The sequence below is a fragment of the Pseudomonas sp. L-22-4S-12 genome (genome assembly GCF_009799935.1).
GTDB lineage: Bacteria > Pseudomonadota > Gammaproteobacteria > Pseudomonadales > Pseudomonadaceae > Aquipseudomonas.
This window is the reverse complement of sequence record NZ_WELL01000001.1, coordinates 1-55,992: the sequence shown is the minus strand read 5'-3', so window position 1 is coordinate 55,992 and position 55,992 is coordinate 1. Positions and strand designations below refer to the sequence as shown.

Sequence of the window (55,992 nt, the reverse complement as noted above, 5' to 3'; positions counted from 1 at the left end):
CTTGAGGTAGCGGTTGGTCTTCTGCCCGCTGCGCTTACGGCTCATGCGGTTGAGGATGATTTCCTTGGCCTGGTTCAGCGCGCTGACCACCCGGCCGTTCTGCTGCGCCAGCTGCAGGCGCCGGCCCTCCACGTCGAGCTGACGCAGCGGCTCGAACAGCGAGGCCTTCAGGCGCAGGTAGGCGCCCAGCTCGATGAACACCCGCGCCAGCGCCTGCTGCACCGGCTGCTGGCTGAACAGCACGCTCCAGATCACCCCGAGCAGGCCGTACCAGGCGGCGCCGGCGATCAGCAGCAGCGGCTCCTGCCAGAAGCTGCCCAGGGCGCCGCCGCGGTGTTCCAGGCCGATGGCGGTGTAGATCGCCAGGATCAGGGTGGCCGAGGCCACCGCCGCATAGCGTTCGCCGATGCCGCCGAGCAGGGTCATGGCGAAGGCCGCCAGGGCCAGGCCGGCGCCGAACAGCCAGGGGTAGGGGAACAGCAGCTGCACCGCGGTGGCAGTGGCGGCGAAGCAGGCCAGGGTCACCAGCAGCGCCTGCAGGCGGCCGCGCCAGTGGTCGTCGCTCTCGGCCAGGGCGCTGGCGATGCAGCCGAGGAACAGCGGGATGACGAAGGCGATGCGGTCCAGGTACCAGCACAGCGCCATGGAGCCGGCCAGGGCGATGAACACGCGGATCCCGTAGGTGAACTTTTCGCGCGCCCACAGGCTGCGCAGGGTCAGATTCAGCGATGAAGGCATGGGCGAACGGCTACCCGCCGGGTGATCGAACAGTGGATGGGGGTGACAGGAAAAAAGACGGTGGTTGGCGGCGCCAAGGCACCATTCTAGCGACCGCTCACTTAAAAATAGCAGCCGCTTGTGGGCGCTGATCGGCCGCTGGCCGGGCCCGGCTTCAGCCTCGCTTGCGCGAGCCGTGCCGGCCGGGGAACTCAGTTGTGCAGGGTGCGCCCGCGGCCGCTGCGCTTGGCCTGGTACAGGCGGATGTCGGCCTGGTGCAGCAGGCTTTCCAGGTCGTCCGGGGCGCCGTGGTAGATCCCGGCGCTGAACGACAGCGGCGGCGCGCCCGCGGCGTACCTGAGCTGGGCGCAGGTGGCGCGCAGCTGGTCGAGGCCGGCCGCCAGGCCGGGGCCGTCGAGGTGGCTGACCAGGGCGAACTCCTCGCCGCCGAGGCGGCCGAGCAGGGTGTCGGGCAAGGCCTCGCGCAGGCAGCGGGCGAAGCCGACCAGGGCGGTGTCGCCGCTGGCGTGGCCGTACTCGTCGTTGATCGCCTTGAACAAGTCCAGGTCGAGCATCGCCACGCTGAGCGGCTGGCCGCCGCGCTGGGCCTGCAGGAACAGCTGCTCGCCCTGTTCGTAGAAGGCACGGCGGTTGTACAGGCCGGTCAGCGAGTCGAACAGCGCCGCCTGCTTCAGTGCGTGCAGCATGTCGCGCCGTTCCAGGGTCGACATCACCCGGCAGTTGAGCTCTTCCGGGCAGAACGGCTTGCGCAGGAAGTCGTCGGCGCCGTGCTTGATGAACTTGGCGCTGAGCGAGCCTTTGGCGTCGGCGGACAGGCCGAGGATGATCAGCTCGTGGCGCTTCATCTTCTGCCGCAGCAGCTTGACCAGGTCGAAGCCGCTGATGCCCGGCATGCTGTGGTCGACCAGGAACAGGTCGATGTCCGGCTGCTCGTGGAGGATGCGCAGCGCCTCGTTGCCGTCCTCGGCATCGATGATCTGGTACTGGTGCGGGCTGAGCACGCGGCGGATGAAGTGGCGGGTGGCCTCGGAGTCCTCGGCGACCAGGATCTTCACCTGGCTGTTGCGCTCCAGGCGGTGCAGCAGGCGGAAGGCGAACTCGTAGGAGTGCTGGCTCTCCTTGAGCACGTAGTCGACCACGCCCTTGAGCAGCAGCTCGTCGCGGCGCTGCTCGTTGTACGACCCGGACAGCACGATGCAGGGCAGGTGGTAGTGCAGCACCAGGTCGACGATCTCGCCATCCGGCGCATCCGGCAGGTTGAGGTCGACGATGGCGGCGAAGAACAGGCTCGCCGAGGTTTCCAGGAGCACCTGGGCCTCGCCCAGGGAGGCGCAGAACAGCGGCTGCAGCCGGGGTTCCTGGCGGAACAGGTGTTCGAGGATCTTCAGTACCAGCGGGCTGTCTTCGACTACCAGGATATTGCGCACGACGACCTCCATGACGACAGGCGCCGATGATGGCACAACGCCGCCCGTCGAGGCACGCGACTCGTTGTCCTAGCGCCGGTTCACGATCTCGCCAGCACGCGGAAAGACAGTGGGCCGGTTCCTAGAGCACGCGCACGCGCAGCGAGCGGCCCTTGATCTTGCCTTCGCCGAGGCGCTTGAGCGCCTGCTTGGCGATGCCGCGTTCCACGGCGACATAGGCCTGGTAGTCGAAGATGGCGATCTTGCCGACCTGGGCGCCGGGGATGCCGGCCTCGCCGGTGAGGGCGCCGAGGATGTCGCCGGGGCGCACCTTGTCCTTGCGCCCGCCGGCGATGCACAGGGTGACCATCGGCGGCTGCAGCGGCTCGCCGCCCTTGGCCTTGAGGCTGCCCAGCGGGTGCCAGTTCAGCGGGCTCTTCTGCAGGGTCTCGATGGCCTGGGCGCGATGGCCTTCGGCCGGGGCCACCAGGCTCATGGCCAGGCCCTTGGCGCCGGCGCGGCCGGTACGGCCGACCCGGTGGATATGGATCTCCGCGTCACGCGCCAGTTCGACGTTGATCACCATGTCCAGGGCGTCGATGTCCAGGCCGCGGGCCGCCACGTCGGTGGCCACCAGCACCGACAGGCTGCGGTTGGCGAACATCGCCAGCACCTGGTCGCGGTCGCGCTGTTCCAGGTCGCCGTTCAGCGCGGCGGCGGAAATGCCGTGGGCCGTCAGGTGCTCGACCAGTTCCTGGCACTGCTGCTTGGTGAAGCAGAAGGCCACGCAGGATTCCGGGCGGTAGCTGGCGAGCAGCCTGAGCACGGCGTCCATGCGCTGCTCCGGGGCGATCTCGTAGAAGCGCTGCTCGATCTGCGCATCGTCGTGCAGGGCCTCGACCTTGACCTGCTGCGGGTCGCGCATGAAGCTCGCGCTGAGCTGCTTGATGCCGGCCGGGTAGGTGGCGGAGAACAGCAGGGTCTGCCGCTTGGCCGGGGTCTGGTTGATGATCTCGGCGATGCTGTCGTAGAAGCCCATGTCGAGCATGCGGTCGGCTTCGTCGAGCACCAGGGTGTTGAGGCCGTCGAGCTTGAGGGTGCCCTTCTTCAGGTGCTCCTGGACGCGCCCCGGGGTGCCGACGATGACGTGGGCGCCGTGCTCCAGCGAGCCGATCTGCGGGCCGAACGGCACGCCGCCGCAGAGGGTGAGGATCTTGATGTTGCCTCCGGCTCTGGCCAGGCGGCGCAGCTCCTTGGCCACCTGGTCGGCCAGTTCGCGGGTCGGGCACAGCACCAGCGCCTGGCAGCCGAAAAAGCGCGGGTTGAGCGGTGCCAGCAGGCCGATGCCGAAGGCCGCGGTCTTGCCGCTGCCGGTCTTGGCCTGGGCGATCAGGTCCTGGCCCTTGAGGATGACCGGCAGGCTCTGGGCCTGGATCGGCGTCATCTCGGCATAGCCGAGGGCGTCGAGGTTGGCCAGGGTGGCGGCGGAAAGGGGCAAGGAAGCGAAGGCGGTGTTCACGGCGGGGACCTGCAAATAGGAATGCCGCGCAGTGTATCAGGCGCCGCCGGCGCTGCCCCGCGGGAAATCCGCCGCGGCCTGCCGTGCGTCGCCCGGGGCCTGCAGCTGCGCCTTGAGCTGGCCGATGCGGGCGTCCTTGTCCTGCCACAGCTGGCTGACCCAGGCCTGCACCGACTGGCGGAATGCGGCGTCGCTCTGGTAGTCGCCGGCCCACAGCGCCGGGTCCAGCTCGCGGGTGCGGATGTCGACGATGATCTTCGCCACCTGGCCGCTGATCAGCGCCCAGAAGCCGGGCGCGCGGTTGCCGGGGTAGACCAGGGTGACGTCGAGCAGGGCATCCAGCTGCGGGCCGAGCGCGGCCAGGGTGAAGGCCACGCCGCCGGCCTTGGGCTTGAGCAGGTGCTGGTAGGGCGAGCCCTGGCGGGCCTGCTTGGCCGGGCTGAAACGGGTGCCTTCCAGGTAGTTGACCACGGTCACCGGCAGGTCCTTGAAGCGTTCGCAGGCGGCCTTGGTGATCTCCAGGTCCTTGCCCTGCATGTGCGGGTTGCGGGCCAGGTAGGCCTTGGAGTAGCGCTTCATGAAGGGGTAGTCGAGCGCCCAGAAGGCCAGGCCGAGGAACGGCACCCAGACCAGCTCCTGCTTGAGGAAGAACTTGAAGTAGGGCGTCTTGCGGTTGAACGCCTGGACCAGCGCCGGGATGTCGACCCAGGACTGGTGGTTGCTCACCACCAGGTAGGAACGCTCCGCACTCAGCCCCTCGCCGCCGCGGATATCCCAGACGGTGGGGGTGAGCAGGGCGAAGATCAGCTTGTCGATTTCCGCCCAGGTCTCGGCGACCCACATCACCCCGCGCGAGCAGCGGTTGCGCAGGCGCCGGTTGGGCGCGGCCAGCTTGAGCAGGGCGATCAGCAGCAGCGGGCCGATCAGGATCAGGGTATTGAGCAGGAGCAGCAGGATGATGCTGCCGGCACGAAGCAGTCGACGCATGGCAAGTCCCGGTCGCCAGGGGAAGTGGCGCCATCATAACCGTCCGTCTGCCGGCTGTGCGCATGCCCCGATACCGGGCACGCCCCGGCTGATGCCAATCGGCCTTTAGTCCGCAGCCTCGCCTATGATGGCGGCAGACACCCCCACCCCTGCGGTCAACGTCCATCGTGCTGAAACGTATTGCGGTCTCCGAGTTGTGCCTCGGTATGTATATCCACGAATTCTGCGGCTCCTGGATGGACCACCCGTTCTGGAAGGGGCGCTTCCTGCTCGACAACGACCGCGACCTGCTGCGCATCCACGCCAGCGAGATCGGCGAAGTGTGGATCGACGTCAGCCGCGGGATCGACCTGGCGCCCGGCCAGCGCAGCCGCACGGTGGCGGAGGTCGCGGCGGAAACCGAGGCGCGCCTGCTGGCCGTGGAGAGCAAGAGCGCCCCGGCGCGGGTCGACCTGGCGCAGGAAGTGTCGCGCGCCCTGCGCCTGTGCGCGCAATCCAGGGCGGCGGTGGTCGAGATGTTCAGCGCCGTGCGCATGGGCCAGGCGGTGGAGCTGGCCAATGCCGGCGGGCTGGTCGAGGACATCGCCGACTCGGTGCTGCGCCACCCCGATGCGCTGATCAGCCTGGCGCGGCTGAAGACCAGCGACGAATACACCTACATGCACTCGGTGGCGGTGTGCGCGCTGATGATCGCCCTGGCCCGCCAGCTCGGCCTGGCCGAGGCGCAGGTGCGCGAGGCGGGCATGGCCGGGCTGCTGCACGACATCGGCAAGATGGCCATCCCCGATGCCATCCTCAACAAGCCGGGCAAGCTCACCGATGCCGAGTTCGGCACCATGCGCGGCCACCCGCAGGCCGGCGGCCAGATGCTGCGCGCCATCCCGCAGGTCAGTGCGCTGGTGCTCGACGTGTGCCTGCACCACCACGAGAAGTACGACGGCAGCGGCTACCCCCATCGCCTGCTCGGCGAGCAGATCAGCCTGTTCGCCCGCATGGGCGCGATCTGCGACGTGTACGACGCGATCACCTCGGATCGCCCGTACAAGCTGGGCTGGGACCCGGCCGAGGCGATCCGCAAGATGGCCGAGTGGAAGGGCCACTTCGACGACAAGCTGTTCCAGGCCTTCGTCAAGGCGGTCGGCATCTACCCGGTCGGCGCCCTGGTGCGCCTGGAAAGCGGCCGCCTCGGGGTGGTCATGGAACAGCACGAGAAGTCGCTGCTGACGCCGCGGGTCAAGGTGTTCTTCTCCGCCCGCTCCAGGGTGCCGATCGTCCAGGAAGTGCTCGACCTGGCCAAGCTGGCCGGCCGCGACAAGATAGTCGGGCGCGAGTCGGCCGAGGACTGGGGCTTCAAGAACCTCGAGGAGCTCTGGTCGGGCCTCCCGGCGCGCAAGGGCTCGCATTTCGACTGAGCCGCGTGGTGGATTGACCTGTGCGCGGCGCTGCGGCACCGTTGCCGCCTACAGCCCTTGCCCGCACGGACGCCATGTCGCACATCCTGATAGTCGAAGACGAAGCGGCGATCGCCGATACCCTCATCTATGCCCTGCAGGCCGAGGGCTATGCGACCACCTGGCTGCAACTGGCCGAGGCGGCCCTGGCGTTCCAGCAGCGCAGCCCGGCGGATCTGCTGATCCTCGATGTCGGTTTGCCCGACATCAGCGGCTTCGAGGCCTGCAAGCGCCTGCGGCGTTTCTCCGAGGTGCCGGTGATCTTCCTCACCGCGCGCGACGCCGAGATCGATCGGGTGGTCGGCCTGGAGATCGGCGCCGACGACTATGTGGTCAAGCCGTTCAGCCCGCGCGAGGTGGCGGCGCGGGTCAAGGCCATCCTCAAGCGCATGGCGCCGCGCACCGTCGAGCCGGCCAGTGCACCGCGCGGGCCGTTCCTGCTGGACGAGGCGCGGGTGCAGATCCACTACCACGGCCAGCTGCTCGGCCTGACCCGTCACGAGTTCCGCCTGCTGCAGACCCTGCTCGGCCAGCCGGAGCGGGTGTTCTCCCGCGAGCAGCTGCTCGATGGCGTCGGCGTGGCGGCGGATGCCGGCTACGAGCGCAACATCGACAGCCACATCAAGAGCCTGCGCGCCAAGCTGCGCCAGGTGGCCGCCGATGCCGAACCGATCCAGACCCATCGGGGGCTGGGCTACAGCCTGAGGCTGGTCTGATGCCGCTCGGCGTCCGGATCTTCCTGGTCTACTTCCTCTTCGTCGGCCTGGCCGGCTGGTTCGTGCTGAGCACGGTGATGGACGAGATCCGCCCTGGGGTACGGCAGAGCACCGAGGAAACCCTGGTCGACACCGCCAACCTGCTGGCCGAGATCCTGCGCGACGAGGTCAAGGCCGGCAGTCTGGCGCAGAGCCGCCTGCCCGCGCTGCTCAAGGCCTACGGCCAGCGCCAGCCGCAGGCGCAGATCTGGGGCGTGGAAAAGAGTGCGGTCAACCACCGCATCTATGTCACCGATGACCGCGGCATCGTCCTGCTCGACTCCAGCGGCGTGGCCCTGGGCCAGGACTATTCGCGCTGGAACGATGTCTACCTGACCCTGCGCGGCCAGTACGGCGCCCGCTCGACCCGCGAGGACCCGGCCGACGAGGACAGCTCGGTGATGTACGTGGCCGCGCCGATCCGGGACGGCGAGCACATCATCGGCGTGGTCTCGGTGGCCAAGCCGAACAAGTCGCTGCAGCCCTATATCGAGCGTTCGCAGCGCCGCCTCGGCTGGCTCGGCGCCGGCCTGATCGGCCTCGGCCTGCTGATCGGCGGGGTGCTGTCCTGGTGGCTCAGCGGCTCGCTGCGCAAGCTCACCCGCTACGCCCAGGCGGTCAGCCAGGGCCAGCGCGCCGAGCTGCCGGCCCTGCGCGGCGGCGAGCTGACCCAGCTGGCGACGGCGGTGCAGAAGATGCGCACCGAGCTGGAGGGCAAGGCCTATGTCGAGCAGTACGTGCACACCCTGACCCACGAGCTGAAGAGCCCGCTGGCGGCCATCCGTGGCGCCGCCGAGCTGCTCGAAGGCGAGATGCCGGCCGAGCAGCGCCAGCGTTTCGTGGCCAATATCGCCAGCGAGGGCGCGCGCCTGCAACAGCTGATCGAGCGCCTGCTCAACCTGGCCCTGGTCGAACAGCGCCAGGGCCTGGAGGAGCGTGTGCCGGTGGCCCTGCGCGAGCTGGTCGAGGAACTGCTGCGCGGCCAGGCGGCACGCATCGAGGCGGCCGGCCTGCGGCTGGACAACCGCATCGCCGCCGGGCTGGCGGTCAGCGGCGAGCGTTTCCTGCTGCGCCAGGCCATCGCCAACCTGCTGGATAACGCCCTCGACTTCACCCCGCCCGGCGGCCTGCTGCAGTTCAGCGCCGAAATGCAGGACGGCCGCCTGGCGCTGCGCCTGTACAACCAGGGGCCGGCCATTCCCGAGTACGCGCTGGCGCGCCTGACCGAGCGCTTCTACTCGCTGCCGCGCCCGGCCAGCGGGCGCAAGAGCACCGGCCTGGGGCTGAACTTCGTGCAGGAAGTGGCCCAGCTGCACGGCGGCGAATTGCACGTCGGCAATGCCGACGGCGGGGTGGTCGTGAGCCTGCTGCTGCCGCCGGCCTAGCCGCGGCAAAGCGGCGCCTGGATCACTCGGCGAGGCGCTGGCGCCTGGCGGGGGTCGTTGAATGGCGCCGGCTCTGCTACAACATCTAGCTAAAACCCAGGGAGCACGATCCGCATGAAATCCGTAGCCGAAATCCTCAGATCCAAGCCGCATGCCCTCGTCTACAGCGTGGCGCCCGACGACTCGGTGCTCGCCGCCATGCAACTGATGGCGGAAAAGGGCATCGGCGCCCTGGTGGTGCTGGAGAACGGCCGCCTGGCCGGGATCGTCAGCGAGCGCGACTATGCACGCAAGGTGGCCCTGCTGGAGCGCTCGGCCTTCAGCGCCAAGGTGCGCGAGATCATGACCGCCGACGTGATCACCGTCGGTCCGCGGCATACCACCCAGCAGTGCATGCAGCTGATGACCGACCGCCACCTGCGCCACCTGCCGGTGCTGGCCGAGGGCGAGCTGATCGGCCTGCTGTCGATCGGCGACCTGGTCAAGCAGACCATCGCCGAGCAGGCCAGCCTGATCCAGCAGCTGGAGCAGTACATCCGCGGCGAATAAACCGGATCTGCCTCCTGCTAGCCACCAGCCGACTCCGCTCTTGTGGCAGCGGATTTATCCGCGATGTCCTCCACCCCAAGAGCATCGCGGCTGAAGCCGCTGCCACAGAACGCCTCACACCACACAAACTCCACGCGTTCTCCATATTTCGCGCATTCGCCGCCCACTGACGCACGCCAGACTCTCCGCCACATTCACCACCGGAGAGTCCCGCCATGAACCGAAGCCTTGCCATCAAGCTGGGGCTGATCGCCCTGCTGATCATCCTGCTGATGATCCCCATCGTCATGATCGACGGCATGATCGAGGAGCGTCAGGGCCTGCGCGACGAGGTGCTGCAGGACATCGCGCGCAGTTCCAGCTACAACCAGCAACTGACCGGCCCGCTGCTGGTGCAGCCGTACCGCAAGACCCTGCGCGAGTGGAAGACCCACGCCAAGACCGGCCAGCGCTACCTGGAGGAAAGCGAGGAGCGCGGGCGCCTGTACTTCCTGCCCGAGCGCTTCGCCATGGGCGGCGAGGTCACCACCGAGCTGCGTGCCCGCGGCATCTACCAGGCCCGCCTGTACCACAGCGCCAACCGCATCGGCGGCCACTTCGAGCTGCCGGCGCAGTTCGGCATCCGCGAAGACTTCGCCGACTACCGCTTCGACGCGCCGTTCCTCGCCGTCGGCATCAGCGATATCCGCGGCATCAAGAACGACCTCAAGCTGCAGCTCAACCGCCAGACCCTGGCCTTCCAGCCGGGCAGCGCCGACAGCCTGCTCGGCGCCGGCGTGCATGCGCCGCTGCCGGCCCTCGACCCGGCCAAGGCGCAGCGCCTGGAATACGCCTTCGACCTGCTGCTGCAGGGCACCGGCCAGCTCGACGTGACCCCGGTCGGGCGCGACAGCCGGGTCGAACTCAAGGCCGACTGGCCGCACCCGAGCTTCGTCGGCGAGTACCTGCCGAGCGAGCGCGAGATCCGCAAGGACGGCTTCAGCGCGAGCTGGCAGACCAGCTTCTTTGCCACCAACCTGGAAGAGGCCCTCGCCGACTGCGTGGGCGGCGGCGAGTGCCGGGACTTCCAGGCGCGCCATTTCGGCGTCAGCTTCGTCGACCCGGTGGACCAGTACCTGAAGAGCGACCGGGCGATCAAGTACGCCCTGCTGTTCATCGCCCTGACCTTCGCCGGCTTCTTCCTCTTCGAGGTGCTCAAGCGCCTGGCCGTGCACCCGGTGCAGTACGGCCTGGTCGGCCTGTCGCTGGCGTTCTTCTACCTGTTGCTGCTGTCGCTGGCCGAGCACATGGACTTCGCCCGGGCTTACGCCCTGGCCGCCGCGGCCTGCGTGCTGCTGATCGGCTTCTACGTCAGCCACGTGCTGCACAGCTGGCTGCGCGGCGCCGGTTTCACCGCCGGCCTGGCGGCGCTGTACGCGATGCTCTACGCCCTGCTCAACGCCGAGGACTACGCCCTGCTGATGGGCTCGCTGCTGGTCTTCGCCCTGCTCGCCAGCGTGATGGTGCTGACCCGCAAGCTGGACTGGTACGGCATCGGCAAGACCCCTTCCGTTACCCCAGCCTGATCACTGCGGGCGCGGCCCCGGCCGCGCCCCGAGGAGCCTCCGATGATTCGCCTGATGCTGCAGTTTTCCGCCTGTTTCGCCCTCGGCCTGGTGGTGGCCGGGGTGTTGCTGATCGGCCTGATGTTCTTCGGCCAGTTCGACCTGATCCACGGCCTCGACCTGAGTGGCAAGCCAATGGCCAGCCTGGCCCTGGCGCTGTTGCCGGAGGCCTTCTGGAACGCGCTGACCGGAGTTCCGGATGCCGCCGCCAATGCCCAGGTGCAGTCCTTCCTGCAGCTGTGTGCGGGGCTGGCCCAGGTCGCCCTGCTGCTGGCGGCCGGCTTCTTCCGCCTGTGGTACGTGCGATGAGCGGGCATCTCGGCCTGCGCGAGGAGGCGCGCCAGGGACACCTGCTGGCGCGGCGCATCGCCCGCCTGTTCGCTGCGGGGCGCGCTCCGGCGCTCAGGCCACCGGCTCGGTCGCCTGCATCGACGGGCGCTGGCTGACGTCGGCGTACCAGGCGGCCAGCCCCGGGTAGCGCTGGCGCCAGTCCAGCTCGGGCTGGCGCAGGTCGAGGTAGCCGAGGGCGCAGGCCAGGCTGAGGGCGGCGATGTCGAAGTGGCTGCTCAGTTCGGCGATGGCCTCCCGCTCGAAGCTGGCCAGGGCCCGTTCGATCTTCTCCTGCTGCGCGGCAATCCAGGCGTCCCAGCGCTTGTCCGCCGGGCGCAGGAAGGTCTCGTAGCGGATCAGCACGGCGGCATCGAGCACCGCATCGGCCAGCGAGGCCAGGGTCAGGCGCCGCCAGCGGGCGTGGCCGCCGGGCGGAATCAGCGGGTCGCCGACATGCTGCTGGTCGAGGTAGTCGAGGATCACCCGGCTGTCGTGCAGCACCGTGCCATCGGCCAGGCGCAGGGCGGGAATCTTGCCGGCCGGGTTGCTGTCGAGCACCCCGGCATCCGGGTTGAGCGGGCTGAGCTGGGCATGCTGCAGGGCCACACGGTCGCTCTGGCCGGTCTCGTGCAGCAGCACCAGTACCTTGCGCACGAAGGGCGAGGTGGGCGAGTGGAACAGGGTCATGGTACTCATGGACGGGTCCTCGGTGGCGCTTCAATCGATGCTGGAGGGGAGGCCGGCGCGGAAGCTGCGCAGGGTGACGCCGGCCACCTTCTTGAGCGCTTTGCTCGTGTGGTTCTGCTCGCAGAAGCCGCAGGCGCAGGGCGGCGCGCTTCTGGGTCAGGTCGTTGGGCGGGGCGACGCCACGCGCCTTCTTGAATCCCCGAATCAGGTAGAGCGCATCCAGGCCGCCCCGGCGTCCCGGCTCCTCGTGGGAGATGTTAGGCCCGAATTCGCTTTCCAGCTTGTGCCGGATCTGCAGAACCGCGTGTCGGCGCGCCGAGCGCAAACCGAGGCCGGCATACGCTGGCCAGGGCCGGATAGCCCCGCGGATAGGTTTTTCTGGGGGGCGACCAAAGTCTAGTGGCCGGTTGTCGAAGGCTTGCTAGGGTTTAGGAGGTTCCATAATAAAAACAACAACTCCGCGGAGGTTCTCATGTCCTTGTCCAAGCGAGAGGCAGCCACTGCCTATTGGAAAGCCAATCTACGGCTGATGCTCACCCTGCTGGCGATCTGGTTCGCCGTCTCGTTCGGTGCCGGCATCCTGTTCGTCGAGCAGCTCAATACCATTCAGTTCTTCGGTTTCCCCCTGGGCTTCTGGTTCGCCCAGCAGGGTTCCATCTACTCGTTCGTGGTGATGATCTTCTTCTACGTGTGGAAGATGAACGCCTACGACCGCAAGTTCGATGTTCACGAAGACTGAGGCCGACCATGGATACGCAAACCCTGATCTACCTGTTCGTCGGCGCCACCTTTGCCCTGTACATCGGCATCGCCATCTGGACCCGCGCCGGTTCCACCAGCGAGTACTACGTGGCCAGCAAGGGCGTACACCCGGTACTCAACGGCATGGCCACCGGCGCCGACTGGATGAGCGCCGCGTCGTTCATTTCCATGGCCGGGATCATCGCCTTCGCCGGCTATGACGGCTCGGTCTACCTGATGGGCTGGACCGGTGGCTACGTGCTGCTGGCCATGTGCCTGGCCCCCTACCTGCGCAAGTTCGGCAAGTTCACCGTGCCGGAATTCATCGGCGAGCGTTACTACTCGCAGACCGCGCGCGTGGTGGCGGTGATCTGCGTGATCTTCATCTCCTTCACCTACGTGGCCGGGCAGATGCGCGGCGTCGGCATCGTCTTCTCGCGTTACCTGGAAGTCGATATCAACACCGGGGTGATGATCGGCATGGCCATCGTGTTCTTCTACTCCGTGCTGGGCGGCATGAAGGGCATCACCTACACCCAGGTGGCGCAGTACTGCGTGATGATCTTCGCCTACATGGTGCCGGCCATCTTCATCTCGATGATGATCACCGGCAACCCGATCCCGCAGCTGGGCTTCGGCAGCGAAGTCAGCGGCACCGGGCAGAGCGTGATCGAGCGTCTCAACGGCCTGGGCGCCGAACTGGGCTTCAGCGCCTACACCGATGGCAGCAAGTCGACCATCGACGTGTTCTTCATCACCATGGCGCTGATGGTCGGCACCGCCGGCCTGCCCCATGTGATCGTGCGCTTCTTCACCACCCCGACGGTGAAGGACGCGCGCAAGTCGGCCGGCTACGCCCTGCTGTTCATTGCCATCCTCTACACCACCGCCCCGGCCGTGGCGGCGTTTGCCCGCACCAACCTGCTGACCAGCGTGCCGAATGTCAGCTACGAGCAAGTGCCGAGCTGGTTCAAGACCTGGGAAAACGCCGGGCTGATCGCCTGGATGGACAAGAACCAGGATGGCGTCATCCAGTACGGCCCGGGCACTGCCTTTGCCGGCAAGCCGGAGTTCACCGCCGAGCGCGGTGCCAACGGCGAGCGCCTGCTGAAGAACCCGGCCACTCCGGCGGCCACCGAGCTGTACGTCGACAACGACATCATGGTCCTGGCCAACCCGGAAATCGCCAACCTGCCGGGCTGGGTGATCGCCCTGATCGCCGCCGGTGGCCTGGCTGCCGCGCTGTCCACGGCTGCCGGTCTGTTGCTGGTGATCTCCACCTCGATCTCCCATGACCTGCTCAAGAGCAACATCCGCCCCAATATCAGCGAGAAGGGTGAACTGCTTGCCGCGCGGGTTGCCGCCGGGGTCGCGGTGGTGGTGGCCGGCCTGTTCGGCATCTACCCGCCGGCCTTCGTCGCCCAGGTGGTGGCGTTTGCCTTCGGCCTGGCCGCGGCCTCGTTCTTCCCGGCCATCGTCATGGGCATCTTCTCCAAGACCATGAACAAGGAAGGGGCGATTGCCGGCATGGTAGTGGGGCTGGCCTTCACCTTCAGCTACATCGTCTACTTCAAGTTCATCGAGCCGACCGCCACGGCGGCTGACTGGTGGTTCGGCATCTCGCCGGAAGGCATCGGCACCCTGGGCATGCTGTTCAACTTTACCGCGGCGATTATCGTGGCCAAGCTGACCTCGGCGCCGCCGGAGCACATCCAGCACCTGGTCGAGGACATCCGCGTACCGCGTGGCGCGGGTGCGGCGATCGACCACTAAGGAGTAGCGTTTGGCACAACGCCCCGGCTTGCCGGGGCGTTGTCGTTTCCGGCCCTCACTCAGCTCGGCAGACGCGAGCGGCCGAACGCCCGGTCAGCAGTCAGCCGGTGGCTGTATGGGGGGCGCCGAGGTGAGGCAATCGCCGTTGGCGGCTGCGCGTCAGAGCGAGGGGGCGAGTTGCCGGCGACGCCGGGACTGCACGCGCTGGTGCAGCACGGCGAGGCTGTCGAGGCCCTGCTGGCGGGCCTTGCTGAACAGGATCAGGGCCAGCTCGGCGGTGGCCAGGGCGTCGGCGCTGGCGTGGTGGCGTTCGCTGGCCTGCAGCTGGAAGTGCTGCAGCCAGTCGTCCAGGCCGGCCCGGCGCAGGTTGACCTGGGGGCAGAGCAGCGGCGCCAGGTCGGCGACATCGAGGAAGGGGTGGCGCAGGCGATAGCCCAGGCTTTCCTTGAGGGCGCGGGCCAGCATGTGCTGGTCGAAGGCGGCGTGGAAGGCCAGCAGCGGGCTGTCGCCGAGGAACTGCATGAAGGCCAGCAGCGCCTCGTCGGGCTCCTCGCCGGCGGCGATGGCGCTGGGCGCGATGCCGTGGATCAGTGTGCTGGCGCTGGCGCAGTGGCCGCTGCGGCGCAGGGTGCACTCGAACTGCTGGCTGAAGTCGATGGCGCCGTTCTCGATCACCACCGCGCCGATCGCCAGCAACTGGTCGCGCTGCAGGTTGAGGCCGCTGGTTTCCAGATCGACGACGACGATGCGTTGCCGCGCCAGCGGCAGCTCGGACAGCGGCGCGGCGGGCAGCAGGCTGGCGCAGCGCGGGTCACAGGCGGTCGGGGTCTGGCGCAGCCAGGCGAGCATGCGTTTCATAGCTGGTAGCGCAGCGTCAGGCTGGCCTGCAGGCGCTGGGCCTGGCGAAAGGATTCGCGCAGGATGCGCCGGTCCAGCTGGTTGAGGCTGTCCGGATCGAGGCGGTTGGAGAACGGCAGGCCCTGCAGCGCCTGTTGCTGGTGCAGTTGCAGGCGGGTCTGCTGGATGAAGTGGTAGGCCTCCTCGTAGGCGGCGCCGTCGAGGGCATCGATCACGCCTTTCTCGACCAGGCCGGCGAAGCGCCGCTGGGTATTGCAGTCGGCCACGCCATGGGTCAGGGCGAGCAGGCGGGCGCCGTCGACGAAGGGCGTGAGGCCTTCGGTCTTGAGATCGAGGGTGTGCTTTTCTGCGCCGCTGCGGGCCACCACGAAATCGCGGAAGCGCCCCACCGGCGGGCGGTGTTGCAGGGCGTTGGCGGCCAGCATGCGCTGGAAGATGCTGTTGCTCTCGATATCGGCGAACAGCTGCTCGCGCAGTTGCTCGCCACCGTCTTCGGCGCCCCAGATCACCCGCAGGTCGAAGTAGATGCTGGAGCCGAGCAGGTTCTCCGGGCTGGCCTCGCGCACGAAGGTGCTGAAGCGCCGTGCCCACTCCTGGCGCGACAGGCACAGCGCGGGGTTGCCGGCCATGATGTTGCCCGGGCACAGGCTGAAGCCGCACAGCGCCAGCTGCTGGTTGATCTGCCGGGCCAGGGGCAACAGGCGCTGGCGGATGGCCTCGGCCTGCTGGCTGCTTTCGGCGTCGAACAGGATGCCGTTGTCCTGGTCGGTGTGCAGGGTCTGCTCGCGGCGGCCTTCGCTGCCGAAGCACAGCCAGCTGAACGGCACGCCGGGGTCGCCGAGCTCCTCGATGCACAGCTCGATCACCCGGCACACGGTATGGTCGTTGAGCAGGGTGATCAGCTGGGTGATCTGCGTCGAGCTGGCGCCATGGGCCAGCATGCGTTCGACCAGCAGGCGGATGTCGCTGCGCAGGGCGGCCAGGGTCTCGACCTTGCCGGCATGGCGGATGGTGCGGGCCAGGTGCACCAGGTCGACCCGTTGCAGGGAGAACAGGTCGCGCTCGGAGACCACGCCGACCAGCTGACCGTGCTCGACCAGGCAGACGTGGGCGATATGCCGCTCGGTCATCGCCAGGGCGGCGTCGAAGGCACTGGCCTGGGGCGACAGGTGGAAGGGGCGCTGGGTCATCAGGGCCTCGATCGGTTGCTCCAGGGAGCTGCCGTCGGCGACCACCCGGCGCAGGTCGCGCAGGGTGAAGATACCCAGCGGCTGCTGCTGGGCATCGGTGATGACGATGCTGCCGACATGCTGCTCATGCATGCGCCGCACGGCTTCGCGCAGCGGCGTGTCGGCGCTGCAGCCGACCGGCTGCTGCATGGCCAGTTCGCGCAGCGAGGTGTCCAGCGAGTACTGCGCGCCGAGGCTTTCCGCGGCGCGCAGCTGCACCTGCTGGTTGACCTGGTCGAGCAGGCTGCTGACCCCGCGCAGGGCGAAGTCGCGAAACGGCGCGGACTGGCTGAACAGGCGGACGAAGGCTTCCTTGCCCAGCAGCAGGCAGAAGGTGTCTTCGCCGGCCAGGTGTTCGGTGCGGGTGGCGCGCTCGCCGAGCAGGGCGGCCAGGGGGAAGCATTCGCCGCTGGCGATCTCGAAGGTGGTCTCGCTGCCGCGTTTGGCCGAGTGCGGGCGCTCGCCGACCACCAGGCCCTGCTTGACGATGTAGAAGTGCTGCACCGGGCCGTCGCCGGGCTTGATGATGCTCTCGCCGGCGCCGTAGAAGCGCAGCTGGCAGTGTTCGACCAGGTAGGCCAGCTGCGCGCTGTCCATCTGGTTGAACGGCGGGTACTTGCGCAGGAACTCCATGGTGCCGTGGATGTTCTGCAGCACGGCGGTCTTGCCGGCGGCGCTGCTTTCCTTGGACTGCATGCGGGCTGCCCTGGTGGCGGTGATGCAAGCATCATCGACCATGGGGGCGCGCCACGCCAATTGGACCTAGGTCGCAGGGGCGGCCGAAGCGCCGAACGGCATGGGCCGGTCGCCGCGCCGCCTCAGGCGGGCTCTTCCTGCACCTGGCGCTGGTGCTGCGGCGCCAGCAGGCACAGGGTTGCGCCCAGGCCGAGGGTGGCCGCCGCGGCGAACAGGGCCGGCGCCAGGCCGCGGTCCAGCTGCAGCAGGCCGGCGGCGACCAGCGGCCCGGCGATCTGCCCGGCCCCGTAGGCGGCGGTCATGCTCGCCAGCAGGTTGTAGCTCACCTGCGCGGCCCAGGCGCGGGCCGCCGGCATGGCGATGGTCACCGTGCCCATGAAAGTGCCGCCGACCAGCAGCGCGCTGAGCAGGCAGGCCCAGGGCGCCTGGCTGAGTGCCGGCAGGACCACGCCCAGCGCCTGCAGCAGCAGGTTCAGGCTCAGGCTGTGGCGCGTGCCCAGGCGCCGGTGCAGGGCGTGCCAGAGGAAGCAGGACGGCATCGCGCCGAGGCCGAAGGCCGCCCACACCTGCAGCGGGCCGAGGCCGGCGAGACGGCCCTGCAGCAACAGCGGCAGGTAGGTGGCGGTGACGATGTAGCCGAAGCCGGCCAGGCCGTAGACCAGCACCAGGCGCCGCGGCGGCAGCCGGTCGGCGGGGCGCTCGCCGCTCGCCCGGCTGGCTGTGCCGCAGCCGCGTGCCGGCGGCCGGCGCAGCAGGGCCCAGGCCGGCAGGCACAGCAGCAGGCCGCTGGCGGCCAGCAGCCACCACAGGGCCTGGCTGCGCAGGCCGAGGGCCTGGCCGCCGGCCAGCAGCTCGGCGGACAGCAGGATGCCCAGGCCGACCCCGGCGAACAGCAGCGGCGCGGCACGCGGCTCGGCATGCCGTTGCAGCAGCCAGAGCGAGGCGCCGACCAGGGCCAGGGCGCTGCACAGGCCGGCGCCGAAGCGTACGCCGATCAGCGCGGCCGGTTGTTGCAGGCTGCCCATCAGGGCCAGGCCCAGCAGGGTGCCGGCGCCGGCCAGCAGGCACAGGCGGGCGGCCTGTTCATCGCGGGCGCGGGTCAGCAGCAGGGCGCCGAGCAGGTAGCCGGCGTAGTTGGCCGCGGCGGCCAGGGAGCCGCTCTGCAGGTCGAGCAGGCCGTCGTCCAGCATCAGCGGATACAGCCCGGTGAAGGCGAAGCGGCCGAAGCCCATGCCGACCGCCAGCAGCAGGGCGGCGGCCAGTGCGGCGCGGTTCATGCCCGGGCGCTGTGCAGCAAATCGCGCCAGCGCTCGAAGGCGGCACTGCGGTAGCCGCTGCGCCAGACCAGTAGGGTGTCCAGGCTCAGCAGCGGCACGCACTGCAGCGCCGGCGGCTCGCGCAGCAGGTCGAGCAGCGAGCGCGGCAGGACGCCGACGCAGGCGCCGGCGGCCACGCAGGCGAGAATCGCGTGGTAGGAGCCGACTTCCTGCACGCGCACGGCCGGCCCGGCGCTGTTCAGCCAGCTCTGGGCGATCTGCCGGTAGCTGCAGCCCAGGCCGAAGCCGGCCAGGGTGCGCAGGCGCACATCCTGCGGGCCACGCACGGGCGGGTGGGCGACCGGCAGCACCAGCAGCAGCTCCTCGGCAAATACCGCCTCGGCCTCCAGCCCGGCGGGCAGCGCCTCGGCGTGCCACTGCCCGGCGGCGAAGGTGCGTGGCTGGGCGATCAGCGCGCAATCCAGGCGCCGCGCCAGCACCCCGTCGAGCAGCGGCTGGCTGGGCCCGGTGCTGACTTCCAGGCTGACCTGCGGGTGCTCGCGGTGGAACTGCGCCAGCGGGGCCGGCAGGCGGCTGGCCGCGCTGCTTTCCATGCTGCCCAGGCGCAGGCTGCCGCTCGGCTGCTGCGGGTGCATGGCCTGGCGGGCTTCGTCGGCCAGGGCCAGCAGCTGCTCGGCGTAGGCGAGAAACGCGTGGCCCTGCTCGGTCAGGGTCATGCGCTTGCCTTCGCGCAGGAACAGCGCCACGCCGAGGTCGTCCTCCAGCTGGCGGATGCGCGTGGTCACGTTGGACTGCACGCGCTGCAGGCGCTGGGCGGCGCGGGTGATGCTCTGCTCCAGGGCGACCGTGCGGAAAATGCTCAGCGTCGAGAGATCCATGGGCTTCTATTAATCTCTAAAAAAGAATAATGTTTTACCAAGCATCTCTTTTAGAGATTTGTTGGTCAAGCCTGGAGGTCCACCGCGGCCTCCGCCGCCAGGGAGCAAGCCCATGCAACAGTCCGTCACGCAGTGGCTCGGTATCGAGCAGCCGATCATCCAGGCGCCGATGCTGGGCGTGTCCACCCCGCAACTGGCGGCCGCCGTGTCGAATGGCGGCGGCCTGGGTTCGATCAGCGTGGCGGCCAGCACGGTGGAGCAGGCCCGCGCGCAGATCGCCGAGGTCCGAGCGCTGACCGCCCGGCCGTTCAACGTCAATCTGTTCTGCCATCGGCCGATGGCCAGCAGCCCGGCGGCGCAGGCCCGCTGGCTGGAGCATCTGCGCCCCTTCTTCGCCGAGTTCGGCGCCACGCCACCGAGCGAATTGCGCGACATCTACCCAAGCTTCGTCGCCGACCCGGCCATGCAGGCCATGCTGCTGGAAGAGCGCCCGGCGGTGGTCAGCTTTCACTTCGGTCTGCCCGAGGCGGCCTGGATCGCCGCCTTGCAACAGACCGGGATTCGCGTGCTGGCCTGCGTCACCAGCCTGGCCGAGGCCGAGCTGGCGCAGGCGGCGGGGGTCGACGGGCTGGTGGCGCAGGGCGTCGAGGCCGGCGGCCACCGCGGCCTGTTCCGGCCGGAACAGGGCGACCCGGGCATCGGCACCCTGGCCCTGGTGCGCCTGCTGGTGCAGCAGGCCGCGCTGCCGGTGATCGCCGCCGGCGGCATCATGGATGGCGCCGGGATCAGGGCCGCCCTGGCCCTCGGCGCCGCCGCGGTGCAGATGGGCACGGCCTTTGTCCTGTGCCCGGAATCCGCGGCCAACGCCGCCTATCGCGCGGCGCTGAAGGGCGAGCGGGCCTACCGCACGCAGATCACCACGGCCATGTCCGGGCGCCCGGCGCGCGGCCTGCCCAACCGCGTCTTCAGCGAGATCGGTAGCCCCGGCGCGCCGGCCTTGCCCGGCTACCCCTACACCTACGATGCGACCAAGGCGCTGCAGGCCGTCGCCGCAGCCCAGGGCAGCCACGACTTCGCCGCCCAGTGGGCCGGCCAGGGTGCGCCGCTGGCCCGCGAGCTGCCGGCGGCCGAGCTGCTGGCGGTGCTGGTGGCGGAGATGCAGGCCTGACGGCAAAAGGCCCGGGTGGATCATCCCCCCCGGGCCTCAGGCAACCCTCGGACCCGTCAGCCGGGCTGCTGGCTGCGGTACTCGGTGGTGGTCATGCCGGCGTAGCCCCAGTTATCGGTATCGACTTCCTCGATGACGATATGGGTCAGTTCCGGGCGCTTGTTCAGCACCCGTTGCAGGGTTTCGGTGATTTCGGCGATGACCTGGGCTTTCTGCTCGCGGCTGACGCCGTCCTTGGTGATGCGGACGCTGACGAAGGGCATGCTGTGGTTCCTCGTGGGTGATGATTAGGGACTTACCAGGTGCCGCTGCTCATGCCGCCGTCCACCGCCAGCACGGCGCCGGAGGTGAAGGTCGCCTGGCTGAGATAGAGCACGGCCTCGGCGATTTCGCTGGCGCGGCCGATGCGCCCGGCCGGTTGCAGGCTATTGAGGAAGGCGTGCTGCTCGGCGCTGTACATCGGCGTGTCGACGATGCCCGGCGCCACCGCGTTGACCTGGATATTGTGCGGCGACAGCTCCAGGGCCAGGGCTCGGGTGGCCTGGTTGAGTCCGCCCTTGAGCAGTACCGGCAGGGTGGCCGGCACCTTGATGCTGGGCTGCAGGGCGATGCTGGCGGTGATGTTGACGATATGCCCGCTGCGCCGCGGGATCATGTGCGCGGCCACCGCCTGGGAGGTGTAGACCACGCCCTTGAGGTTGGTGCTGATCAGCGCGTCGATCTCCTCCAGCGAGTAGTCGGTGAACGGCTTGGCGTTGAAGATTCCGGCGTTGTTGACCAGCACGTCGACCTGGCCGAAGCGCTGCACGGCGGCGTCGACCAGCTGGCGCGCGGTAGCCGGCTCGCCGATGTCGCCGGCCACGCCGAGAAAGCGTTCGGGCGTTCCAGTTGCACGGCGGCCTGCTCCAGGCGCGCGGCGTTGCGCGCATTGCCGACCACGTTGTAGCCGTGGTCGAGGAAGGCGCGGGCAATGGCCAGGCCGATGCCGCTGGAGGCGCCGGTGATGATCACTGTTTTCGTAGGGCTGCTGGGCATGGTCTCGTTCTCTCGCAGGGAAGTCGGAAGTCCGCAGGGCCGGTTTCAAGCACCGCGTCCTGTTGCGAGACACTGTATTCATGCTTAAGAAGCTGATAAATCTGCTGCCAATCACTTCACTTGATACCTGGTGTAACTAATCCATGAAGCGTAGCTTCGACGAGGTGCAGCTCGGCAGCATCGAACTGTTCTGCCTGGCGGCCGAGCTGGGCGGGTTCACGGCGGCGGCCCAGGTCGCCGGGGTGACGCCGGCGGCGGTCAGCCGTTCGGTGGCACGCCTGGAGGCGCGTCTGGGCGTGCGCCTGTTCGTCCGCACTACCCGGAGTATCCGTCTGACCGAGGGCGGGCGTGGCTACTTCGAGCAGTGCCGGCAGGCGCTGAGCCAGCTGATCGAAGCCGAGCGCCAGGTCAGCGGGCAACAGCTGGAGGCGGCCGGCACGCTGCGCATCAGCCTGCCCACCACCTACGGCCATCATCGCGTGCTGCCGCTGCTGCCGGCGTTCCGCCAGCGCTATCCGGGGGTGAAGGTGGAAGTGCACCTGAGCAACCGCAATGTCGACTTCGTCGAGGAAGGCTACGACTTGGCCATCCGCGTGCGCGCCCAGCCTGACTCGGGGCTGATCGCCCGGCCGCTGGAGGACGCGGCGCTGGTGGTGGTGGCGACGCCGGCCTATCTGCAGCAGGCCGGTACGCCGCAGAACCTGGATGAGCTGGCACAGCACGAGTGCATCCAGTTCGAGCTGCCCAGCAGCGGGCGGCGGATTTCCTGGCTGTTCCACGAGCAGGGCCGCGAGCGGGAGCTCTGCACCGCGGGCAGCTACTGCTGCGCCGACGATGTGCTCGGCGGTGTGACCCTGGCGCGCAGCGGCGCCGGGCTGTTCCAGACCTACCGTTTCATTGTCGAACGCGAGCTGGCCAGTGGCGAGCTGGTGGAAGTGCTGCAGCCGTTCTCCGGGCGCTCGCGGCCGTTCACCTTGCTCTATCCCCACGGCCGCCATGTGCCGATCCGCGTGCGGGTATTCGTCGAGTTCATTCTGCAGGCCGCACACCAGTGGCGCGGCGCCTGATGAGCGGGCAATGGCTATGTACCAGTTCCGTGTTGCACAGGCCATCGAGCGTTAGCGGGAGCGGATTTATCCGCGATAAACAGGTCGCTCGGCGAAGGCCCTGATCGCGAATGAATTCGCTCCCACGAACAGCCAGAGCAGCCGCCGCGAGCGTTTGAGCCAAACAACAGCGCGGCGTAGCAACGCGTAACAGGTACATAGCCATAAAAAAACCGCCCCGGAGGGCGGTTCTTTCACAGCAGCAGCGAGTTACAGACCGTTGGCGGCCTTGAACTCGCGGCGGCGGCGGTGCAGCACCGGCTCGGTGTAGCCGTTCGGCTGCTTGGTGCCTTCGACCACCAGTTCCAGGGCGGCCTGGAAGGCGATGTTGCTGTCGAAGTTAGGCGCCAGCGGACGGTACAGCGGGTCGTTGGCGTTCTGACGGTCAACCACCGGCGCCATGCGCTTGAGGCTGGCGACGATCTGCTCTTCAGTAACGATGCCGTGGCGCAGCCAGTTGGCCAGCAGCTGGCTGGAGATACGCAGGGTGGCGCGGTCTTCCATCAGGCCGACGTCGTTGATGTCCGGCACCTTGGAGCAGCCGACGCCCTGGTCGATCCAGCGCACCACGTAACCGAGGATGCCCTGGGAGTTGTTGTCCAGTTCGTTCTGGATCTCTTCCGGGGTCCAGTTGGTGTTCGGTGCCAGCGGGATGCTCAGGATGTCGTCGATGGAGGCGCGCTCGCGCTTGGCCAGTTCGGCCTGGCGGGCGAACACGTCGACCTTGTGGTAGTGCAGGGCGTGCAGCGCGGCGGCGGTCGGTGACGGCACCCAGGCGGTGTTGGCACCGGCCAGCGGGTGGGCGATCTTCTGCTCGAGCATGCCGGCCATCAGGTCGGGCATGGCCCACATGCCTTTGCCGATCTGGGCGCGCCCTTGCAGGCCGGTGGCCAGGCCGATGTCGACGTTCCAGTTCTCGTAGGCGGCGATCCACTTCTCGCTCTTCATGGCGGCCTTGCGCACTACGGCGCCGGCTTCCATGGAGGTGTGGATTTCGTCACCGGTACGGTCGAGGAAGCCGGTGTTGATGAACACCACGCGCTCGCTGGCGGCCTTGATGCAGGCTTTCAGGTTGACGGTGGTGCGGCGTTCTTCGTCCATGATGCCGACTTTCAGGGTGTTGCGCGGCAGGCCGAGAACGTCTTCGACGCGACCGAAAATCTCGGTGGTGAAGGCGACTTCTTCCGGGCCGTGCATCTTCGGCTTAACGATGTACACCGAGCCGGTGCGGGTGTTCTTGCGGCTGGTGTTGCCGTTCAGGTTGTGCACCGCGATCAGGCTGGTGAACAGGGCGTCCTGGATGCCTTCCGGAATCTCGTTGCCCTGGGCATCGAGGATCGCCGGGTTGGTCATCAGGTGACCGACGTTGCGCACGAACAGCAGGCTGCGCCCGTGCAGGGTCAGCTCGCTACCGTCGGCCTTGGTGTAGACGCGGTCCGGGTTCATGGTGCGGGTGAAGGTGGTGCCACCCTTGGCCACTTCTTCCGCCAGGTCGCCCTTCATCAGGCCCAACCAGTTGCGGTAGACGATGACCTTGTCATCGGCATCGACGGCGGCGACGGAGTCTTCGCAGTCCATGATGGTGGTCAGTGCGGCTTCCATCAGCACGTCTTTGACGCCGGCGGCATCGGTCTGGCCGACCGGGCTGGAGGCATCGATCTGGATTTCGAAGTGCAGGCCGTTGTGTTTGAGCAGTACGGCTTTCGGCGCGGCAGCGTCGCCCTGAAAGGCGATGAACTGGGCGGCGTTCTTCAGGCCGGTGCTGCTGCCGTTCTTCAGGCTCACGGCCAGTTGGCCGTTCTTCACTACATAAGCAGTGGCGTCGACGTGGGAAGCGCCTTCCAGCGGCGCGGCTTCGTCGAGGAAGGCGCGGGCGAAGGCGATGACCTTGTCACCACGCACCTTGTTGTAGCCCTTGCCTTTCTCGGCGCCGTTTTCTTCGCTAATCACGTCGGTGCCGTACAGCGCGTCGTACAGCGAACCCCAGCGGGCGTTGGAGGCGTTCAGGGCGAAACGCGCGTTCATCACCGGCACGACCAGCTGCGGGCCGGCCAGACGGGCGATTTCTTCGTCGACGTTCTGCGTGGTGGCCTGGAAGTCAGCCGGTTCCGGCAGCAGGTAGCCGATTTCCTGGAGGAAGGCTTTGTACGCGGCAGCGTCATGCGCCTGGCCGGCACGGCCTTGATGCCAGGCGTCGATCTTGACCTGGAAGTCATCACGCTTGGCGAGCAGGGCGCGGTTTTTCGGGGCCAGATCGTTGATCACGGCTTCGGCGCCAGCCCAGAACTTGTCGGCAGCGATGCCGGTACCGGGGATGGCTTCATTGTTGATGAAGTCGTAAAGGGCTTTGGCGACCTGCAGGCCACCGACTTGAACGCGCTCAGTCATTGCTTGCCTCACTTGATTCCAGACAGCTCTAAATCCGGGCCGGACGGCCATGTAGTACGAGCCGCGGGATACTACATGACTCGCGGGAAAAAATCAGTCACAGCCTGTCAGCGCCTGCCGGGCGGCTGCGGCCCGCGTCTATACTGCGGACATCCATCAAGGAAGGGAGAGGCCGATGACTGTCGTGCGTGCTGGGGTCAATGATCTGGATGAGCTGGTCGGCCTGTTCGGCGCTTATCTGCAGTTTTACCAGGTGCCGCGGGCACCGGGCGAGATCGCCAAGTTTCTCGGCGGGCGCCTGCAACAGGGCGACTCGACGCTGTTCATCGCCCGCGACGAGCAGGGTGCGGCGCAGGGCTTCGTCCAGCTCTACCCGCTGTTCGCCTCGCTGAGCATGGCCCCGGCCTGGCTGCTCAGTGATCTCTACGTGGCCCCGCAGGCGCGCCGCCAGGGCGTGGCCGAGGCACTGATGAATGCCGCCCGGGCCCACGCCGAGGCGAACGGGGCCTGCGGCCTGCAACTGGAAACGGCGAAAACCAACCTGGCCGGCCAGGCGCTCTACGAGAAACTCGGCTACGTGCGTGACGAGCTGTTCTATACCTACTGGCTGGGCCTGCCTGGCCAGGGTGTTTGAGCTATATCCCAGACAATGACGAAGAGGCTTGCCATGGATCATCTGGTACTCACCGTAATCGCCCCGGACCAACCGGGCCTGGTCGAACGCATCGCCCAGTGCATCGCCGCCCATGGCGGCAACTGGCTGGAGAGCCGCATGTCGCGCATGGCCGGGCAGTTCGCCGGGATCCTGCGGGTGGCCGTGCCGGCGGAAGGCTATGACGAACTGGTCGAGGGCCTGCAGGGCCTCGGCGCCTACGGCATCCGCGTGCTGCTGGCGGAAAGCGGCATCGAGCCGTCCTGCACCTGGAAGCCGATCCTGCTCGATCTGGTCGGCAACGACCGCCCCGGCATCGTCCGCGACATCACCCGCCTGCTCGCCGAGCAGGGCGTCAACCTGGAAAGCCTGACCACCGAGGTCAAGCCGGCGCCGATGAGCAGCGAGCCGCTGTTCCACGCCGAAGCGCTGCTGGCGGTGCCGCTGACGTTGTCCCTCGACCTGTTGCGCGACAAGCTGGAAAACCTCGCCGACGACCTGATGGTGGAGCTGAACCTGCGCACCGAGACCTGATATCCCCGGATCACGGGGATGGTGCTGTGGATAAACTGGGGAGCCCCGGCGCACCGGCTAGTGCCCCGGGGCTTTTCGTTGAGTGGCTAAAAAATCGACAATTTTCGCCGGTTGTGCACAAAGCGCGGGGATGCTTCTGTGGATAAGCTCGGGATGCCTGGCGCCAGGCCAGGGGCGCCGTGGCCTGGCGCCGATTGGCTGATTTCTGCGCAATCGTCTGGAGCCCTGCCACCAGCGGGCGCCGGCACCTGCCAGGCGGCCGATATCCCCGAAAACCGTGGATGATTCTGTGTACAAGCTGGGAGGCTAGTGCGCCAGGCCACGGCCTGCCTGGCCTGGCCGGCTGTGTTCAGAAAACCACCAGGGCGCGGTGGCTTGTGCACAAATGCCGGGGATGCTTCTGTGGATAAGCTCGGGGCAGCTGCCGGCAGGCCCCGGCCGCCATGGCCTGGCGGGCGCTGGTTGATTTCTGTGCAGGGGGCTTGATGGCGCTGTTTGGCGCAGCTCCACCCGGCCAAAGTGGTCAGGGCTGCGGCTGGCGGGACGGTGGATATCCCCGATCCGTGGGGAAAGAACTGTGGATAAGCTGGGGAGTCGCGTTGCCCGCCCTAGTCTCGCCAGGGCTGCCGGGGATCGGCTGAAAAACGAGCAGATTCAACGGCTTGTGCACAAACGCCGGGGATGCTTCTGTGGATAAGCTCGGGATGGGCGGCTGCGCGCCAGGCGTGGCGCAGCCTGTGGCTGGCTGGTTGTTTTCTGTACAGGATCAAGGTTTGCCCACAAGCAGGTACTGTTAGACGGTGGCATGCATACACTGCAGGCCTGTATGACTACCGGCATCTAACAGTAAACGTCGATGTGTTGCGTGGATTTTGGCAGGAGTGGTTTGCCCCGATCATCTTGGCGGCAGTCTTGGGCATCTCGGAGTGGAGTCGTTAGGTTTGGTCATTTGCGAGTCAACCCACCGCTTATCACCTTTGCAACATGCAATCGGACCATTGGCTATTTCTGCGCCGGCAGGCTCTTGTCCAGCCAGCCGCGAATGCGCCGGTACAGCTGCTCCTGTTCGGCATTCGGGTTGCCCGGCAGGGCCTTGAGGGCGATCTGGCTGTAGGCCTCGTGCCTGAGGCGCTTGCTGGCATGCAGGCGGCGCGTGGCGGCGCTGCGGTCGCCGGCCTGGTCCTTGTAGTAGAAGTCGCCGGTCGGCAGCAGCAGGCCGGGCAGCAATTCGTCCAGCGCCGGGGTCAGGCCGCTCGGCTGCACGGCGGCGGCGCTGAGCAGGTGCCTGACCTGGGGCGGCTTCTGCTCGGCGAGGAAGCGGGCGGCCCAGTAGGCGCCGTCGCCATGGCCGAGGAGGACGATGGCCGGTGCCTGTTGCTGTTCGGCGAAGGCGATGGCGGCCTGGATGCGGGCGAAGATCCGTACGGCCGGATCGACGGCCGGCGCGGCCGGGGTTTCGTTCGAAGCGCCATCGGTGGCGGGGGCATCGGCCACGGCGCCGGTCGGGTCGGCCGGGGCGTCCACCGCGGCAGCGTCGGGCGCGGGTGCGGTGACGCTCACGGTCGTCATGGGCGCGGGCAGTTGCGGCAGATCCGGCAGGGTCAGGCTCAGGCTGCTCCAGCCGGCATCCGGCAACTTGTTGCGCAGCGGGCCGATGGCCTGCGGCCAGTCCGCGCTTTCGCCGCTGGCCGGGACCAGGATCACCACGCCGCTGGCCTCGGCCACGTTGGCCGGCTTCCACAGGGCCAGGAAGGTCTCGTCGGCCGCTTGCAGCTGCTGCTGTTCGCCGGCGGGCAACTGGCGTTGCAGGGCGCTTTGCCCTTCGACGCTGCGTTCGGCCAGGGGCGGGCGCTCGCCTGCGGCGCTATCCGCTGCCGCGCCGTCGGCTGCGGGGGCGGTGCTGCTGGCGGGGGGGCTTTCCTCGGCAGGCGCGGCCTGGGCCAGCGTCAGGCTCAGGCCGAGGGTTAGGGCGATAAGTGTCGGGTGCAGGGCGTTGGGCATCTCAGGGTTCTGAATGGCGGAGGGTCTCCGCAGCCTAAGCGTTGCCCCGCGATTTGTCAGGTGTCGCTTGCCTGGCGGGGGCGCGGCAGGAGTAAGGTATGGCGATCGACGATTCGAGACGGGCGGTGATGGGCGCATGAGGCGAGTGTTTGGCGGTTTGTGGCTGTTGCTGTTGCCGACCCTGCTGTGGGCCATTCCGGTCACTACCCCGTTGCCGCTGGACGAGGGCCAGCGGGCCTGGCTGGCTGAGCACCCGCGCCTGCGCGTCGGCGTGGTGCTGCAGGCGCCCTATGCCGAATTCCAGCGGCGCCAGCAGCAACTGACCGGGCTCAATGTCGAGCTGGTCGAGGCGCTGGCCAAGAGTCTGCCGGTGGAGTTCAGCTGGCGCAGCTACCCCGATCAGCAGGCCCTCGAAGATGCCCTGCGCGCCGGCAAGATCGACCTCGCCCCCGGCCTCAGCCAGACTCCCGCCGGCCTGCGCCAGTGGCTGTATTCCGATCCCTACCTGCGCATTCCGCACCTGCTGGTGGGCGAGCGCCTGGGCACCGTGGCGGTGGAGTTGGAGCAACTCGGCGCCAGCGATGTGATCGCCGTGCGCACCCCCAGCGCGGTGGTCGACTACCTGCGCAGCAACTACTTCAACCTCAACCTGCTGGCCCGCCCGTCCGACCGCCAGGCCCTGCAGGCGGTGCTGGAGCAGCAGGCGCGCTTCGCCGTGATCGACCAGGCGCAGCTCAGCCGCCTGAGCCAGGAAAGCGAGTTCACCCCCCTGCTGGTGGTCGGCGATGTCGGCCTGCCGCAGCTGCTGCGCATCGGCACCCGGCGCGACTGGCCGCAGCTGGCGGGGATCATCGATGAGGCCCTGCGTGCCCTGCCGGCGCAGACCCTGGAGCAGCTGCAGGGGCGCTGGCTGACCGCGCAGAAGCCGGGCCTCGGTGATTCGCCGCGCTTCTGGCGCAACCTCAGCCTGCTGTGCGCCACGTTGCTGCTGATCAGCCTGGCCCTGCTCGCAGTGGTGCGCCGCCAGCGCTCGCGCCTGGAGCAGCATCTGCTGGAGGCGCGTCAGGTGCTGGCCCGGCGCGAGGCGGCGGAGGAAGCGCTGCGCCTGACCCAGTTCTCCAGCGACCACAGCACGGTGGGCATCCTCTGGGTCAACTGGGACAGCCGCGTGCGCTATGCCAACCGGGCGGCGGCGCAAATGCTCGGCTACCGCAGCGAGGCGCTGGTCGAGCAGCCGCTGGAGCTGATCGAACCGCAGCTGAGCATGGACCGCTGGCTCAACCTGTGGCGCCGGGTGCGCTCGCGCGACGAGGCGGCGCTGAGCTTCGAGAGCAACTGCGTACGCGCCGATGGCAGCCTGATGCCGGCGGATGTGTCGCTGAGCTTCCTGCGCTTTCGCGAGGCCGAGTACCTGGTGGTGTACCTCACCGATGTCACCGAGCGCCGCCGCGCCCGGGCCGCCCTGGAGGAGAGCGAGGCGCGCCTGAAGGGCATCGCCAGCAACGTGCCGGGCCTGGTGTTCCGCCTGGAGCGCCCGCTGCCCGGCGCGCCGCTGGACTTTGCCTATATCAGCGAGGGCAGCGAGCAGCTGGTCGGCTATCCGCCGGCGCAGATCAAGGCGGCCGACTTCGGTATCCGCAGCCTGGTCCACCCGGACGACCGCGCGCGCTATCACGCCACCCAGGATGCCGCCATCGCGGCAGCCGGCGACTGGCAGTGGCAGGGGCGCATTCTCACCCGCGACGGCCGCGTGCGCTGGGCCGACATCAAGGCCCGCGCGCGCCGCCTGGAGGGCGAACACGTGGTGTGGGACGGCATGGTCTGGGACATCAGCGAGAACAAGCAGATCGAGCTGCAGCTGGCCGAGTCACGCGCCCAGTTGCGCGATCTGTCGGCGCACCTGGAGAGCGTGCGCGAGGAGGAGAAGGCGCGCATCGCCCGCGAGGTGCACGACGAACTGGGCCAGGTGCTCACCGTGCTCAAGCTGGAAACCTCGATGTGCGAACTGGCCTATGGCGAGCTGGATGCCGGCCTGCGCGAGCGCCTGGAGAGCATGAAGAAGCTGATTGCCAACCTGTTCCAGCTGGTGCGCGACGTGGCCACTGCCCTGCGCCCGCCGATCCTGGATGCCGGCATCGCCTCGGCCATCGAGTGGCAGGCGCGGCGCTTCGAGGCGCGCAGCGGCATCCCCTGCCTGGTGCAGGTGCCCGAGCAGCAGTTGCCGGCGCTGTCCGACGCCAAGGCCATCGGCCTGTTCCGCGTGCTGCAGGAGGCGCTGACCAACGTGCTGCGCCATGCCCAGGCGCACACGGTGGAAATCGGCCTGGAAGTGCAGGGCGGCGAGCTGTGCCTGAGCGTCAGTGACGATGGTCGGGGTTTCGACCCGCAGGCGGCGCGCGCACAATCTTTCGGCCTGGTCGGCATGCGCGAGCGGGTGCTGATGCTCGGCGGTACATTGCACATCGACAGCCAGCCGGGCGAGGGCACCACCCTCAGCGTGCGGGTGGCGCTGGATGATCAAGAGGAAGTCGCGTGATTCGAGTACTGGTAGCCGAAGACCACACCATCGTCCGCGAGGGCATCAAGCAGCTGATCGGTCTGGCCAAGGACCTGCAGGTGGTCGGCGAGGCCTGCAACGGCGAGCAGCTGCTGGAGGCGCTGCGCCACACGCCCTGCGAAGTGGTGCTGCTGGATATCTCCATGCCCGGGGTCAACGGCCTGGAGGCGATCCCGCGGATTCGCGCGCTGAACAATCCGCCGGCGGTGCTGGTGCTGTCCATGCACGACGAGGCGCAGATGGCCGCCCGCGCGCTGAAGATCGGTGCGGCCGGCTATGCGACCAAGGACAGCGACCCGGCGCTGCTGCTCACCGCCATTCGCAAGGTCGCCGCCGGCGGGCGCTATATCGACCCGGACCTGGCCGACCGCATGGTCTTCGAGGTCGGCCTGACCGATTCGCGACCGCCCCATGCGCAGTTGTCCGAACGCGAGTTCTCGGTGTTCGAGCGCCTGGTGCAGGGCGAGGGGGTCAACGAGATCGCCCTGCACCTGTCGATCAGCAGCAAGACCGTCAGCACCCACAAGGCGCGCCTGATGCAGAAGCTCGGCAGCCATTCGGTGGCGGACCTGGTGAAGTATGCGATGGAGCACAAGCTGGTCTGATCTGGGCGGTGTGGGAGCGAATTCATTCGCGATCGGGGCTGTGCGCAGTGGCCTGCTTATCGCGGATAAATCCGCTCCCACAAAAGCCTTTCGTGTAGGGCGATCCCTACAGCACGCTTTCCTCTAGCCTTATAGCAATCAGTCATACCGCCCGATTTGCGTGGCGCCCCCGCCTCTCTAGTCTTTAGCCATGGCAGACAAGAACACAGGTGTGGTGATGGCCGAGAATGCTTCCAACGATGTACTGGTCAGTTTTCGTGGCGTGCAGAAGAGCTACGACGGCGAGAACCTGATCGTCAAAGACCTCAACCTGGATATTCGCAAAGGCGAATTCCTCACCCTGCTCGGCCCCTCAGGCTCGGGCAAGACCACCAGCCTGATGATGCTGGCCGGCTTCGAGACGCCCACCGCCGGCGAGATCCTGCTCGGTGGCCGGGCGATCAACAACGTGCCGCCGCACAAGCGCGACATCGGCATGGTGTTCCAGAACTACGCGCTGTTCCCGCACATGACGGTGGCCGAGAACCTGGCCTTCCCGCTCAGTGTGCGCGGCATGAACAAGACCGACTGCAGCGAGCGGGTCAAGCGCGCGCTGTCGATGGTGCAGCTCGACAAGTTCCGCAACCGCTACCCGGCGCAGCTCTCCGGCGGCCAGCAGCAGCGCGTGGCGCTGGCCCGTGCGCTGGTGTTCGAGCCGCAGCTGGTGTTGATGGACGAGCCGCTCGGCGCGCTGGACAAGCAGCTGCGCGAGCACATGCAGATGGAGATCAAGCACATCCACCAGCGCCTGGGCGTGACCGTGGTCTACGTGACCCACGACCAGGGCGAGGCGCTGACCATGTCCGACCGGGTGGCGGTGTTCCACCAGGGCGAGATCCAGCAGATCGCCCCGCCGCGCGACCTCTACGAGGCGCCGAAGAACACCTTCGTGGCCAACTTCATCGGCGAGAACAACCGCATCAGCGGCCAGCTGCTCAGCCACGACGGCGAGCGCTGCGTGGTCGGCCTGAGCCGCGGCGAGAAGGTCGAGGCGCTGGCGGTCAACGTCGGTGCGCCCGGCGAGCCGGTGACCCTGTCGATCCGCCCCGAGCGCGTGCGCCTCAACGGCGCCAGCGAGCAGTGCGCCAACCGCTTCTCCGGGCGGGTGGTGGAGTTCATCTACCTGGGCGACCACGTGCGCATCCGCATGGAGGTGTGTGGCAAGCCCGATTTCTTCGTCAAGCAGCCGATCGCCGAGCTCGATCCCGCCATGGGCGTGGGCGATGTGGTGCCGCTTGGCTGGCATGTGGAACACGTTCGCGCGCTCGACCCGCTGACTGCGGAGTGAGTCGCTCCCAAGAGCCTTTTTACGATCTAGCGAGCTAGAGCGAGACAAGGCAAAAGCAGCCGAGGAAGCGGAGTTTACGAGTTGTAAATGAGCATTCCGAGGCGGTTTTTAACGCGGGATCGCCGACGCGCAGCAGATTGTAAATAGGCTCTTACCAACCCAGCACCGTGGAGAAAACAACAATGAGCAAACTGCACAGCAACCTTCGCCTCGGCGCCCTGGCCCTCGGCCTGGCCTGCGCCGGCCAGGCGGCCGCCGCCGATCTGACGGTGATTTCCTTCGGTGGCGCCAACAAGGAGGCGCAGACCAAGGCCTTCTACCAGCCCTGGGAAGCGGCCGGCAAAGGCAAGGTGATCGCCGGCGAGTACAACGGCGAGATGGCCAAGGTCAAAGCCATGGTCGACACCAACAGCGTGTCGTGGAACCTGGTGGAAGTGGAATCGCCGGAACTGGCGCGCGGCTGTGACGAAGGCCTGTTCGAGGAACTCGACCCGGCCCTGTTCGGCGATGCCGCCAACTACATCGACGGCGCCGTGCAGCCATGCGGCGTGGGCTTCTTCGTGTGGTCCACGGTGCTCGCCTACAACGCCGACAAGCTGGCTGCAGCGCCGACCGGCTGGGCCGATTTCTGGGACGTGAAGAAATTCCCCGGCAAGCGCGGCCTGCGCAAGGGCGCCAAGTACACCCTGGAATTCGCCCTGATGGCCGACGGCGTGGCGGCGAAAGACGTCTACACCGTGCTCGCCACCCAGGAAGGCCAGGACCGCGCGTTCAAGAAACTCGACGAGATCAAGCCGCACATCCAGTGGTGGGAAGCCGGCGCCCAGCCGCCGCAGTTCCTCGCCTCCGGCGACGTGGTCATGAGCTCCGCCTACAACGGCCGCATCGCCGCCGTGCAGAAGGAAAGCAATCTGAAGGTGGTGTGGAACGGCGGCGTCTACGACTTCGACTCCTGGGCCATCCCGAAAGGTGCCAAGGACCTCGACGCGGCCAAGGCCTTCGCCGCCTTCACCGTGCAGCCTGAGCAGCAGAAGGTCTACTCGTCGAACATCGCCTACGGCCCGGCCAACAAGAATGCCGTGGAGCTGCTCGACAAGACCCTGCTGGCGGACATGCCGACCACCCCGGAAAACATCGCCGGCCAGGTCGCCATGAACGTGGCCTTCTGGGCCGACTTCGGCGAGCAGCTGGAACAGCGCTTCAACGCCTGGGCCGCCAAGTAAGTTGCTAACACCCCCTCTCCTGCGGGAGAGGGTCTGGGGATGAGGGCTGGCGCCTGGGGCGCACCCTCATCTCTTTTTTCCTGCCGCCTCGCGCGGCCAGATTTAGCGGAGCTAGCAATGGCTGAAACCGTCTCCCTCACCGAATTCGCCGGGCTCACCCTGAAGCAGAAGCTGGCGCGTGCCGAGCGGATCAACCGCCTCAAGGCGCAGGGCCTGATCCTGCCACTGCTGGTGTTCCTCGTGGTGGTGTTCATCCTGCCGATCGGCATCCTGCTGTACAAGAGCGTGGAAAACCCCGAAGTGGTGCGCAGCCTGCCGCGTACCGTGGAGGCGATCGCCGCCTGGGATGGCCGTGGCCTGCCGGAAGAGGCGGCCTACAAGGCCCTCAGCCTGGACCTGGCCGAGGCGCGCAAGCAGCAGACCATCGGTGACCTGTCCAAACGCCTGAACATGGAACTGGCCGGCTACCGCAGCCTGATGGCCAAGACCGGCCGTGCGCTGCCGTTCAAGCAGGAGCCCGCCTCCTACAAGGATGCCCTGGAAACCCTCGACGAGCGCTGGGGCGACCCGGCCTACTGGCAGGTGATCCGCCGCAACGACAGCGTCTTCACCTCCTACTACCTGCTGGCGGCCCTCGATCATCGCATCGACGACCTCGGCGAGCTGGCTCCGGCCACCCCGGATCAGGCCATCTACCTGGACATCTTCGCCCGCACCTTCTGGATGAGCCTGGTGATCACCGCCATCTGCCTGGTGCTGGCCTACCCGCTGGCCTACCTGCTGGCCAACCTGCCGACCCGTACCAGCAACCTGCTGATGATTCTGGTGCTGCTGCCGTTCTGGACCTCGATCCTGGTGCGGGTGGCGGCGTGGATCGTGCTGCTGCAGTCGGGCGGCTTGATCAACGGCGCGCTGATGGCCATGGGCATCATCGACGAGCCGCTGCAACTGGTGTTCAACCGCACCGGGGTCTACGTGGCGATGGTGCACATCATGCTGCCGTTCATGATCCTGCCGATCTACAGCGTGATGAAGGGCATCTCGCCGAGCTACATGCGTGCCGCCATCTCGCTGGGCTGCCACCCCTTCGCCAGCTTCTGGCGGGTGTACTTCCCGCAGACCCTGGCCGGCGTCGGCGCCGGTAGCCTGCTGGTGTTCATCCTGTCGATCGGCTACTACATCACCCCGGCCCTGCTAGGCAGCCCGAGCGACCAGATGATCAGCTACTTCGTCGCCTTCTACACCAACACTACCATCAACTGGGGCATGGCCACGGCCCTCGGCGGCCTGCTGTTGCTGGCCACCATGCTGCTCTACGTGGTGTACAGCTGGCTGGTGGGCGCTAGCCGCCTGCGTCTGGGTTGATCAGGAGAACATCGAGATGCTGAGTCCCTACAAATCGCCGATCGAACGTGCCTGGTTCTGGGCCCACCGCAGCCTGTGCGCGCTGGTGCTGCTGTTCCTGATCCTGCCGGTGCTGGTGATCATTCCGTTGTCGTTCAACTCCGGCAGCTTCCTGGTCTACCCGCTGCAGGGCTTCTCCCTGCGCTGGTACGAGGATTTCTTCACCTCGGCCGAGTGGATGCGCTCGCTGACCAACAGCATGATCGTCGCCCCCGCGGCCACCGTGCTGGCCATGGTCTTCGGCACCCTGGCGTCGATCGGCCTGACCCGTGGCGAGTTCCGCGGCAAGGCCCTGGTGATGAGCCTGGTGATCTCGCCGATGGTGGCGCCGGTGGTCATCGTCGGTGTCGCCAGCTACCTGTTCTTCGCCCCCATGGGCTTCGGCAACAGCTATCTGGGGCTGATCCTGGTGCACGCGGTGCTCGGTGTGCCGTTCGTCATCATCACCGTGTCGGCGACCCTGCAGGGCTTCAACTACAACCTGGTGCGCGCCGCGGCCAGCCTCGGCGCCTCGCCGCTGACGACGTTCCGCCGGGTGACCCTGCCGCTGATCGCCCCCGGGGTGATTTCCGGTGCGCTGTTCGCCTTTGCCACCTCGTTCGACGAAGTGGTGGTGACCCTGTTCCTCGCCGGCCCGGAGCAGGCCACCCTGCCACGGCAGATGTTCAGCGGCATCCGCGAGAACCTGTCGCCGACCATCGCCGCCGCGGCGACCCTGCTGATCGGCTTCTCCATCGTCATGCTGCTGACCCTGGAGTGGCTGCGCGGGCGCAGCGAGAAGATGCGTACCGCCAATCCGGGTTGAGTGACGCAGGTTGGGTTGCGGCGCGTAGCGCCGAAGCCCAGCGGCGGAGTTGCCTGCTGGCACGCCTGTCGGGCTTCGCTGCGCTCAACCCAACCTACGCTCAACCGCAACCTGCACCTGTACAGCCACGGCCTGACATACGACAACTGCCTCGGCCGGCGAGTCAGGCTACAATCGCGCCACCGTGATTCAGCCCTGAGGCCGCCATGCAATCCTTCGCCATCGCCCCGTCGATTCTCTCCGCCGATTTCGCCCGCCTGGGCGAGGAAGTCGACAAGGTCCTCGCCGCCGGCGCCGACATCGTCCACTTCGACGTGATGGACAACCACTACGTGCCCAACCTGACCATCGGCCCGATGGTCTGCGCGGCGCTGCGCAAGTACGGCATCACTGCGCCGATCGACGCGCACCTGATGGTCAAGCCGGTGGATCGCATCATCGGCGACTTCATCGAGGCTGGCGCCAGCTACATCACCTTCCACCCGGAAGCTTCCGAGCACATCGACCGCTCCCTGCAGCTGATCCGCGACGGCGGCTGCAAGGCCGGCCTGGTGTTCAACCCGGCCACTCCGCTGGATGCGCTCAAGTACGTGATGGACAAGGTCGACATGATCCTGCTGATGAGCGTCAACCCCGGCTTCGGCGGGCAGAAGTTCATCCCCGGCACCCTGGACAAGCTGAAAGAGGCGCGCGCGCTGATCGACGCCAGCGGTCGCCAGATCCGCCTGGAGATCGACGGCGGGGTCAACGTGCAGAACATCGGCGCCATCGCCGCGGCCGGTGCCGATACCTTCGTCGCCGGCTCGGCGATCTTCAACCAGCCGGACTACAAGACCGTGATCGACGCCATGCGCGCCGAGCTGGCCCAGGTGCGTGGGTGACCCTGCTCCACGGCTTGTTCGACGGCAAGCTGCCGCGCCTGGTGATGTTCGACCTGGACGGCACCCTGGTCGACTCGGTGCCGGACCTGGCCGCCGCCGTCGACCAGATGCTGCACGGCCTCGGCCGCCCGGCCGCGGGCATCGAGCGGGTGCGCGACTGGGTCGGTAACGGCGCGCGGGTGCTGGTGCGCCGCGCCCTGGCCGGCGACATCGAACACGCCGGCGTCGGCGAGGCCGAGACCGCGCAGGCGCTGGAGCTGTTCAACCAGGCCTATGCCGGCAGCCATCAGCTCAGCAGCGTCTACCCGGGCGTCATCGCCAGCCTCAAGTGGCTGAAGAAGCAGGGCGTGGAGCTGGCGCTGATCACCAACAAGCCGGAGCGCTTCGTCGCCCCGCTGCTGGACGAGATGAAGCTGGGCCGCTACTTCCGCTGGATCATCGGCGGCGACACTCTGCCGCAGCAGAAGCCGGACCCGGCAGCGCTGCTGCATGTGCTGCGTCTGGCCGGCATCGGCGCCCACGAGGCGCTGTTTATCGGCGACTCGCGCAACGACGTGCTGGCCGCCCGCGCCGCCGGCGTACCCTGCGTGGCGCTGAGCTATGGCTACAACCACGGCCGGCCGATTGCCGAGGAGGGCCCGGCGGCGGTGCTCGACGATCTGCGCCAGCTGCTGCCCGACGGTTGCTTCGCGGCGGACGCTAGGCTAATGTCGGCTAATCCTTCCGCACACCCGCAGCCAAGAGATCGCACCGTGGTGGCTCCCCGCAAACACTGGCTCGGCCGAGCCAACATGAAGATCCTCAAGGCCCTGGCCCGTTGGCGCTGGCGCGCCTGATCGAGTGTGGCCGGCTTGCCGGCGCGTGTTGCGTACCCCCTACTGTTTGATTTCCGGAGGCCATCGGGCTTCCGGCCACAAGGCTGATCCATCATGACCCGCGACGAATTCCTGCGTTTGGCCGCCGACGGCTACAACCGCATTCCGCTTGCCTTCGAAACCCTGGCCGACTTCGACACGCCGCTGTCGATCTACCTGAAACTGGCCGACGCGCCCAACACCTACCTGCTGGAGTCCGTGCAGGGCGGCGAGAAGTGGGGGCGCTTCTCCATCATCGGCCTGCAGGCGCGTACCGTGCTGCGCGCCCATGGCCACCGGGTCAGCGTCAGTGTCGATGGCGTCGAGGTCGAGCGGCATGACGACTGCGCCGACCCGCTGGCGTTCGTCGAGCAGTTCAAGGCCCGCTACAAGGTGCCGACCCTGGCCGGCCTGCCGCGTTTCAACGGCGGCCTGGTCGGTTACTTCGGCTACGACAGCGTGCGCTACGTCGAGACCAAGCTCGGCGCCAGCCCCAATCCGGACCCGCTGGGCACCCCGGATATCCTGCTGATGGTCTCCGACGCGGTGGTGGTGTTCGACAACCTGGCCGGCAAGATGCACGCCATCGTCCTCGCCGACCCTAGCCAGGCCGATGCCTTCGAGCAGGGCCAGGCGCGCCTGGCGCAACTGCTGGACCAGCTGCGCCAGCCGATCGCCCCGCGTCTGGGCGTCGACCTGGCCGCGCCGATCGGTGCCGAGCCGGACTTCGTCTCCAGCTTCAAACGCGACGACTATGAGGCGGCGGTGCTGGCGATCAAGGAATACATCCTGGCCGGCGACTGCATGCAGGTGGTGATCTCCCAACGCATGTCGATTCCGTTCCAGGCCGCGCCGATCGACCTGTACCGCGCGCTGCGCTGCATCAACCCGACGCCCTACATGTACTTCTTCAATTTCGGCGACTTCCATGTGGTCGGCAGCTCGCCGGAAGTGCTGGTGCGCGTCGAGGACAACCTGGTCACGGTGCGCCCGATCGCCGGCACTCGCCCGCGCGGCGCCAGCGAAGAGGCCGATCTGGAGCTGGAGAAGGACCTGCTGTCCGACGCCAAGGAACTGGCCGAGCACCTGATGCTGATCGACCTGGGGCGCAACGATGTCGGTCGCGTGTCGTCCACCGGTTCGGTGAAAGTCACCGAGCAGATGGTGATCGAGCGCTACTCCAACGTCATGCACATCGTCTCCAACGTCACCGGCCAGCTCAAGGAAGGCCTGTCGGCCATGGACGCCCTGCGCGCCATCCTGCCGGCCGGCACCCTGTCCGGTGCGCCGAAAGTGCGCGCGATGGAAATCATCGACGAGCTGGAGCCGGTCAAGCGCGGGGTCTACGGCGGTGCCGTGGGTTACCTGGCGTGGAACGGCAACATGGACACCGCCATCGCCATCCGCACCGCGGTGATCAAGGACGGCGAGCTGCATGTACAGGCCGGTGCCGGCATCGTCGCCGACTCGCAGCCGGCTCTGGAGTGGGAAGAAACCCTGAACAAGCGTCGCGCCATGTTCCGCGCGGTCAGCCTCGCCGAACAGTCCGTAAAGTAAGGGAGCTTCCAACATGCTGCTGATGATCGACAACTACGACTCCTTTACCTACAACGTGGTGCAGTACCTGGGCGAGCTGGGTGCCGACGTCCAGGTGATCCGCAACGACGAGCTCACCATCGCCGAGATCGAGGCGCTACAGCCCGAGCGCATCGTGGTCTCGCCCGGCCCGTGCACGCCGACCGAAGCCGGGGTGTCCATCGCGGCCATCCTGCATTTCGCCGGCAAGCTGCCGATCCTCGGCGTGTGCCTGGGCCACCAGAGCATCGGCCAGGCCTTCGGCGGCGACGTGGTGCGCGCGCGCCAGGTGATGCACGGCAAGACCAGCCCGGTGTACCACCAGAACCAGGGCGTGTTCGCCGGCCTCAACCAGCCGCTCACCGTGACCCGCTATCATTCCCTGGTGGTCAAGCGCGAAACCTTGCCGGATTGCCTGGAGGTCACCGCCTGGACCCAGCGCGAAGACGGCTCGGTGGACGAGATCATGGGCCTGCGCCACAAGACGCTGAATATCGAGGGGGTGCAGTTCCATCCGGAATCCATCCTCACCGAACAGGGCCACGAACTGTTCGCCAATTTCCTCAAGCAGAGCGGCGGGGTGCGCTGACATGGATATCAAGGAAGCCCTCAACCGGGTGGTCAACCAGCTCGACCTGAACACCGCGGAAATGCAGGACGTGATGCGCGAGATCATGACCGGCCAGTGCACCGACGCGCAGATCGGCGCGTTCCTCATGGGCATGCGCATGAAGAGCGAGACCATCGACGAGATCGTCGGCGCCGCCCAGGTCATGCGCGAGCTGGCCGCGCCGGTGCAGATCAACGCCGAACGCCTGGTCGACACCTGCGGCACCGGTGGCGACGGCATGAACATCTTCAACGTCTCCACCGCCGCCGCCTTCGTGGTCGCCGCGGCAGGCGGACGGGTGGCCAAGCACGGCAACCGTGCGGTATCCGGCAAGAGCGGCAGTGCCGACCTGCTGGAGGCGGCCGGGGTCTACCTCAACCTCACGCCCGCGCAGGTGGCGCGTTGCGTCGAGTCCGTGGGCGTCGGCTTCATGTTCGCCCCGGCCCATCATGGCGCGATGAAGCATGCCATCGGCCCGCGCCGCGAACTGGGCCTGCGCACCATCTTCAACATGCTTGGGCCGATGACCAACCCGGCGGGGGTCAAGCACCAGGTGCTCGGCGTGTTCAGCCAGGCCCTGTGCCGGCCGCTGGCCGAAGTGCTGCAGCGCCTGGGCAGCGAGCATGTGCTGGTGGTGCATGCCCAGGACGGTCTGGACGAAGTCAGCCTGGCCGCGCCGACTCATGTCGCCGAACTGAAGGACGGCGTGATCAGCGAGTACCGCGTGCAGCCGGAAGACTTCGGCATCCGCAGCCAGAGCCTGATCGGCCTGACCGTGAACGGTGCGCAGGACTCCCTGGTGCTGATCCGCGACGCGCTGGGCAAGCGCAAGACCGACAATGGCCTGAAGGCCGCCGACATGATCGTGCTCAACGCCGGCGCCGCGCTGTATGCCGCCGACCATGCGACCAGCTTCCGCGAAGGCGTGCAGCTGGCGCAGGACGCCTTGCACACCGGCCTGGCCTGGGAAAAACTCGACGAGCTGGTGTCCTTCACCGCCGTGTTCAAGCAGGAGAACGAAGCGTGAGCATCCCCACCGTGCTGGAGAAGATCCTCGCCCGCAAGGCCGAGGAAGTGGCGGCGCGTCGTGCGCGCGTCGGCCTTGCCGAGGTCGAGGTGGCGGCGCGTAGCGCCGATGCCCCGCGTGGCTTCGCCCGTGCGCTGCTGGAACAGGCGGCGCGCAAGGAAGCGGCGGTGATCGCCGAGGTCAAGAAGGCCTCGCCGAGCAAGGGCGTGCTGCGCGAGAACTTCGACCCGGCGCAGATCGCCCGCAGCTACGAGGCCGGCGGCGCCACCTGCCTGTCGGTGCTCACCGATATCGACTTCTTCCAGGGTGCCGACGAATACCTGCAGCAGGCGCGTGCCGCCTGCAGCCTGCCGGTGATCCGCAAGGACTTCATGATCGACCCTTACCAGATCGTCGAAGCCCGCGCCCTCGGCGCCGACTGCGTGCTGCTGATCGTCTCCGCCCTGGATGACGCGCGCATGGCCGAGCTGGCCAGCGTGGCCAAGGACGTCGGCCTCGACGTGCTGGTCGAAGTGCACGACGGCGATGAGCTGGAACGCGCGCTGAAGACCCTGGACACGCCGCTGGTGGGCATCAACAACCGCAGCCTGCACAGCTTCGAAGTGAACCTGGAAACCACCCTCGACCTGCTGCCGCGCGTGCCACGTGATCGCCTGGTGATCACCGAGAGCGGCATCCTCAATCGCGCCGATGTCGAGCTGATGGAAATCAACGAGGTGTACGCCTTCCTGGTCGGCGAAGCCTTCATGCGCGCCGAAGAGCCGGGGGCCGAGCTGCGCCGCCTGTTCTTCCCGGAGAAGGGTCGCCTGGTGCTGGGCGCCGACCCGGACTGAGCGCCATGCACAAAAAACCCGCCGATTGGCGGGTTTTTTATCGGGGCTGGCAGTCCCGATCAGCGGGTGCCGAAGACCACCATGGTCTTGCCTTTGACATGCACCAGGCCCTGCTCTTCCAGGGACTTGAGCACGCGGCCGACCATCTCGCGCGAGCAGCCGACGATGCGGCCGATTTCCTGGCGGGTGATCTTGATCTGCATGCCGTCCGGGTGGGTCATGGCGTCCGGCTGCTTGCACAGGTCGAGCAGGGTGCGCGCCACGCGGCCGGTGACGTCGAGGAAGGCCAGGTCGCCGACCTTACGCGTGGTGTTGCGCAGGCGGTCGGCCATCTGGCTGCCGAGGGTGTAGAGGATTTCCGGGTCCTGCTGGGTCAGCTCGCGGAACTTGGCGTAGCTCAGTTCCGCCACTTCGCATTCGGTCTTGGCGCGCACCCAGGCGCTGCGTTCCTTCTCGCTGCCGTCCTTCTCGAACAGACCCATTTCGCCGAAGAAGTCGCCGGAATTGAGGTAGGCGATGATCATTTCCCGGCCATCGTCGTCTTCGATCAGGATGGTGACCGACCCCTTGACGATGAAGAACAGGGTTTCGCAGCGATCACCTGCATAGATGATGGTGCTTTTGGCGGTGTAGCGGCGGCGATGGCAATGTGCGAGGAGTTTGTCGAGGTTCTTGATTTTAGGTGTAAGGGTAATAGCTACCATGCCCGAGTCCCGAAGAAAAAAAGAGTAAGCCTTTGTCCAACAGGCGATTTTTTTATTAGTTATCTGAACAAGTGTGCCAGTTATCCGCGGCCAGCTTAACAGACCGGATAGGTGCAGCAAGCCGATTTGCGACGTAGCTAACACTGCCTGCCGCTAAACTGCCTCGCCCCGCCCGGAGCTGACGCGGTAGAGCGCTGTGATAAGCTGGGCGCCTTTTTTCGGGCAGTGGAGAATCCAGGCGATGAAAGCGCGCATTCAGTGGGCCGGCGAGGCGATGTTCCTCGGTGAATCGGGCAGCGGTCACGTGGTGGTGATGGACGGCCCGCCGGAGGCCGGTGGGCGCAACCTCGGCGTGCGGCCCATGGAGATGGTGCTGCTCGGCCTGGGTGGCTGCAGCAACTTCGATGTGGTCAGCATCCTCAAGAAGTCGCGCCAGCCGGTGGAAAGCTGCGAGGCCTTCCTCGAAGCCGAGCGCGCCGACGAAGACCCCAAGGTGTTCACCAAGATCCACCTGCACTTCGTGGTCAAGGGCCGCGGCCTGAAGGAGGCCCAGGTCAAGCGCGCGGTGGAGCTGTCGGCGGAGAAGTACTGCTCGGCCTCGATCATGCTCGGCCGCGCCGGCGTCGAGATCAGCCATGATTACGAAATCGTCGAACTGGGCGCAGCCGTTTCGGCCTGACACCCACGCATCACAAAGGCGGCCTAGACTATGGCAGTCGGGGCCGTCGCTCTGCATAATGCGCGCCTTTTTCGGGGCCGGACCCGTGCCCCAAACCATACCCACAATCGCCATCGCGAAGAGGTGTTAACCGTCCTACGCAGCTGCGTCGTTCGCAGTTGACGGGCATGCTCGATCACGCGGCAGAGCCGCATCCACACAGAGAGTTTTCAACGGTGAAAAGCAAACTCAAGCTCCACGGGTTCAACAACCTGACGAAGACCTTGAGCTTCAACATCTATGACATCTGCTACGCGGAAACGCCGGAAGACCAGCAGGCCTACGTCCAGTACATCAACACCGAGTACGACGCCGAGCGCCTGACGCAGATCCTCACCGATGTTGTCGACATCATCGGCGCCAATATCCTGAACATCGCCCGTCAGGACTACGACCCGCAAGGCGCCAGCGTGACCATCCTGATTTCCGAGCAGCCGGTCACCCCGACCGACAGCCAGATCGAGGAATCGCCAGGGCCGCTGCCGGAGACCATCCTGGCGCACCTGGACAAGAGCCACATCACCGTGCACACCTACCCGGAAATCCATCCGGTCGAGGGTATCGCGACTTTCCGTGTCGACATCGATGTGTCCACCTGCGGGGTGATCTCGCCGCTGAAGGCGCTCAACTACCTGATCCACCAGTTCGACTCGGACATCGTCACCGTCGACTACCGGGTACGCGGCTTCACCCGTGACGTGGAAGGCAAGAAGCACTTCATCGACCACGCGATCAACTCGATCCAGAACTACCTCTCCGAAGACACCCAGGACGCCTACCAGATGACGGACGTCAACGTGTACCAGGAGAACCTGTTCCACACCAAGATGCTGCTCAAGGACTTCGAACTGGACAACTACCTGTTCGGCGACGCAGCCAGCAACCTGACCGCCGAGCAGCGCCAGCAGATCGAGGCGCGCGTGCGCCATGAAATGCTGGAGATCTTCTACGCGCGCAACATGCCGCGCTGACTGTCCCGCAACGAAAAAGGGCGCCGCTGGGCGCCCTTTTTCATTTTTAGAACCTGTTTACGATTTATTGAGCTAGAGCCAGGCAAGGCGAAATCGGGCGAGGGCGCGGAGTTTACGAGCTGTAAATGAGCAGCCCGAGCCCGATTTCAACGCGGCATGGCCGACGATCAAGAGATCGTTAGATGCGGTAGGTGCTTTTGGTCATCACCTTGGACAGCAGGCTCATGCCGAACTTGACCGGCGCCGGGAAGCGCAGGCCGCCGGCCTCGATGGCGCTGGTGGCGTGGTGTTCCTCGTCCTCGCGCATCTGCTCGAGGATGGCGCGGGTCTTGGCGTCGTCGTGGGGAATCTGCTCCAGGTGTTCGTCCAGATGCTTGACCACCTGATCCTCGGTGGCGGCGACGAAGCCCAGGCTGACCCTGTCGCTGATCAGCCCGGCGACCGCGCCGACGCCGAAGGACAGGCCATAGAACAGCGGGTTGAGCACGCTCGGGTGGCTGCCCAGTTCGCGGATGCGCTGCTCGCACCAAGCCAGGTGGTCGATTTCCTCGTCGGCGGCATGCTCCATGGCCTTGCGCACCTGCGGCAGCTTGGCGGTCAGCGCCTGGCCCTGGTACAGCGCCTGGGCACAAACCTCGCCGGTGTGGTTGATGCGCATCAGCCCGGCCACATGGCGGGCATCGTCAGCGCTCAGCGCCGCCTCGTTCTGCACGATGGCCGGCGACGGGCGCGCCGGCGCCCCGCTGAACGGCAGCAGGGTGCGCATGGCGGCATCGGCCTGCATCAGCAGACGGTCGACGGGGGAAAACTGGCGTTCGCTGGTCATGGTCATCTCCACGGAAAGCATGCCGAGCAGTTTACCTGAACCCGCGGGCAGAAATTTGACGGCTGACAAGAGGGCGCGGCTTGCCCCTGCGAGCGCTCAGCCCGGCGGCCAGTGCATCTGGCGCTGGCCGAGCACGTGCATGTGAATGTGATGTACGGTCTGCCCGCCTAGATCGTTGCAGTTCATCACCACGCGAAAGCCTTCGGCACAGCCCAGCTCCCGGGCCAGGCGCTGGGCGGTGTAGACGACGTGCCCGAGCAGGGGGCGGTCGTCCTCGCCGAGGTCGCCCAGGGTGGCGATGTGGCGTTTGGGGATCACCAGGAAATGCACCGGCGCCTGCGGGCCGATGTCGTGGAAGGCGAACACCTGGTCGTCTTCGTAAATCTTGCGCGCGGGAATTTCCCCGGCGACGATCTTGCAGAACAGACAGTCCACGGGTATTCCTCCTGCGGCTTTGGGTATCCTGCGAGTGTAATGGCGCGTATCCGCCCCGGCCAGCCGGCGGGGCGCACAAGGAGTGGCGGTGAAGAACGATATTCATGACCTGGGCCTGGTACTCGACTCCAGGGTCAAGCTGGTGGTGATCGAGTCCTGGGACGAGAAGCGCGTGCTGGAGACCCTGACCGGCCTGGCGGTCAAGCGCGGCCTCGGCCTGTTCACCTGGTCGGTGACCGAAGGCCTGCAGCGCCTGGGCTTCGGTGGCGAGCCGGCTGATCTCGGCGAGAGCTTCGAGGCCGAGGCGGCGCTCAGCCTGATCAAGCACGACCCGCAACCCAACCTGTACGTGCTGTGCGACCTGCATCCGTTCCTCGCCGACAATCCCAAGCTGGTGCGCCTGCTCAAGGAAGTCGCGATGAACGAGGCGCCGCACAAGCCGACCCTGGTACTGGTCTCCCATGCCCTCAAACTGCCTGCTGAAGTGCAGCGCTATGCCGCGCGCTTCAGCCTGGCGCTGCCCCGCGAGGAGGAGCTGCTGGCCATCGTCCGCGACGAGGCGACGCGCTGGAGCGAGCGCAATCGCGGTGCCCGGGTGCGCACCGACAACCGCACCCTGCAGCAGGTGGTGAAGAACCTGCGCGGCATGAGCCACGCCGAGGCGCGGGCGCTGGCGCGCAACGTGATCTGCGACGATGGCGCGATCACCCAGGAAGACCTGCCGGAGCTGAACAAGACCAAATTCCAGCTGCTCGACCTGGAGGGCGTGCTCAGCTTCGAATACGACACCGCGCAGTTCGCCGAAGTCGGCGGCCTGGGCAATCTCAAGCGCTGGCTGGGCGAGCGCCAGGACATCTTCCTCGCCGGCAAGGCCGCGGACATGCCCAAGGGCCTGCTGCTGGTCGGCGTGCAGGGCGGCGGCAAGAGCCTGGCAGCCAAGGCGGTGGCCGGCCTGTGGGGCCTGCCGCTGCTGCGTCTGGATTTCGCCAGCCTGTACAACAAGTTCTTCGGCGAGACCGAGCGCAACCTGCGCGAGGCGCTCAAGCTGGCCGAGCAGATGGCGCCCTGCGTGCTGTGGATGGACGAGCTGGAGAAGGGCCTGTCCGCCGGCGACCATGACGAGGGCGTCGGCCAGCGCGTGCTCGGCACCCTGCTGACCTGGATGGCCGAGCGCAAGGCGCCGGTGTTCATGGTCGCCACCGCCAACGCCATCCACCGCCTGCCGCCGGAGCTGGTGCGCAAGGGCCGCTTCGACGAGTTGTTCTTCGTCGACCTGCCGGATGCGCCGGTGCGTGCGGACATCTTCGCCATCCACCTGCAGCGCCGCGAACTCGACCCGCAGCAGTTCGACCTGGCCGAGCTGGCGGCGGCCTGTGCCGGCTTTTCCGGTGCGGAGATCGAGCAGGTGGTGGTCAGCGCCCTGTACGCCGCGCAGGCCCGCCAGCAGTCGGTGGACCAGGCCCTGCTGCTGCACAATATCCAGGCCACGGCGCCGCTGTCGGTGGTGATGGCCGAGGACCTGGCGGCCCTGCGCGCCTGGGCCGCCGGGCGTACGGTCAGTGCCGGCTAGTCGGCGTGTCGCTGCGCGGCAGCAGCGGGCGGATGCTGCGCGCCGTGAGGTAACGGGCCAGGGCCCGCGGCAGCAGGCGCAACAGGCGTGACAGCAGGCGGTTGCGCCGCCCGGGGATGATGATGGCGCGGTTCTTCTCCAGGCCGCGCACGGCCAGCAGCGCCACTTGCTCCGGGTCGGCCAGCAGCTGGCGTTGCTCCAGACTCTGGCTGCACAGCTGGCTGTTGCGGAAGAAGGCGGTCGCCACCGGCCCCGGGCACAGCACCGAGACTTTCACCCCGTAGGGCGCCAGCTCGCTGCGCAGGCCTTCGGAAAAGTGCAGCACATAGGCCTTGCTGGCGAAGTAGTTGCTCATCAGCGGGCCGGCCTGGAATGCCGCCAGCGAGGCGACGTTGAGAATCTGTCCGCCGCCCTGCTGCACCATGTGCTGGCCGATGGCATGGCACAGCCGGCACAGGGCCAGGATGTTCAGCTCGATCAGCTGCTGCTCGCGGCCCCAGTCCTGCTCGACGAACAGCCCCGCGCTGCCGATGCCGGCGTTGTTCACTAGCAGGTCGATGCGCCGCTCGCCCTGCTCCAGCTCCTGGATCAGGCCGGTCAGGCGCAGCGGCTCGCTCAGGTCGCAGACGCGCAGCAGCGCCTCGATGCCGAAGCGCTGGCTCAGCTCGCAGGCGACGCTTTCCAGAGCCTCGCGCTGGCGTGCCACCAGGATCAGGTTGCGCCCCTTGCGCGCCAGGGCCTCGGCCAGGGCCAGGCCGAGGCCGCTGGAGGCCCCGGTAATCAGTGCATAGCTGGGCATGGGCCGTCCTGGTCGATGGCTAACCGTTTATTCCTGGTAGTCAGGCGCGCTCTGCTCAAGTTGCGCCTCTTGGGCTCGCTCGAGATAGCCCTGATAGGACGGGACGGCGATCGCGGCGAGAATACCCAGAACGAAAACCGCAAGCCAGGACCAGGCGAGCAGCTTGACGCCGGTGCTGTTGGGCGGCGGTGGCGGGCCGTAGCGGTTGGCGTCGGTGGTGCCCGGCACGAGCAGCATGATCAGGGAGAATACGCCGCCGACCACCGGCACCAGGTTCAGCAGCAGCAGCCAGCCGGACCAGCCGATGTCATGCAGGCGTTGCACGCCGATCTGCACGCCGACCACGATGGCGCCGATGGCCAGGGCGATGACCAGGATGATGCCGATCGCCGGGGAAATGGCGGTGCCCAATGCGGCCAGCAGGCCCACGCCCATGGCGGCGAAAGCCATGGCCATCGACCAGCCCAGGTAGCGCACCCGGCCAATGCGCCCGGTCACGCTGAAAACCCGCAGTTCGCCGAACTCGGGCTGCAGCTCGGCGACCTGGGCCTTGGGCGTGCTGTAGGGCGAGGCGTCCAGGCCGGCGCTGGCCGGTGCCGTCATGGCGGCCTGCTGGGCCTGGCGCGCCAGGTACTTGTCGATGATGATGCCGCAGGCCGCGCATTCGCCGGCCTTGGCCTGCTCATGGCCGCACTTGGGGCAGCTCATGCTGTCGCTGCCGGGCGGCGCGTCAGTGGCGGCAGTGGCGGCCGGGCGATGGTCGTCGGTGTCCATCAGGCTCAGGTTGGCGCTCGCTTCCGGTTCCTTGCGCACCCGCGCGCCGGCCTGCTGCAGGGCGCTCAGGTACTTGTCGGCCTCGGTTTCCGCCAGGTCGCGCTTGAGCGCCACGGCGGCACCGCTGAACAGCGCCTCGATCCTCTGGCGATCACTTTTGAACAGGCGGGCCAGGTTGTCTTTCACGGTGTCCAGTGCCGCCTCGGGCATCAGTTCGCCGGTGAACACGATCTTGTAGCGGGCTTCGGTCATGCGTGCGTCCCTGTCAGCGTGTTGGAATGTCGTGAGCCTAAGTATTTCGCCGGGTGCGGACAAGCACTCGACTGCGCAATTTTCTGCTCAGCGCGGCCAGCGCTGGGCCAGTTGCCCGGCCAGGCCCTGGGCGCGGCGGTACTCCGCGTCGAGACGGGCGATCAGCTCGCTCACGCTGGGTAGGTCGCGGATGCCGCCGACGCCCTGGCCGGCCGACCACACGGTCTTCCAGGCCTTGGCTTCCTCGTCCATCGGCTTAAGCTTCTCGCCGTAGTTGATGTCGCCCTTGTCCTGCAGGCGCTTGAGGTCATAGCCGGCCTGCTCCAGGCTCTGGCGCATGAAGCTGGCCGGGACTCCGGAGACCGCCGGGGTGTGCACGATGTCGGCGGCCTGGGCATTCAGGATCATCTGCTTGTAGGCCATGTCGGCATTGCTCTCGCGGGTGGCGATGAAGCGGCTGCCGAGGTAGGCCAGGTCGGCGCCGAGCAGCTGGGCGGCGAGGATCTCATGGCCATTGTTCAGGCAGCCGGCCAGCAGCAGGGTCTTGTCGAAGAACTGGCGGATCTCGGCGAGCAGGGCGAACGGGCTCCAGGTCCCGGCATGCCCACCGGCGCCGGCAGCCACCGCGATCAGCCCGTCGACGCCGGCCTCGGCGGCCTTCTCGGCATGGCGGCGGGTGGTCACGTCATGGAACACCAGGCCGCCGTAGCTGTGCACCGCGTCCACCACTTCCTTGACCGCCCCCAGGCTGGTGATCACCAGCGGCACCTTGTGCTCCACGCAGATCGCCAGGTCGGCCTGCAGGCGCGGGTTGCTGCCGTGCACGATCAGGTTCACCGCGTAGGGAGCGGCGTCGGCGTTGAGCCCGGCGCTGATTTCCTCCAGCCAGGCCTTGAAACCGCCGCTGTCGCGCTGGTTGAGGGCCGGGAAGCTGCCGACCACGCCATTGTTGCAGCAGGCCAGGACCAGGGGCGGGGTGGAGACCAGGAACATCGGGGCGGCGACCACCGGCAGGCGCAGGCGTTGATCGAGCAGGGCGGGCAGGGACATGGGACTTCCTCTTGTTATGGGGCTCAGAAGGGCTTGACCGCCACCAGGATGACGATGCCCAGCAATAACAGCACTGGGGCTTCATTGAACCAACGATAGAACACATGGCTGCGGGCGTTCTCGCCGCGGGCAAAGCGCTTGAGCTGGGCGCCGCAGGTGTGGTGGTAGCCGATCAGCACCACGACCAGCAACAGCTTGGCGTGCAGCCAGCCCATCTGCAGCCAGGCCGGATTGAGGTAGAGCAGCCAGCCGCCGAGCAGCACGGTGGCGATCATCGACGGGTTCATGATGCCGCGGTACAGCTTGCGCTCCATCACGCAGAAGCGCTGCTGGCTGGTCTCGTCCTCGCTCATGGCGTGGTAGACGAACAGGCGCGGCAGGTAGAACAGCCCGGCGAACCAGCAGACCATGGCGATGATGTGCAGGGCCTTGACCCAGAGATAGAGCATCGAAAGCTTCCCGACAGCGAATGAATAGCGTCGATAGTAGTGAAAGCCTTGTCCTTACGTCACCCTCGAGGTTGGCCGCAGCCCCGGCGGGCTTTATCATCGGCAGCCTTTCTGGACTGGCTGTGAGGGTTAAGTGATGGTCAAGGTCGGTATCGTTGGCGGCACGGGCTACACCGGGGTCGAACTGCTGCGCCTGCTGGCGCAGCACCCGCAGGCTGAAGTGGCGGTGATTACCTCGCGCTCCGAGACCGGGGTGAAGGTTGCCGACATGTACCCGAACCTGCGCGGCCACTACGACAACCTGGCGTTCAGCATGCCGGACGTGGCCACCCTGGGTGCCTGTGACGTGGTGTTCTTCGCTACCCCGCACGGCGTGGCCCATGCCCTGGCCGGCGAGCTGCTGGCCGCCGGTACCCGGGTGATCGACCTGTCCGCCGACTTCCGCCTGCAGGATGCCGAGGAGTGGGCGCAGTGGTACGGCCAGCCGCACGGTGCGCCGGAGCTGCTGCCCGAGGCGGTCTACGGCCTGCCGGAAGTGAATCGCGAGGCGATCAAGGGCGCGCGCCTGATCGCCGTCCCCGGCTGCTACCCGACCGCCACCCAACTCGGCCTGATCCCGCTGCTGGAAGCCGGCCTGGCCGACCCCAGCCGGCTGATCGCCAACTGCGCGTCCGGTGTCAGCGGCGCCGGGCGCGGCGCCAAGGTCGGCTCGCTGCTCTGCGAAACCAGCGAAAGCATGATGGCCTATGCGGTCAAGGGCCACCGCCACCTGCCGGAGATCAGCCAGGGCCTGCGCCGCGCGGCAGGCGGCCCGGTCGGCCTGACCTTCGTGCCGCACCTGGCACCGATGATCCGCGGCATCCATGCCACCCTGTACGCCACCGTGGCCGATCGCGGCGTCGACCTGCAGGCGCTGTTCGAGAAGCGTTATGCCAACGAGCCGTTCGTCGACGTGATGCCGGCCGGCAGCCATCCGGAAACCCGCAGCGTGCGCGGCGCCAACGTCTGCCGCATCGCCGTGCACCGGCCGCAGGGCGGCGAACTGGTGGTGGTGCTGTCGGCCATCGACAACCTGGTCAAGGGCGCCTCCGGCCAGGCCCTGCAGAACATGAACATCCTCTGCGGCCTGGACGAGCGCCTGGGCCTGGCCCATGCCGCCCTGTTGCCATGACCGGCGGCCGGTGAATAGTTGACCGCTTTGCTGGGGTAAGCGGATAATCCCTGCCCCAGCAGTACGTAACATGGCGCCTGGCGCCGGGAGATCAGCAAGATGAGCGTCGAAACCTTCACACCCACCCCGCTGCAGTTCACGCAGGGCGCGGCGAACAAGGTGAAGAGCCTGGTCGATGAGGAAGGCAACCCGCGCCTCAAGCTGCGCGTGTTTGTTACCGGTGGCGGCTGCTCGGGCTTCCAGTACGGCTTCACCTTCGATGAAGACGTGGCCGAAGACGACACCATAGTCGAGCGCGAGGGCGTCAGCCTGGTGGTCGATTCGATGAGCTTCCAGTACCTGGCCGGCGCCGAAGTCGACTACCAGGAAGGCCTGGAAGGCTCGCGCTTCGTGATCAAGAATCCGAATGCCAGCACCACCTGCGGTTGCGGATCGTCATTCTCGATCTGACTTCGCTGAAGAATCAAAAAGCCGCGCCTGGGCGCGGCTTTTTTGTGCCCGCGGGTTTTCAGGCCGGGTACAGGGCGCCGAGTACGCGCAGGCCCTTGGCGCCGGTCACGCTCGGCCGGTTGCCGGCGATGCCTTCCAGGCAACAGTGGGCCAGCCAGGCAAAGGCCATGGCCTCGATCCAGTCCGGCGGCACGCCCTTGCTCGCGGTGCTGGCTACGCGCGTTTGCGGCAGCAGTTCCTGTAGGCGGGTCATCAGGGCGCCGTTGTGCGCGCCGCCGCCGCAGACCAGCAGCTCCTCGGTCCCGGGTTGGGCCTGGCACAGCGAGTCGGCAATGCTGCGGGCGGTCAGCTCCAGCAGGGTGCGCTGCACGGCGCTGGCATCGATGGCAGGCAGGGCGGCCAGGTGCCGTTCCAGCCAGGGCAGGTTGAACAGCTCGCGACCGGTGCTTTTCGGGCCGCGGTGCTGGAAGAAGCTGTCGCCGAGCAGGGCTTGCAGCAGGTCTTCGTCGCACTGCCCGCTGGCGGCCCAGGCACCGTCGCGGTCGAAGCTGGCGCCGTGATGCTGCTGAATCCAGGCATCCAGCAGGGCATTGCCGGGGCCACAGTCGAAGCCATGGACCGGCTGGCCGGGGCTGAGCAGGCTGAGGTTGCTGAAGCCACCGATATTGAGCACGGCGCGGTGGCTGCTGCCGTCATCGAACAGGGCCTCATGGAACGCGGGCACCAGGGGCGCGCCCTGGCCGCCGGCGGCCACGTCGCGGCGGCGGAAGTCGCCGACCACCGGGATGCCGGTCAGTTCGGCGAGCAAGGCCGGATTGCCGATCTGCACGGTGAAGCCACGGGCCGGTTCGTGGCGCACGGTCTGGCCGTGGCTGCCGATGGCGCGGATGTCGGCGGGGCTCAGTCGTTCGCTGGCGAGCAGGCTGGCGATGCCCTCGGCCGCCAGGGCGACCCAGCGGTTTTCGGCAAGCGCGGCGCGGGCCAGTTCGTCCGGACCCGGTGCGCACAGAGCCAGCAGCTCTGCGCGCAGATCCGCCGGCATGGGGAGGTAGTGGCTGGCGAGCAGGATGGGGTGCTGATCCTGCTGGATCAGGGCGATGTCCAGTCCGTCGAGACTGGTGCCGGACATCACCCCCAGGTAGCGCGGCATGGCTCAGCGCTTGTTCATGGCCAGGATGGTTTTCTTTTCCTGATCCATGCGGGCCATCAGCGGTGTGCTCAGTTGCATGAAGCGCGACTTCTCGTTGCGCGCGATCGGATCGGCCATTGGCAGCTTCTGGCTCAGCGGATCGACATGGCGGCCGTTGACCTGGAACTCGTAGTGCAGGTGCGGGCCGGTCGACAGGCCGGTGGTACCGATATAGCCGATGATCTGCCCCTGCTTGACGCTGCCGCCGGTGCGCACACCCTTGGCAAAGCCCTGCATGTGGGCATAGAGGGTGCGGAAACTATTGCCGTGCTGGAGCACCACGGCATTGCCGTAGCCGCCCTTGCGTCCGGCCAGCAGGACCTTGCCATCGCCGGCGGCCTTGATCGGGGTGCCGCGCGGGGCAGCGTAATCCACACCCTTGTGGGCGCGGATCTTGTTCAGGATCGGGTGTCGGCGGCCCATGGAGAAGCGCGAGCTGATGCGGGCGAAGTCCACCGGCGTGCGGATGAAGGCCTTGCGCATGCTCTGGCCGTCGGCATTGTAGTAGCTGGTCACGCCCTGCTTGCTGGTGTAGCGCACGGCGGTGTAGGTCTTGCCGCGGTTGGTGAAGCGGGCGGCGAGGATGTTGCCATTGCCGACCTGCTTGTCGTTGACCACGTGCTCCTCGTAGATCACCTCGAACTCGTCGCCTTCGCGGATATCCAGGGCGAAGTCGATGTCGTAGCCGAATACATTGGCCAGGTCCATGGTCAGGCTGTGCGACAGGCCTGCGCGCTTGGCCGAGAGGAACAGCGAGCTGTCGATCACGCCGTGGGAGTAAGCGGTGCGCACGTCCGGTTTGACCAGCTCGCGTTTGAAGCTGTAGCCCTTGTCGGTGCGCGTCAGGGCAATGCTTTCCAGGTCGCTGAGCTTGCTGCGCACGCTGTCCAGCTTGCCGTCGCTGGTCAGCTTGAACTCCAGGACCTGGCCGATCTTCAGACGGCTCAGTTGCTTGGCGTCCTTGCTGCTGCTCAGCGCTTCGTGCAGGTCGTTGGCGTTCAGGCCGACCTGGGCAAAGACGGTGGACAGGGTGTCGCCGTTGCCGACGGTCACGGCTTTCTGCAACGGATCTGCGGGTGGGGTTTCTTGCTTCGCGCTTGTGTCGGCGCTGTTCTTCTCGGTGAGGCTGGCGGTGCTGAACGGCGAGGCGCTCCCTTCCTCAGAGGAGAGCGCTTGTCGGAGGTCGTCCTTCTCCTGCAGTACCTGCTCGGAGCCGTTCTCCAGCTCGAGGTTCAAATAGGTCTTCTTCGCCTCGACTTCGCGCGACGGGAACACCAGCAAGGCCAGGCTCAGTAGCGCCGCTACGCCGCTGGCGGCCAGCAAGTGGCTCCTCGGATAGGGCGGGACTTTGGGGACAGAATGCGTCATGGCTAAGGGTGTTTCTTGGAAGAATGCATTAACTGACTAAAATATAATCAAATTTCGCTATAGGCAACCCTGTGGGCTGTGCATCGGCCCAGCGGCATGTCCCGCTGCAGAGCTTGTAATTGGTCAGTGATCTTGTATGGTTGGTTCCCTTTTGTTTTTGAGTGGCGACGAGTCCTGTCATGAAGTCGGTTGAAGAGCAGCTGGCGCTGATCAAGCGCGGTGCGGAAGAAGTCCTGGTCGAGGCGGAACTGGTAGAGAAGCTCAAGCGCGGTCAGCCGTTGCGGATCAAGGCTGGCTTCGACCCAACCGCGCCGGATCTGCACCTGGGCCATACCGTACTGATCAATAAGCTGCGTCAGTTTCAGGAGCTTGGGCATCAGGTGATTTTCCTGATCGGCGACTTCACCGGGATGATCGGCGACCCCAGTGGCAAGAGTGCCACGCGCCCGCCGCTGACCCGTGAGCAGGTGCTGGAGAACGCCGAAACCTATAAGGCACAGGTGTTCAAGATCCTTGACCCGGCGAAAACCGAGGTGGCGTTCAACTCCACCTGGATCGATCAGCTCAAGCCGTCCGACTTCATTCGCCTGGCGTCCCAGTACACGGTGGCGCGCATGCTCGAGCGTGACGATTTCGACAAGCGTTACAGCAGCAATCAGCCGATTGCCATTCACGAGTTCCTCTATCCGCTGGTGCAGGGCTACGACTCGGTGGCATTGCGCGCCGATGTGGAGCTGGGTGGTACCGATCAGAAATTCAATCTGCTGATGGGGCGCGAGCTGCAGCGTGCCTATGGGCAGGAGTCGCAGTGCGTCGTGACCATGCCATTGCTTGAAGGCCTGGATGGCGTGAAGAAGATGTCCAAGTCGTTGGGCAACTATATAGGTATCCAGGAAGCTCCGGGCGTCATGTACAACAAGCTGGTCTCGATGCCGGATGCCTTGATGTGGCGCTACTTCGAATTGCTCAGCTTCCGTTCCATGGAGGAGATCGAGCGGTTCAAGGCGGATGTCGATACGGGTGCCAATCCCCGCGACATCAAGATCAAGCTGGCCGAGGAGATCGTTGCGCGCTTCCATGGCGAGGAAGCGGCAGCTACTGCGCATCGCTCTGCGGGCAATCGCATGAAGGATGGCGAGCTCCCGGAAGACCTGCCGGAGATCGAGCTGCTGTCTGTCGAGGATATGCCCATATCTTCCGTCCTTAATAAGGCGGGCTTGGTGAAAAATGCAGCCGTTGCCCGCGATCTGCTGGGTTCGGGTGGGGTCAAGGTGGATGGCGAAGTGGTGGAGCGCGGCTTCGTGTTCAAGCTCGGCGCTGTGCATGTTTGCCAGGCGGGCAAGAAGGCGTTTGCGCGTATATCGCTAAAAGCGGAGTAGAAGTTTAAGAAAGGCGTTGACGGCTAATTTTCCAAGCCTATAATGCGCACCTCTTCTGGCGCGGCCTGATCTGAAAACTCCTTGTTAAACAAGAGGTTGGAAGAAAATAAAGGTTGCGGCGGTGGCGGATTTGAGTAGAATGCGCCGGATTGGCATAGTGGTGGTTTGATCCTGTCAGTGCTTCGGTTCGAAAGAGCTGGGCAAGCTGGAAAGAGGTAGTTGACAGCGAGTTTGAACGCTGTAGAATTCGCCTCCCGCTGATGTGAAGCGAAAGCAGATCGGAAGCGCCAAGCGGTTGAGAGGAAACGAAAAATTCTTCGAAACTGGTTGACGGAAAGAAAGGCTGCTGTAGAATGCGCGGCCTCGGTTGAGACGAAAGACTTAATCGAAACGCTCTTTAACAACTTGAATCAAGCAATTCGTGTGGGTGCTTGTGGAG

The 55,992-nt window shown here is 66.9% G+C and carries 51 protein-coding genes and 1 pseudogene (1 of these 52 only partly in view); 30 read left to right on the top strand and 22 right to left on the bottom strand.

Going from position 1 to position 55,992, the window contains the following annotated elements; all coding sequences use genetic code 11:
* The 4 genes from yccS to F3I16_RS00250 form a co-directional block, all read right to left on the bottom strand.
* Positions 1-738: the 5' portion of a YccS family putative transporter gene (gene yccS / locus F3I16_RS00265; protein WP_160491801.1), read on the bottom strand. 1,455 nt of this gene lie to the left of the window's left edge; the window shows 738 of its 2,193 coding nt (coding positions 1-738); it begins with the start codon at positions 736-738; the stop codon falls past the left edge of the window.
* A 191-nt stretch (positions 739-929) separates the two neighbouring features.
* Entirely contained in the window at positions 930-2,165 is a 1,236-nt protein-coding gene (locus tag F3I16_RS00260) for a diguanylate cyclase domain-containing protein (RefSeq protein ID WP_160491800.1), read from the bottom strand.
* A gap of 121 nt (positions 2,166-2,286) precedes the next feature.
* Positions 2,287-3,663 (bottom strand): ATP-dependent RNA helicase DbpA, encoded by a 1,377-nt coding sequence (dbpA, locus tag F3I16_RS00255; protein ID WP_160491799.1) that lies wholly within the window; start codon positions 3,661-3,663, stop codon positions 2,287-2,289.
* A 36-nt stretch (positions 3,664-3,699) separates the two neighbouring features.
* Positions 3,700-4,650 (bottom strand): acyltransferase, encoded by a 951-nt coding sequence (locus F3I16_RS00250; RefSeq protein WP_160491798.1) that lies wholly within the window; start codon positions 4,648-4,650, stop codon positions 3,700-3,702.
* Positions 4,651-4,817: 167 nt separating this feature from the next.
* Between F3I16_RS00250 and F3I16_RS00245 the strand changes: the two genes are divergently transcribed.
* From F3I16_RS00245 to F3I16_RS00220, 6 genes are all read left to right on the top strand, one after another.
* Positions 4,818-6,062, top strand: a complete 1,245-nt coding sequence (locus F3I16_RS00245; protein ID WP_160491797.1) for an HD-GYP domain-containing protein — start codon at positions 4,818-4,820, stop codon at positions 6,060-6,062.
* A gap of 74 nt (positions 6,063-6,136) precedes the next feature.
* Positions 6,137-6,817 carry a two-component system response regulator CreB gene (gene creB, locus F3I16_RS00240; protein ID WP_160491796.1) on the top strand — a complete coding sequence of 227 codons (681 nt, stop codon included), beginning with the start codon at positions 6,137-6,139 and terminating at the stop codon, positions 6,815-6,817.
* Positions 6,817-8,241 carry a two-component system sensor histidine kinase CreC gene (gene creC / locus F3I16_RS00235; protein ID WP_160491795.1) on the top strand — a complete coding sequence of 475 codons (1,425 nt, stop codon included), beginning with the start codon at positions 6,817-6,819 and terminating at the stop codon, positions 8,239-8,241. Before creB ends, creC begins: the two co-directional genes overlap by 1 nt.
* Before the next feature lie 114 nt (positions 8,242-8,355).
* Entirely contained in the window at positions 8,356-8,790 is a 435-nt protein-coding gene (locus tag F3I16_RS00230) for a CBS domain-containing protein (RefSeq protein ID WP_160078097.1), read from the top strand.
* A 215-nt stretch (positions 8,791-9,005) separates the two neighbouring features.
* Entirely contained in the window at positions 9,006-10,355 is a 1,350-nt protein-coding gene (gene creD, locus F3I16_RS00225; RefSeq protein WP_160491794.1) for a cell envelope integrity protein CreD, read from the top strand.
* 42 nt (positions 10,356-10,397) lie between these two features.
* The gene (locus F3I16_RS00220) at positions 10,398-10,703 is read left to right on the top strand and encodes a hypothetical protein (RefSeq protein WP_218573077.1); all 306 of its coding nucleotides are present in this window, start codon (positions 10,398-10,400) and stop codon (positions 10,701-10,703) included.
* A 93-nt stretch (positions 10,704-10,796) separates the two neighbouring features.
* Here the strand turns inward: F3I16_RS00220 and F3I16_RS00215 are convergent, their stop codons facing one another.
* A complete protein-coding gene (locus F3I16_RS00215; RefSeq protein WP_160491793.1) occupies positions 10,797-11,420 on the bottom strand; it encodes a glutathione S-transferase in 624 nt (207 codons plus the stop codon).
* A 463-nt stretch (positions 11,421-11,883) separates the two neighbouring features.
* Between F3I16_RS00215 and F3I16_RS00205 the strand changes: the two genes are divergently transcribed.
* Positions 11,884-12,150, top strand: a complete 267-nt coding sequence (locus F3I16_RS00205) for a DUF4212 domain-containing protein (RefSeq protein WP_160491791.1) — start codon at positions 11,884-11,886, stop codon at positions 12,148-12,150.
* 8 nt (positions 12,151-12,158) lie between these two features.
* On the top strand, positions 12,159-13,925 hold the full coding sequence (locus F3I16_RS00200; protein ID WP_160491790.1) for a sodium:solute symporter family protein: 1,767 nt from the start codon (positions 12,159-12,161) through the stop codon (positions 13,923-13,925).
* 159 nt (positions 13,926-14,084) lie between these two features.
* On the opposite strand, the gene F3I16_RS00195 is transcribed toward F3I16_RS00200, so the two are convergent.
* From F3I16_RS00195 to F3I16_RS00180, 4 genes are all read right to left on the bottom strand, one after another.
* Positions 14,085-14,774 (bottom strand): PolC-type DNA polymerase III, encoded by a 690-nt coding sequence (locus tag F3I16_RS00195; RefSeq protein WP_256670078.1) that lies wholly within the window; start codon positions 14,772-14,774, stop codon positions 14,085-14,087.
* 5 nt (positions 14,775-14,779) lie between these two features.
* On the bottom strand, positions 14,780-16,708 hold the full coding sequence (locus tag F3I16_RS00190; RefSeq protein ID WP_160491788.1) for a DUF294 nucleotidyltransferase-like domain-containing protein: 1,929 nt from the start codon (positions 16,706-16,708) through the stop codon (positions 14,780-14,782).
* 122 nt (positions 16,709-16,830) lie between these two features.
* Positions 16,831-17,985: a YbfB/YjiJ family MFS transporter gene (locus F3I16_RS00185; protein WP_160491787.1), complete on the bottom strand. Its 1,155-nt coding sequence runs from the start codon at positions 17,983-17,985 to the stop codon at positions 16,831-16,833.
* Positions 17,982-18,863, bottom strand: coding sequence for a LysR family transcriptional regulator (locus F3I16_RS00180; protein ID WP_160491786.1), 882 nt, complete (start codon positions 18,861-18,863; stop codon positions 17,982-17,984). The genes F3I16_RS00185 and F3I16_RS00180 overlap by 4 nt, the downstream gene beginning before the upstream one ends.
* A 112-nt stretch (positions 18,864-18,975) precedes the next feature.
* On the opposite strand from F3I16_RS00180, the gene F3I16_RS00175 reads away from it, so the two are divergent.
* Positions 18,976-20,031: a nitronate monooxygenase family protein gene (locus tag F3I16_RS00175; RefSeq protein WP_160491785.1), complete on the top strand. Its 1,056-nt coding sequence runs from the start codon at positions 18,976-18,978 to the stop codon at positions 20,029-20,031.
* A 56-nt stretch (positions 20,032-20,087) separates the two neighbouring features.
* On the opposite strand, the gene F3I16_RS00170 is transcribed toward F3I16_RS00175, so the two are convergent.
* Together F3I16_RS00170 and F3I16_RS00165 are read right to left on the bottom strand one after the other, a co-directional pair.
* Positions 20,088-20,294 carry a 4-oxalocrotonate tautomerase family protein gene (locus tag F3I16_RS00170; RefSeq protein ID WP_160491784.1) on the bottom strand — a complete coding sequence of 69 codons (207 nt, stop codon included), beginning with the start codon at positions 20,292-20,294 and terminating at the stop codon, positions 20,088-20,090.
* 32 nt (positions 20,295-20,326) lie between these two features.
* Positions 20,327-21,066 (bottom strand): annotated as a pseudogene (locus F3I16_RS00165) (SDR family NAD(P)-dependent oxidoreductase).
* 143 nt (positions 21,067-21,209) lie between these two features.
* Here F3I16_RS00165 and F3I16_RS00160 point away from each other — a divergent pair.
* The gene (locus tag F3I16_RS00160; protein WP_160491783.1) at positions 21,210-22,133 is read left to right on the top strand and encodes a LysR family transcriptional regulator; all 924 of its coding nucleotides are present in this window, start codon (positions 21,210-21,212) and stop codon (positions 22,131-22,133) included.
* 249 nt (positions 22,134-22,382) lie between these two features.
* On the opposite strand, the gene F3I16_RS00155 is transcribed toward F3I16_RS00160, so the two are convergent.
* Positions 22,383-24,560 (bottom strand): malate synthase G, encoded by a 2,178-nt coding sequence (locus tag F3I16_RS00155; protein ID WP_160491782.1) that lies wholly within the window; start codon positions 24,558-24,560, stop codon positions 22,383-22,385.
* 175 nt (positions 24,561-24,735) lie between these two features.
* Here F3I16_RS00155 and F3I16_RS00150 point away from each other — a divergent pair, with 175 nt between their 5' ends.
* Both F3I16_RS00150 and F3I16_RS00145 read left to right on the top strand, forming a co-directional pair.
* On the top strand, positions 24,736-25,194 hold the full coding sequence (locus tag F3I16_RS00150; protein WP_160491781.1) for an N-acetyltransferase: 459 nt from the start codon (positions 24,736-24,738) through the stop codon (positions 25,192-25,194).
* Between the two features lie 33 nt (positions 25,195-25,227).
* Positions 25,228-25,746: a glycine cleavage system protein R gene (locus F3I16_RS00145; RefSeq protein WP_160491780.1), complete on the top strand. Its 519-nt coding sequence runs from the start codon at positions 25,228-25,230 to the stop codon at positions 25,744-25,746.
* A gap of 1,002 nt (positions 25,747-26,748) precedes the next feature.
* Here the strand turns inward: F3I16_RS00145 and F3I16_RS00140 are convergent.
* Positions 26,749-27,747 (bottom strand): alpha/beta hydrolase family protein, encoded by a 999-nt coding sequence (locus F3I16_RS00140; RefSeq protein ID WP_160491779.1) that lies wholly within the window; start codon positions 27,745-27,747, stop codon positions 26,749-26,751.
* Between the two features lie 136 nt (positions 27,748-27,883).
* On the opposite strand from F3I16_RS00140, the gene F3I16_RS00135 reads away from it, so the two are divergent.
* The 12 genes from F3I16_RS00135 to trpC all read left to right on the top strand — a co-directional run bounded on the left by F3I16_RS00135 (position 27,884) and on the right by trpC (position 41,448).
* The gene (locus F3I16_RS00135) at positions 27,884-30,283 is read left to right on the top strand and encodes a PAS domain S-box protein (RefSeq protein ID WP_160491778.1); all 2,400 of its coding nucleotides are present in this window, start codon (positions 27,884-27,886) and stop codon (positions 30,281-30,283) included.
* On the top strand, positions 30,280-30,909 hold the full coding sequence (locus F3I16_RS00130) for a response regulator transcription factor (RefSeq protein ID WP_160491777.1): 630 nt from the start codon (positions 30,280-30,282) through the stop codon (positions 30,907-30,909). The genes F3I16_RS00135 and F3I16_RS00130 overlap by 4 nt, the downstream gene beginning before the upstream one ends.
* A 217-nt stretch (positions 30,910-31,126) precedes the next feature.
* Positions 31,127-32,236, top strand: coding sequence for an ABC transporter ATP-binding protein (locus F3I16_RS00125; RefSeq protein WP_160491776.1), 1,110 nt, complete (start codon positions 31,127-31,129; stop codon positions 32,234-32,236).
* A gap of 182 nt (positions 32,237-32,418) precedes the next feature.
* On the top strand, positions 32,419-33,459 hold the full coding sequence (locus F3I16_RS00120; RefSeq protein WP_160491775.1) for an ABC transporter substrate-binding protein: 1,041 nt from the start codon (positions 32,419-32,421) through the stop codon (positions 33,457-33,459).
* A 117-nt stretch (positions 33,460-33,576) separates the two neighbouring features.
* Positions 33,577-34,824, top strand: coding sequence for an ABC transporter permease (locus F3I16_RS00115; protein ID WP_160491774.1), 1,248 nt, complete (start codon positions 33,577-33,579; stop codon positions 34,822-34,824).
* A 16-nt stretch (positions 34,825-34,840) separates the two neighbouring features.
* Complete coding sequence (locus F3I16_RS00110; protein ID WP_160491773.1) at positions 34,841-35,668, top strand: ABC transporter permease; 828 nt, start codon at positions 34,841-34,843, stop codon at positions 35,666-35,668.
* 206 nt (positions 35,669-35,874) lie between these two features.
* Entirely contained in the window at positions 35,875-36,549 is a 675-nt protein-coding gene (gene rpe, locus F3I16_RS00105) for a ribulose-phosphate 3-epimerase (protein WP_160491772.1), read from the top strand.
* A 44-nt stretch (positions 36,550-36,593) separates the two neighbouring features.
* On the top strand, positions 36,594-37,385 hold the full coding sequence (locus F3I16_RS00100) for a phosphoglycolate phosphatase (protein ID WP_178116642.1): 792 nt from the start codon (positions 36,594-36,596) through the stop codon (positions 37,383-37,385).
* Positions 37,386-37,478: 93 nt separating this feature from the next.
* Positions 37,479-38,960, top strand: a complete 1,482-nt coding sequence (gene trpE / locus F3I16_RS00095) for an anthranilate synthase component I (protein WP_160491770.1) — start codon at positions 37,479-37,481, stop codon at positions 38,958-38,960.
* 13 nt (positions 38,961-38,973) lie between these two features.
* Entirely contained in the window at positions 38,974-39,567 is a 594-nt protein-coding gene (locus tag F3I16_RS00090; protein WP_160491769.1) for an aminodeoxychorismate/anthranilate synthase component II, read from the top strand.
* 1 nt (position 39,568) lies between these two features.
* Entirely contained in the window at positions 39,569-40,615 is a 1,047-nt protein-coding gene (gene trpD / locus F3I16_RS00085; RefSeq protein ID WP_160491768.1) for an anthranilate phosphoribosyltransferase, read from the top strand.
* The gene (trpC, locus tag F3I16_RS00080; protein WP_160491767.1) at positions 40,612-41,448 is read left to right on the top strand and encodes an indole-3-glycerol phosphate synthase TrpC; all 837 of its coding nucleotides are present in this window, start codon (positions 40,612-40,614) and stop codon (positions 41,446-41,448) included. Before trpD ends, trpC begins: the two co-directional genes overlap by 4 nt.
* A gap of 59 nt (positions 41,449-41,507) precedes the next feature.
* Here trpC and crp read toward each other — a convergent pair whose 3' ends face one another.
* Positions 41,508-42,152: a cAMP-activated global transcriptional regulator CRP gene (gene crp / locus F3I16_RS00075; RefSeq protein WP_160083001.1), complete on the bottom strand. Its 645-nt coding sequence runs from the start codon at positions 42,150-42,152 to the stop codon at positions 41,508-41,510.
* A gap of 241 nt (positions 42,153-42,393) precedes the next feature.
* Here crp and F3I16_RS00070 point away from each other — a divergent pair, with 241 nt between their 5' ends.
* Both F3I16_RS00070 and speD read left to right on the top strand, forming a co-directional pair.
* On the top strand, positions 42,394-42,831 hold the full coding sequence (locus F3I16_RS00070) for an OsmC family protein (protein WP_160491766.1): 438 nt from the start codon (positions 42,394-42,396) through the stop codon (positions 42,829-42,831).
* A 215-nt stretch (positions 42,832-43,046) separates the two neighbouring features.
* The gene (speD, locus tag F3I16_RS00065) at positions 43,047-43,841 is read left to right on the top strand and encodes an adenosylmethionine decarboxylase (RefSeq protein ID WP_160491765.1); all 795 of its coding nucleotides are present in this window, start codon (positions 43,047-43,049) and stop codon (positions 43,839-43,841) included.
* A 178-nt stretch (positions 43,842-44,019) separates the two neighbouring features.
* Here speD and coq7 read toward each other — a convergent pair whose 3' ends face one another.
* Complete coding sequence (gene coq7 / locus F3I16_RS00060; protein ID WP_160491764.1) at positions 44,020-44,667, bottom strand: 2-polyprenyl-3-methyl-6-methoxy-1,4-benzoquinone monooxygenase; 648 nt, start codon at positions 44,665-44,667, stop codon at positions 44,020-44,022.
* Positions 44,668-44,763: 96 nt separating this feature from the next.
* Positions 44,764-45,102, bottom strand: a complete 339-nt coding sequence (locus tag F3I16_RS00055; RefSeq protein WP_160491763.1) for a histidine triad nucleotide-binding protein — start codon at positions 45,100-45,102, stop codon at positions 44,764-44,766.
* An 88-nt stretch (positions 45,103-45,190) separates the two neighbouring features.
* On the opposite strand from F3I16_RS00055, the gene F3I16_RS00050 reads away from it, so the two are divergent.
* Positions 45,191-46,672, top strand: a complete 1,482-nt coding sequence (locus F3I16_RS00050; protein WP_160491762.1) for an AAA family ATPase — start codon at positions 45,191-45,193, stop codon at positions 46,670-46,672.
* On the opposite strand, the gene F3I16_RS00045 is transcribed toward F3I16_RS00050, so the two are convergent.
* The 4 genes from F3I16_RS00045 to hemJ all read right to left on the bottom strand — a co-directional run bounded on the left by F3I16_RS00045 (position 46,659) and on the right by hemJ (position 49,996).
* Positions 46,659-47,471 carry an SDR family oxidoreductase gene (locus tag F3I16_RS00045; RefSeq protein ID WP_160491761.1) on the bottom strand — a complete coding sequence of 271 codons (813 nt, stop codon included), beginning with the start codon at positions 47,469-47,471 and terminating at the stop codon, positions 46,659-46,661. The two genes, F3I16_RS00050 and F3I16_RS00045, sit on opposite strands and share 14 nt — an antisense overlap.
* 27 nt (positions 47,472-47,498) lie before the next feature.
* Entirely contained in the window at positions 47,499-48,497 is a 999-nt protein-coding gene (locus tag F3I16_RS00040) for a DUF805 domain-containing protein (RefSeq protein ID WP_160491760.1), read from the bottom strand.
* Positions 48,498-48,584: 87 nt separating this feature from the next.
* The gene (locus F3I16_RS00035) at positions 48,585-49,547 is read right to left on the bottom strand and encodes a nitronate monooxygenase family protein (protein ID WP_160491759.1); all 963 of its coding nucleotides are present in this window, start codon (positions 49,545-49,547) and stop codon (positions 48,585-48,587) included.
* A 23-nt stretch (positions 49,548-49,570) separates the two neighbouring features.
* On the bottom strand, positions 49,571-49,996 hold the full coding sequence (gene hemJ / locus F3I16_RS00030) for a protoporphyrinogen oxidase HemJ (RefSeq protein ID WP_160082984.1): 426 nt from the start codon (positions 49,994-49,996) through the stop codon (positions 49,571-49,573).
* 136 nt (positions 49,997-50,132) lie between these two features.
* Here hemJ and argC point away from each other — a divergent pair, with 136 nt between their 5' ends.
* Together argC and erpA are read left to right on the top strand one after the other, a co-directional pair.
* Positions 50,133-51,167: an N-acetyl-gamma-glutamyl-phosphate reductase gene (argC, locus tag F3I16_RS00025; RefSeq protein ID WP_160491758.1), complete on the top strand. Its 1,035-nt coding sequence runs from the start codon at positions 50,133-50,135 to the stop codon at positions 51,165-51,167.
* Between the two features lie 99 nt (positions 51,168-51,266).
* On the top strand, positions 51,267-51,617 hold the full coding sequence (gene erpA, locus F3I16_RS00020; RefSeq protein WP_160082980.1) for an iron-sulfur cluster insertion protein ErpA: 351 nt from the start codon (positions 51,267-51,269) through the stop codon (positions 51,615-51,617).
* 58 nt (positions 51,618-51,675) lie between these two features.
* On the opposite strand, the gene F3I16_RS00015 is transcribed toward erpA, so the two are convergent.
* Positions 51,676-52,767 (bottom strand): anhydro-N-acetylmuramic acid kinase, encoded by a 1,092-nt coding sequence (locus F3I16_RS00015; protein WP_160491757.1) that lies wholly within the window; start codon positions 52,765-52,767, stop codon positions 51,676-51,678.
* Between the two features lie 3 nt (positions 52,768-52,770).
* Positions 52,771-54,174 carry a peptidoglycan DD-metalloendopeptidase family protein gene (locus F3I16_RS00010; RefSeq protein WP_160491756.1) on the bottom strand — a complete coding sequence of 468 codons (1,404 nt, stop codon included), beginning with the start codon at positions 54,172-54,174 and terminating at the stop codon, positions 52,771-52,773.
* A 179-nt stretch (positions 54,175-54,353) separates the two neighbouring features.
* On the opposite strand from F3I16_RS00010, the gene tyrS reads away from it, so the two are divergent.
* Positions 54,354-55,553 carry a tyrosine--tRNA ligase gene (gene tyrS / locus F3I16_RS00005; RefSeq protein ID WP_160491755.1) on the top strand — a complete coding sequence of 400 codons (1,200 nt, stop codon included), beginning with the start codon at positions 54,354-54,356 and terminating at the stop codon, positions 55,551-55,553.
* The last annotated feature ends 439 nt before the right edge of the window (positions 55,554-55,992 follow it).

Excerpts from the sequence above, each read along its gene's own strand:
- F3I16_RS00015 (WP_160491757.1), bottom strand. The coding sequence starts at position 52,767 with ATGCCGCGCTACCTGGGGGTGATGTCCGGCACCAGTCTCGACGGACTG.
- F3I16_RS00160 (WP_160491783.1), top strand. The coding sequence starts at position 21,210 with ATGAAGCGTAGCTTCGACGAGGTGCAGCTCGGCAGCATCGAACTGTTC.
- crp (WP_160083001.1), bottom strand. The coding sequence starts at position 42,152 with ATGGTAGCTATTACCCTTACACCTAAAATCAAGAACCTCGACAAACTC.
- F3I16_RS00215 (WP_160491793.1), bottom strand. The coding sequence starts at position 11,420 with ATGAGTACCATGACCCTGTTCCACTCGCCCACCTCGCCCTTCGTGCGC.
- F3I16_RS00185 (WP_160491787.1), bottom strand. The coding sequence starts at position 17,985 with ATGAACCGCGCCGCACTGGCCGCCGCCCTGCTGCTGGCGGTCGGCATG.
- F3I16_RS00090 (WP_160491769.1), top strand. The coding sequence starts at position 38,974 with ATGCTGCTGATGATCGACAACTACGACTCCTTTACCTACAACGTGGTG.
- erpA (WP_160082980.1), top strand. The coding sequence starts at position 51,267 with ATGAGCGTCGAAACCTTCACACCCACCCCGCTGCAGTTCACGCAGGGC.
- F3I16_RS00230 (WP_160078097.1), top strand. The coding sequence starts at position 8,356 with ATGAAATCCGTAGCCGAAATCCTCAGATCCAAGCCGCATGCCCTCGTC.
- F3I16_RS00140 (WP_160491779.1), bottom strand. The coding sequence starts at position 27,747 with ATGCCCAACGCCCTGCACCCGACACTTATCGCCCTAACCCTCGGCCTG.
- creB (WP_160491796.1), top strand. The coding sequence starts at position 6,137 with ATGTCGCACATCCTGATAGTCGAAGACGAAGCGGCGATCGCCGATACC.
- F3I16_RS00120 (WP_160491775.1), top strand. The coding sequence starts at position 32,419 with ATGAGCAAACTGCACAGCAACCTTCGCCTCGGCGCCCTGGCCCTCGGC.
- rpe (WP_160491772.1), top strand. The coding sequence starts at position 35,875 with ATGCAATCCTTCGCCATCGCCCCGTCGATTCTCTCCGCCGATTTCGCC.
- tyrS (WP_160491755.1), top strand. The coding sequence starts at position 54,354 with ATGAAGTCGGTTGAAGAGCAGCTGGCGCTGATCAAGCGCGGTGCGGAA.
- F3I16_RS00125 (WP_160491776.1), top strand. The coding sequence starts at position 31,127 with ATGGCCGAGAATGCTTCCAACGATGTACTGGTCAGTTTTCGTGGCGTG.
- F3I16_RS00200 (WP_160491790.1), top strand. The coding sequence starts at position 12,159 with ATGGATACGCAAACCCTGATCTACCTGTTCGTCGGCGCCACCTTTGCC.
- creC (WP_160491795.1), top strand. The coding sequence starts at position 6,817 with ATGCCGCTCGGCGTCCGGATCTTCCTGGTCTACTTCCTCTTCGTCGGC.
- hemJ (WP_160082984.1), bottom strand. The coding sequence starts at position 49,996 with ATGCTCTATCTCTGGGTCAAGGCCCTGCACATCATCGCCATGGTCTGC.
- trpE (WP_160491770.1), top strand. The coding sequence starts at position 37,479 with ATGACCCGCGACGAATTCCTGCGTTTGGCCGCCGACGGCTACAACCGC.
- F3I16_RS00250 (WP_160491798.1), bottom strand. The coding sequence starts at position 4,650 with ATGCGTCGACTGCTTCGTGCCGGCAGCATCATCCTGCTGCTCCTGCTC.
- creD (WP_160491794.1), top strand. The coding sequence starts at position 9,006 with ATGAACCGAAGCCTTGCCATCAAGCTGGGGCTGATCGCCCTGCTGATC.
- F3I16_RS00010 (WP_160491756.1), bottom strand. The coding sequence starts at position 54,174 with ATGACGCATTCTGTCCCCAAAGTCCCGCCCTATCCGAGGAGCCACTTG.
- F3I16_RS00045 (WP_160491761.1), bottom strand. The coding sequence starts at position 47,471 with ATGCCCAGCTATGCACTGATTACCGGGGCCTCCAGCGGCCTCGGCCTG.
- trpD (WP_160491768.1), top strand. The coding sequence starts at position 39,569 with ATGGATATCAAGGAAGCCCTCAACCGGGTGGTCAACCAGCTCGACCTG.
- F3I16_RS00155 (WP_160491782.1), bottom strand. The coding sequence starts at position 24,560 with ATGACTGAGCGCGTTCAAGTCGGTGGCCTGCAGGTCGCCAAAGCCCTT.
- F3I16_RS00170 (WP_160491784.1), bottom strand. The coding sequence starts at position 20,294 with ATGCCCTTCGTCAGCGTCCGCATCACCAAGGACGGCGTCAGCCGCGAG.
- F3I16_RS00035 (WP_160491759.1), bottom strand. The coding sequence starts at position 49,547 with ATGTCCCTGCCCGCCCTGCTCGATCAACGCCTGCGCCTGCCGGTGGTC.
- F3I16_RS00175 (WP_160491785.1), top strand. The coding sequence starts at position 18,976 with ATGCAACAGTCCGTCACGCAGTGGCTCGGTATCGAGCAGCCGATCATC.
- argC (WP_160491758.1), top strand. The coding sequence starts at position 50,133 with ATGGTCAAGGTCGGTATCGTTGGCGGCACGGGCTACACCGGGGTCGAA.
- F3I16_RS00205 (WP_160491791.1), top strand. The coding sequence starts at position 11,884 with ATGTCCTTGTCCAAGCGAGAGGCAGCCACTGCCTATTGGAAAGCCAAT.
- F3I16_RS00135 (WP_160491778.1), top strand. The coding sequence starts at position 27,884 with ATGAGGCGAGTGTTTGGCGGTTTGTGGCTGTTGCTGTTGCCGACCCTG.
- F3I16_RS00220 (WP_218573077.1), top strand. The coding sequence starts at position 10,398 with ATGATTCGCCTGATGCTGCAGTTTTCCGCCTGTTTCGCCCTCGGCCTG.
- F3I16_RS00190 (WP_160491788.1), bottom strand. The coding sequence starts at position 16,708 with ATGCAGTCCAAGGAAAGCAGCGCCGCCGGCAAGACCGCCGTGCTGCAG.
- F3I16_RS00040 (WP_160491760.1), bottom strand. The coding sequence starts at position 48,497 with ATGACCGAAGCCCGCTACAAGATCGTGTTCACCGGCGAACTGATGCCC.
- F3I16_RS00110 (WP_160491773.1), top strand. The coding sequence starts at position 34,841 with ATGCTGAGTCCCTACAAATCGCCGATCGAACGTGCCTGGTTCTGGGCC.
- F3I16_RS00100 (WP_178116642.1), top strand. The coding sequence starts at position 36,594 with ATGTTCGACCTGGACGGCACCCTGGTCGACTCGGTGCCGGACCTGGCC.
- F3I16_RS00150 (WP_160491781.1), top strand. The coding sequence starts at position 24,736 with ATGACTGTCGTGCGTGCTGGGGTCAATGATCTGGATGAGCTGGTCGGC.
- F3I16_RS00070 (WP_160491766.1), top strand. The coding sequence starts at position 42,394 with ATGAAAGCGCGCATTCAGTGGGCCGGCGAGGCGATGTTCCTCGGTGAA.
- F3I16_RS00180 (WP_160491786.1), bottom strand. The coding sequence starts at position 18,863 with ATGGATCTCTCGACGCTGAGCATTTTCCGCACGGTCGCCCTGGAGCAG.
- F3I16_RS00145 (WP_160491780.1), top strand. The coding sequence starts at position 25,228 with ATGGATCATCTGGTACTCACCGTAATCGCCCCGGACCAACCGGGCCTG.
- F3I16_RS00195 (WP_256670078.1), bottom strand. The coding sequence starts at position 14,774 with ATGCTCGCCTGGCTGCGCCAGACCCCGACCGCCTGTGACCCGCGCTGC.
- F3I16_RS00115 (WP_160491774.1), top strand. The coding sequence starts at position 33,577 with ATGGCTGAAACCGTCTCCCTCACCGAATTCGCCGGGCTCACCCTGAAG.
- coq7 (WP_160491764.1), bottom strand. The coding sequence starts at position 44,667 with ATGACCAGCGAACGCCAGTTTTCCCCCGTCGACCGTCTGCTGATGCAG.